Raw genomic sequence first — 57,061 nt, forward strand, 5'->3', positions numbered from 1 at the left:
AATCCACAATCCACTGTGGGAGCGAGCCTGCTCGCGAAGAGGCCATCACAGACATTGTAGAGATTGCAGGCACAAAAAAGCCCCGCTCTTCTTCCGAAGGCGGGGCTTTTGCGTTGCGCTACGCGATCAGAACAAATCGATCGGCGCCGCTTCATCCGCTGGCAGCGGGCTGCCCGGCGCACTGCCGTTACCCAGTTCATCCGCCGATGGTGGCGTGTCTTCGGCCTTGAACAGTTCGAAGTACGCGCCTGGCGTGCCTGGGCTGGCGGCACGACCACTGACCGGGTCGACCCGCAGGCTCAGGATGCCTTCGGGCTCTGGTTGCGTATGCGGCGGCTTGTCTTTAAGGGCCGCAGCCATGTAGTTCATCCAGATCGGCAGCGCGACGGTACCGCCGAACTCCTTGCGACCCAGGCTTTCCGGCTGGTCGAAACCGGTCCAGACGGTGGTCACATAATCGGCGTTATAGCCGGAGAACCACGCATCCTTGGATTCGTTGGTCGTACCGGTCTTGCCCGCGATGTCGCTACGTCCCAGAGCCAGAGCGCGACGGCCGGTGCCGAGCTTGATCACATCCTCCAGCATGCTGTTGAGGATGTAGGTCGTGCGGCCATCGATGATGCGCTCGGCAACGGCTGGCGTTGGCGGTGCAATACCCGGCGCGGCGGGTGCCTCGGCCGGGGTCGCGTTGACTGTAAATGACTGTGCGGCCGGCACAGCAATGCCGCTGGTCGCTACGTCGCCCTGAGGAACGCTCGGCGGGTTGGCGACGAACAGCGTGTCGCCGTTACGGCTTTCGATCTTGTCGATGATGTACGGGGTGATCTTGTAGCCGCCGTTGGCGAAGGCGCTCCAGCCGGTGGCAATTTCCATCGGTGTCAGGGTCGCGGTGCCCAGCGCCAGCGACAGGTTGGGCGGCAGGTCCTGCTTGTTGAAGCCGAAGCGGGTGATGTAGTCGATGGTCTTGCCGACGCCCATCGCTTGCAGCAAGCGGATCGACACCAGGTTACGCGACTTGTACAACGCCTCACGCAGACGAATCGGGCCGAGGAAGGTGTTGGTGTCGTTCTTCGGACGCCAGACCTTGTCCAGGTATTCGTCGACAAACACGATCGGCGCGTCGTTCACCAGGCTGGAGGCGGTGTAGCCGCTATCCAGTGCGGCGCTGTAGACGAACGGCTTGAAGCTCGAGCCTGGCTGGCGCTTGGCCTGCATGGCGCGGTTGTAGTTGCTCTGTTCGAAGGCGAAACCGCCGACCAGCGCACGAATGGCGCCGTTCTGCGGATCCAGTGAAACCAGTGCGCCTTGTGCCTGCGGGATTTGGCTGAATTTCAGCGAGTTGTCTGGCTGACGCTGCACGCGAATCAAGTCACCGACCTGAGCCACATCCGACGGCTGCTTCGGATTGGGCCCCATGCTGTTGGTGTTCAGGAACGGCCGTGCCCACTTCATGCTGTCCCAGCTGACGTGTCCTTCACCGGTGCGGGTCATCACTTGCAGGCCGTTTTTGTCGACCTGAGTGACAATGGCGGGTTCAAGGCCGTTGATGGTGCGTTGCTTGGTCAGCTCGGTTGCCCAGGCCTCACGGGTCTTGCCCGGCAGGCGCGACTCGGGGCCGCGATAGCCATGGCGCTGGTCATACGTGATCAAACCATCGTGAACTGCGGTGTTGGCCATTTCCTGCAGATTGCTCGGCACGGTCGTGGTTACGCGAAAACCTTCGGTGTAGGCGTCGCTGCCGTAGCGGCCGACCATTTCAGCCCGGGCCATTTCGGCGATGTACGGTGCATTCACTTCCGGTGTCGGTACGTGATAGCTGGCGTTCAGCGGTTCGTTGATCGCCGTGGTGTAGTCGGCTTCGGTGATTTTTCCCAGCTTGTACATGCGCCCCAGAATCCAGTCGCGGCGCTCTTTGCTGCGGGCCGGGTTGGCCAGCGGATTGAAGCGCGAAGGGGCTTTGGGCAAGCCGGCGATCATCGCCATCTGGGCGAGGCTGACATCACGAATCGATTTGCCGTAATAGACCTGCGCTGCCGCCTCGATACCGTAGGCGCGGTTGCCCAGGTAGATCTTGTTGACGTACAGCTCAAGGATCTCGTCCTTGGTCAGCTGCCGTTCGATCTGCAAGGCCAGGAGGATTTCGGTGGTTTTGCGCGAGAAGCTGCGTTCGCTGGTCAGGAAGAAGTTCTTCGCCACCTGCATGGTGATGGTGCTGCCACCGGACTGAATGTGTCCGCTTTTGACCAATTGGGTGGCGGCACGCATCAGGCTGCTGGGATCGACGCCATAGTGGTTGGCGAAATTGTCGTCTTCAGCACTTAGTAACGCATTAATGAAATTGGGGGGAATGTCGGCGAAACGGATCGGAGTACGGCGCATTTCGCCAAACTCTGCGATCAACTTGTCATCGCTGCTGTAGACCCGCAAAGGAATCTGCAACTGGATGCTTCTCAGCGCCTCCACGGAGGGTAATCCGGGACTAAGGTAGAGAAAGGCGCCGCTCAGACCAAGGAGCAGTCCACAGAAAACGGCGACGATGGACCAACCGAAAAATTTCAGCAGACGAATCAAGGCTTTTGGACATCCAGGGCAAAGAATGAATGAGGCATCAGGGTTCAGATAAACAGGGAACGGCCCGCGCTTGAAGTAAAAACCGGAAAAAAACGCTGGGCATTATAAGCATTTTTCCGCAGGGAACGTCATGGGCGCTTCTGTCAAGACGAAGTGAATGAACGCAATGGATATTACAGAGTCCGTAAGACACGGAAAGTCATAGGGAATTGGTAGTGCTAGGACTCTTCAATAAAAAAGCCAACATGCTGTTGGGGATCGACATCAGCTCGACGTCGGTAAAGCTTCTGGAACTGAGCCGCCAGGGCGGCCGCTATCGGGTCGAGGCATACGCTGTAGAGCCGTTGCCCGCTAATGCCGTGGTCGAAAAAAACATCGCCGAACTCGAAGGTGTCGGGCATGCGCTCGCTCGTGTGCTGCTCAAGGCCAGAACCAGCCTCAAGAACGTGGCGGTGGCAGTGGCCGGCTCGGCGGTGATCACCAAGACCATCGAGATGGACGGCGGTCTTTCCGACGACGAGTTGGAAAACCAGCTAAAGATCGAGGCCGATCAGTACATCCCCTATCCGTTGGATGAAGTCGCCATCGACTTCGAAGTCCAGGGCGTGTCCGCGCGTAACCCCGAGCGGGTGACGGTACTGCTGGCCGCCTGTCGGAAGGAAAACGTCGAGGTCCGTGAAGCGGCCTTGGGGCTGGCCGGCCTGACCGCGCGTGTGGTTGATGTCGAGGCCTATGCACTGGAACGTTCTTTCGGGTTGCTATCAACACAGCTGAACGCCTCTCAGGAGAGGCTGACGGTCGCGGTGGTGGATATCGGCGCGACCATGACCACCCTCAGCGTGCTGCACAACGGGAAGATCATCTATACCCGCGAACAATTGTTCGGTGGTCGGCAACTGACCGAGGACATTCAGCGCCGTTATGGCCTGACGGTCGAACAGGCGAGGTTGGCGAAGAAGCAGGGCGGTTTGCCGGATGACTACGTCAGCGAAGTCTTGCAACCGTTTTGCGAGGCGCTGGTGCAACAGGTTTCACGCTCGTTGCAGTTCTTCTTTGCCTCTGGCCAGTACAACAAGGTCGATCACATTCTGTTGGCCGGTGGCACAGCGTCGGTGTCGGGGCTTGATCGATTGATCGAGCAGCACTTGGGCACGCCGACTCAGGTGGCTAACCCGTTCTCCAACATGGCCTTGAGCAGCAAGGTCAACGCCGATGCGCTGGCCAGTGATGCGCCGGCTCTGATGATTGCGTGCGGGCTCGCTCTCAGGAGTTTCGACTGATGGCGCGGATCAATCTTTTACCCTGGCGCGAGGAGCGGCGAGAAGAACGCCGCAAGCGTTTTCTGGTGACGTTGGTCGGCGTGCTGCTGTGCTCCGTGGGGGCGGTGCTGGTTGCGGACCAACTCATTAGCGGTGCCGTTGATCGGCAGGTTGCCCGTAACGATTACATCGCTAGACAGATTGCAGTGGTCGACGAGCGGATAGCACAGATCAGTGATCTGAAAGCCCGTCGCCAGCAGTTGGTCGAACGCATGCGCATTATTCAGGACCTGCAAGGCAACCGGCCGATCAGTGGCCGGATCTTCGATCAATTGGCGCGCGCGTTGCCGGATGGTGTGTATTTCACCGAAGTGAAAATGGTCGGCAAAACCCTGTCCATCACTGGCGCTGCGGAGTCCAACAATCGTGTGTCGGATTTGATGCGCAATCTGGATGCGTCCGACTGGTTCGATGCCCCGAGTCTTACAGAGGTCAAAGCGACGACCGCCGGTCAGCTGGATCAGGCCAATGTTTTTCAACTGACCGTTCGTCTGACGCAGCCCGCTGCCGTGGGGGACGATCAATGAGCCCGTCCCGATGGTTAGAAGGGCTGCGCAATGTCGATATCAACGATCTGGACACCAGCAACATGGGTTCCTGGCCGCCGGCGATCAAGGCGATTGCAGGTGTTCTGCTGATGGTGCTGGTGTTGGCGCTCGGGTACGCCTTTCACCTCGGTGACCTGGAAGACCAGCTCCATCTCAAGCGCGAGGAAGAGTCGACTCTCAAGGAGCAGTTCGCGACCAAAGCCCGCATGGCGGCGAATCTGGAGCTGTACACCCGGCAAATGAAGGAAATGGAGGTCTCCTTTGGCGTGCTGCTACGGCAGTTGCCCAGCGACACCGAGGTCCCCGGTCTGCTGGAGGACATTACCCGCACGGGCCTTGGCAGCGGGCTGGAGTTCGAAGAGATCAAACTGCTGCCGGAAGTCGCCCAGCCGTTCTACATCGAACTGCCGATCCAGATCACGGTAACCGGCGCCTATCACGACCTGGCGACCTTCGTCAGCGGCGTGGCCGGGCTGCCCCGGATCGTGACGCTGCATGATTTCAAGCTTGCGCCGGCCAATCCTGAAGGAGGTCCGAAGTTGCGCATGAGCATCCTCGCCAAGACCTACCGCTACAACGACACCGGGGTGCAGTAATGAGCCCGGTCCGTTATTTATCGATGGTGTTGTTGTTCGCCAGTCTGACCGCGTGTGGCAGTGGCAACGATGTCGGCGACCTGGATGCCTATATGAACGAAATGCGTCTGCGGGCCCCGGGCAAAATTGAACCAACGCCGACGTTTCGGTCTTACCCAACGTTCACCTACAGCGCCGCCAACCTGCGAAGCCCGTTTTCCCGACAGGTCAGAGTGGACCTGGCCGGCCAGAAGCGCGGTTCACACAACGTCAACCCTGACCACAATCGGATCAAGCAATACCTCGAAGGATTCAACATCGAGCAGTTTGAAATGGTCGGCACGATCTCCAATGCCACCGGCTCCTTTGCGCTGTTACGCGGAGCGGGCGGGGTGCATCGGCTGAAAGTCGGCGATTACCTGGGGCGTAACGATGGACGGATCGTCGCCATCAGCGGTTCACAAGTCGATGTAGTCGAAATCGTTCCCGATGGCGAGGGTGCCTGGCTGGAGCGACCACGGACCCTTCCTTTGAAAGAGCACTCATAGTGGAACTCGAATAATGAACAGGACTTTCTCAACCCTCGGTATTTCGCTATGGATAGCGTTGATGTCTCCGATGGTGCTGGCGACCAACCTCAAAGCGCTGGATGTTGCCGCGCTGCCGGGTGATCGCATCGAGTTGAAGTTGTCTTTCGATGGGCCGTCCCCTGCGCCCCACGGTTACACGACCGAACAGCCGGCGCGGATTGCGCTGGACCTGCCCGGCGTGGTCAGTCAGTTGGCGAGTAAAAATCGCGACCTGGGCGGCGGCAATGCCCGCAGCGCAACGGTGGTGGAAGCCAAGGACCGCACGCGGCTCATTATTAACCTGACGCAGTTGACTCCGTATAGCGCGAAAGTCGAAGGCAACAATTTGTTGGTGGTGATCGGGCAGGGGGCCAATGGCAAGGCATTGAAACCGGCGGCGAGCGAGCCTCGTGCCAAGCTGACAACCCCGGCGCCGGCAAAAACCTACCCTGTTGTGAGCAAGGCCATTCGCGGCGTCGACTTCCAGCGCGGCACCCAGGGTGAAGGTAATGTGGTCATTGATTTATCGGATCCGTCCATTGCCCCGGACATCCAGGAACACGAAGGCAAGATCATTCTCGGATTTGCCAGGACCCAATTGCCCGAAAAGTTGCGCGTGCGACTGGACGTCAAGGATTTCGCCACTCCGGTGCAATTCGTCAACGCCAGCGCCACGGGCGACCGGGCCACGATCAGTATCGAGCCCGGCGGTACTTTCGACTATTCGACTTACCAGACCGACAACAAGCTGACCGTCAGCATCCGGCCGGTGACCCCTGACGATCTGCAAAAGCGTAATACAGAGCGCTTCGCCTACACCGGCGAAAAACTCTCACTGAACTTTCAAGACATCGATGTACGTTCGGTGCTGCAACTGATCGCCGATTTCACCAACCTTAATCTGGTGGCCAGCGACACGGTGCAGGGTGGCATCACCTTGCGGCTGCAAAACGTGCCGTGGGATCAGGCGCTCGATCTGGTGCTGAAAACCAAAGGGCTGGACAAGCGCAAGATCGGCAACGTTCTGTTGGTGGCGCCGGCCGATGAAATCGCTGCCCGGGAACGTCAGGAACTGGAATCGCAGAAGCAGATCGCCGAACTCGCGCCGTTGCGACGAGAGCTATTGCAGGTCAACTACGCCAAGGCTGCCGACATCGCCAAGCTGTTTCAGTCGGTGACCAGCGCCGAGGCTAAAGCCGACGAGCGTGGGTCGATCACGGTGGATGAACGGACCAACAACATCATTGCCTACCAGACCCAGGACAACCTCGATGAGCTTCGCCGCATTGTCACGCAACTGGACATTCCGGTGCGTCAGGTGATGATCGAAGCGCGAATCGTCGAAGCCAACGTCGACTACGACAAAAGCCTCGGCGTGCGCTGGGGTGGTTCAGTGCAGAACAAGGGCAACTGGAATACGTCCGGGGTCAGCAATGGTTCGACGACCATTGGTACACCGGGCAGTGGCGACACCAACTCGCCGTTTGTCGACCTGGGGGCGGCGGGCAGTACGTCGGGAATCGGCATTGCCTATATCACCGACAACGTGTTGCTGGACCTTGAGCTGACGGCGATGGAGAAAACCGGCAACGGTGAAATTGTCTCGCAGCCCAAGGTGGTCACGTCCGACAAGGAAACCGCCAAGATCCTCAAGGGCACGGAGATCCCCTACCAGGAAGCCAGCTCCAGTGGCGCGACCTCGGTGTCATTCAAAGAGGCCGCGCTGTCGCTGGAAGTCACGCCGCAGATCACGCCGGATAACCGGATCATCATGGAGGTCAAGGTCACCAAGGACGAGCCGGACTTTCTGAACAAGGTGCAGGATGTGCCGCCGATCAAGAAAAACGAGGTCAATGCCAAAGTCCTGGTCAATGACGGCGAGACCATCGTCATTGGCGGAGTTTTCTCAAATACTCAGAGCAAGGTTGTAGATAAGGTGCCATTTCTCGGCGATGTGCCGTATCTTGGCCGCCTTTTCCGGCGTGACGTGGTTTCGGAGAAAAAATCCGAGCTGCTGGTGTTTCTCACTCCGCGTATCATGAACAATCAGGCGATTGCTGTGAGTCATTGATTCTGTGCGAAATTTGATTCTTGTTGGACCGATGGGCGCTGGTAAAAGCACCATCGGCCGGTTGCTGGCCAAAGAGCTGCGCCTGCCGTTCAAAGATTCCGATAAGGAAATTGAATTGCGCACGGGCGCCAATATCCCGTGGATTTTCGATAAAGAAGGCGAACCGGGCTTTCGTGACCGCGAGGAGGCGATGATTGCCGAGCTGTGCGGCTGCGATGGCGTGGTGCTGGCGACTGGTGGTGGCGCGGTGATGCGCGAAGCCAATCGTCGGGCGTTGCATGCCGGTGGTCGGGTGGTCTACTTGCATGCTTCTGTCGAGCAGCAAGTGGGTCGTACTGCCCGTGACCGCAATCGACCCCTGTTGCGTACCGCCGATCCGGCCAAGACCCTTCGGGATCTGCTGGCGATCCGCGATCCGCTTTATCGGGAAATCGCCGACCTGGTGGTTGAAACCGATGAGCGGCCGCCGCGAATGGTAGTGCTCGACATTCTCGAACGCTTGCAACAGCTACCGCCCCGTTAATGCGCAGCGCGAAATGCGCTATCCTCGGCATCCTGTCATGACCGCTCGGTTGTAGCGGATGGCTACCGAACAGCATTACACCAGCAGGCACCGTGGACATTCGATAACTCAAGGCAGGACGCCTGATTTCATCTTCATTGCGGGGACACATGCAGACACTCAAGGTCGATCTAGGCGAGCGCAGCTACCCGATTCACATTGGCAAAGGTTTGTTGGATCAGCCTGAGCTGCTGGCCCCGCATATTCGCGGACGGCAAGTAGCGATCATCTCCAACGAGACCGTTGCACCGCTCTACCTCGAGCGTCTGACCCGCAGCCTGGCGCAGTTCTCGGTGATTTCCGTGGTGCTGCCCGATGGCGAAGCCTTCAAGACCTGGGAAACCCTGCAACTGATTTTCGACGGCCTGCTGACCGCACGGCACGACCGCCGTACCACCGTGATCGCCCTTGGTGGCGGTGTGATTGGTGACATGGCCGGGTTTGCTGCCGCCTGCTACCAGCGCGGCGTTGATTTCATTCAAGTGCCGACCACGTTGCTGTCGCAAGTCGACTCTTCGGTGGGCGGCAAGACCGGTATCAACCATCCGCTGGGCAAGAACATGGTCGGCGCGTTCTATCAGCCGAACGTAGTGCTCATCGATACCGCGACCCTCAATACACTGCCGGCCCGCGAACTGTCCGCCGGGCTTGCCGAAGTCATCAAGTACGGGCTGATCTGCGACGAGCCGTTTCTGACCTGGCTCGAAGAAAACGTCGATCGCCTGCGCGCCCTGGACCAGGTCGCCCTGACCTACGCCATTGAGCGTTCTTGCGCCGCCAAGGCTGCGGTAGTCGGTGCCGACGAAAAAGAGACCGGCGTTCGTGCCACATTGAACCTCGGTCATACGTTCGGCCACGCCATTGAAACCCACATGGGCTATGGTGTCTGGCTTCATGGTGAGGCCGTCGCTGCTGGCACCGTGATGGCTTTGGAAATGTCGGCCCGACTGGGCTGGATCAGTGAACAAGAGCGTGATCGCGGTATTCGCCTGTTCCAGCGTGCCGGACTGCCGGTCATCCCGCCTGAAGAGATGACCGAAGCCGATTTCCTTGAACACATGGCAATTGACAAGAAAGTGATCGACGGTCGTTTGCGCCTGGTGCTGCTGCGCCACATGGGCGAAGCGGTGGTGACCGACGATTATCCGAAAGAGGTTTTACAGGCCACGCTGGGAGCGGATTACCGCGCCCTGGCTCAGCTTAAAGGTTAATAAGATCCCGATGACTAGTTTGCATGCCGACGAGGCTTTCCTCGGCCATTACCAGTTAAGTCATGACCCTTTTGCTCCACGGGTGCCTGGCTTCAAATTTTTCCCGGCCCAGCGCAAACCGGTGCTGGGGCAACTGCATCACCTGGCGCGCTATAGCCAGTTGCTGCTGGTGGTCACAGGCCCGCAGGGCAGTGGCAAGACCCTGTTGCGTCAGGCTCTGGTGGCCAGCACCAACAAGCAGTCGGTGCAAAGCGTGGTGGTGTCCGCTCGCGGCGCTGGCGATTCGGCTGGCATCTTGCGCCAGGTGGCTCAAGCGCTGAACGTCGAACAGGCCGAAATCGGCGCCATCCTGGCGCAAGTGGTGCAACTGGCGTTGACCGGCCAGGAAGTCTATTTGCTGGTGGATGACGCCGAGCAGCTCGACGAATCCGCGCTCGAAGCCCTGATGGCCCTGGCCGCCGGCGCACCGGAAGGTCGCCCACATGTGTTCCTGTTTGGCGAGTCGTCGCTGATCGCTCAGCTTGAGGCGCTAAGCCTTGAGGAAGAGCGTTTCCACGTGATCGAACTGCAGCCTTACACCGAAGAAGAAACCCGCGAATATCTGGACCAGCGGCTCGAAGGCGCTGGTCGGGGTATCGAACTTTTCACCGCAGATCAGATCTCTGATATTCACGAAAGCTCCGACGGTTGGCCTGGCAACATCAACCAGGTTGCCCGCGATGCAATGATCGAAGCCATGATTGCCAGCCGCTCAGCGGTGAAGCGTCCAAAAATGGGGTTCAACATGCCGAAGAAACACGTATTGGCGATTTCCGCCGTTGTCGTGGTCGCGGTAGCCGCCGCCTGGTTGATTCCGGGTCGCAGCAAAGCACCGACCACCGGCGCACCTGCCAACGAACAGGCACAGCTGCCGCTCGGTCAAGGTTCGCCACAGCCTAACGGCGGTGCACCTTCCGTCGAATTCGCCGGTAACTCGCAGCCGATGCCATTGCCGCTGGTCGGCAACTCGCAACCGGTCATGCGCGGTCCGTTGGCTGAAGCCGCCGGTGGCATCACCGAAGGCGACGATGGCGTGCCGATCGAGGGTTCCAGCGCTACACCGCCTACTGTGACCACCGTCGCGCCGCCAGCGGGCGTTCAGCCGGGTCCAGCGCCGACACCGGCCACCAAACCTGTTCCCGCGCCGACGCAGGTCGCAACCGCCAAGCCAGCTCCGACTGCACCTGCCGCGAAGCCGGTTCCAGCGCCAGCCAAGGTTGCCGCCGTGGCTGCCGCCAAGCCTGCCGAGAAGCCAGCCCCCGCAGCCAAGGCCGCTGGCGGCACCTGGTACGCCGGACAACCTACGAGCAATTACGTGGTGCAGATTCTCGGCACCAGCTCCGAAGCGTCTGCGCAAAACTTCGTGAAAGAGCAGGGCGGCGAGTACCGTTATTTCAAGAAAGTCCTCAACGGCAAGCCGTTGTATGTCATCACCTATGGCAACTTCGCCAATCGTGATGCAGCCGTTTCTGCCATCAAGGCCTTGCCAGCGAAGGTTCAGGCTGGTAAACCTTGGCCTCGCACTGTCGCCAGCGTCCAACAGGAACTGGCAACAACTCGCTGAAGATTCGGCGGCCTTACCCAGGCCGCCTCTCCAAGCACCTCAAAATTTCTGCAAGTGCGCGCCGTCTCTACAGACCGCGTGCCTTGTGGTGTCTGCGTTACAGTAGTCTTTGAGTCGTTGCGGTCAAAATTAAAAAAAGTTTTGACTAGCACAGCAGATCGCTTTAAACCTTTCACAAATGCGACATGAATTTGCGACATTTCGTCGTCAAATTTGTGAGCCTCTGTGTCGCTGTGTACAATGACCACCCTTTTGCCCCCGCTAAGCCGGCGTACGTTCGGCGTGGAATGCAAGTGGTTGAATTGAAAAGAAATTTGCCTCGGTAAGAGGCAGCCTGGTGAGAAAGTGTCTATGAAAGCAGGTCTGTACCAACCAGATGAATTCAAGGATAACTGCGGTTTCGGCCTGATAGCCCATATGCAGGGCGAGCCCAGTCATACCCTTTTGCAAACGGCCATTGAGGCCCTGACCTGCATGACCCACCGCGGTGGGATCAACGCCGACGGCAAGACCGGTGACGGTTGTGGCTTGCTGATTCAAAAGCCGGATGTGTTCCTGCGAGCCATCGCCCAGGAAACCTTCGGCGTCGCACTGCCCAAGCAATACGCAGTGGGCATGGTCTTCTTCAACCAGGACCCGGTGAAAGCCGAAGCCGCTCGCGAGAACATGAACCGCGAGATTCTGGCGGCCGGCCTGACCCTCGTCGGCTGGCGCAAAGTGCCGATCGACACCAGCGTCCTCGGCCGTCTGGCCCTCGAGCGCCTGCCGCAGATCGAACAAGTGTTCATCGGCGGTGAAGGCCTGAGCGATCAGGACATGGCCGTCAAGCTGTTCACATCCCGTCGTCGCTCGTCCGTGGCCAACGCCGCCGATGTCGACCACTACGTCTGCAGCTTTTCGCACAAGACCATCATTTATAAAGGCCTGATGATGCCGGCGGACTTGACCGCCTTCTATCCAGACCTGAGCGATGAGCGCCTGCAAACCTCGATTTGCGTGTTCCACCAGCGCTTCTCCACCAACACCCTGCCGAAATGGCCGCTGGCTCAACCGTTCCGCTTCCTGGCGCACAACGGCGAGATCAACACCATCACCGGTAACCGCAACTGGGCCGTGGCCCGTCGCACCAAGTTCACCAATGATTTGATGGACCTGGAAGAGCTCGGCCCGCTGGTCAACCGCGTCGGTTCCGACTCCTCCAGCATGGACAACATGCTTGAACTGATGGTCACCGGTGGCATCGACCTGTTCCGTGGCGTGCGGATGATCATTCCGCCTGCGTGGCAGAACGTCGAAACCATGGACCCGGATCTGCGTGCGTTCTACGAGTACAACTCGATGCACATGGAACCGTGGGACGGCCCGGCTGGCGTGGTTATGACCGACGGTCGCTACGCCGTGTGCCTGCTCGACCGTAACGGTCTGCGTCCGGCGCGTTGGGTCACCACCAAAAACGGTTTTATCACCCTGGCCTCGGAAATCGGTGTCTGGAACTACCAGCCTGAAGACGTGATCGCCAAGGGGCGCGTTGGCCCGGGCCAGATCTTTGCCGTGGACACCGAAACCGGTCAGATTCTCGACACCGATGCGATCGACAACCGCCTGAAGTCTCGTCATCCGTACAAGCAATGGCTGCGCAAGAATGCCCTGCGCATTCAGGCGACCATGGAAGACAACGACCACGGTTCGGCGTTTTACGACGTCGATCAGCTCAAGCAATACATGAAGATGTACCAGGTCACGTTCGAAGAGCGTGATCAGGTGCTGCGTCCGCTCGGCGAGCAGGGCTACGAAGCCGTGGGCTCGATGGGCGACGATACGCCGATGGCCGTGCTGTCCCAGCGCGTGCGTACGCCGTACGACTATTTCCGTCAGCAGTTCGCGCAGGTCACCAACCCGCCGATCGACCCGCTGCGTGAAGCCATCGTCATGTCGCTGGAGATCTGCCTCGGTGCCGAGCGCAACATCTTCCAGGAATCGCCAGAACACGCCTCGCGCGTGATCCTCAGCTCGCCGGTCATCTCCCCGGCCAAGTGGCGTTCGCTGATGAACCTCGATCGTCCGGGCTTCGAGCGCGCGATCATTGATCTGAACTACGACGAAAGCATCGGCCTCGAAGCGGCGATCTGCAACGTTGCCGATCAGGCTGAAGAAGCCGTGCGCGCCGGTCGTACCCAGGTTGTGCTGAGTGACCGTCACATTGCCCCGGGCAAGTTGCCGATCCACGCTTCGCTCGCCACCGGCGCGGTGCACCACCGCCTGACCGAAAAAGGCCTGCGTTGCGACTCCAACATCCTCGTGGAAACCGCGACTGCGCGTGACCCGCATCACTTCGCCGTGTTGATCGGTTTCGGCGCCTCGGCGGTGTATCCGTTCCTGGCCTACGAAGTGTTGGGTGACCTGATCCGTACAGGTGAAGTGCTGGGCGACCTCTATGAGGTGTTTAAGAACTACCGTAAAGGCATCACCAAAGGCCTGCTGAAGATCCTGTCGAAGATGGGTATCTCGACCATCACGTCGTATCGTGGCGCGCAGTTGTTCGAAGCCATCGGCCTGTCCGAAGAAGTCTGCGAGCTGAGCTTCCGTGGTGTGCCAAGCCGCATCAAGGGCGCGCGTTTCGTCGACATCGAAGCCGAGCAAAAAGCGCTGGCTGCCGAAGCCTGGAGTCCGCGCAAGCCGATCCAGCAAGGCGGCCTGCTGAAGTTCGTCCACGGTGGCGAATATCATGCGTACAACCCGGACGTGGTCAGCACTCTGCAAGCCGCTGTGCAGCAGGGCGACTACAGCAAGTTCAAGGAATACACGTCGCTGGTGGACAACCGTCCGGTGTCGATGATCCGCGACATGTTCAACGTCAAAACCCTCGACACGCCGCTGGACATGAGCGAGATCGAACCGCTGGAATCGGTGCTCAAGCGCTTCGACTCCGCGGGTATCTCGCTGGGCGCCCTGTCACCGGAAGCTCACGAGGCCCTGGCCGAAGCCATGAACCGCCTCGGCGCGCGTTCCAACTCCGGCGAAGGCGGCGAAGACCCGGCGCGTTATGGCACCATCAAGAGCTCGAAAATCAAGCAGGTTGCTACTGGCCGCTTCGGTGTGACCCCGGAATACCTGGTCAACGCTGAAGTGCTGCAGATCAAAGTCGCTCAGGGCGCCAAGCCCGGCGAAGGTGGTCAACTGCCAGGTGGCAAGGTCAACGGTCTGATCGCCAAGCTGCGTTACGCAGTGCCGGGCGTGACCCTGATTTCGCCGCCACCGCACCACGACATCTATTCGATCGAAGACTTGTCGCAGCTGATTTTCGACCTGAAACAAGTCAACCCGAAGGCTCTGGTCTCGGTGAAGCTGGTAGCAGAAGCGGGCGTCGGCACCATCGCGGCCGGTGTGGCCAAGGCCTACGCGGACTTGATCACCATCTCCGGCTACGACGGCGGCACCGGCGCATCGCCGCTGACCTCGATCAAATACGCCGGCGCTCCCTGGGAGCTCGGCCTGGCCGAAACCCACCAGACTCTGCGCGGCAACGACCTGCGCGGCAAAGTGCGGGTACAAACCGACGGCGGCCTGAAAACCGGCCTCGACGTGATCAAGGCTGCAATCCTCGGCGCTGAAAGCTTCGGCTTCGGCACCGCGCCAATGATCGCGCTGGGCTGCAAATACCTGCGTATCTGCCACCTGAACAACTGCGCCACCGGCGTCGCGACTCAGAACGAGAAGCTGCGCAAGGATCACTACATCGGCACCGTCGACATGGTGGTGAATTTCTTCACCTACGTCGCTGAAGAAACCCGTGAGTGGCTGGCCAAGCTGGGCGTGCGCTCCCTCGAAGAGCTGATCGGTCGTACCGATCTGCTGGAAGTCCTCGAAGGCCAGACCGCCAAGCAGCAACACCTGGACCTGACCCCGTTGCTCGGCAGCGATCACATCCCGGCAGACAAGCCTCAGTTCTGCCAGGTGGACCGCAACCCGCCGTTCGACAAAGGCCTGCTGGCCGAGAAAATGGTCGACTTGGCCACTTCGGCCATCAACGACATGAGCGGCGCTGACTTCGCCCTGGACATCTGCAACTGCGACCGTTCCATTGGCGCACGGATCTCCGGTGAAATCGCTCGCAAGCACGGCAACCAAGGCATGGCGAACGCACCGATCACCTTCCGCTTCAAAGGGACGGCCGGTCAGAGCTTCGGTGTGTGGAACGCCGGCGGCCTGAACATGTACCTGGAAGGCGACGCCAACGACTACGTTGGCAAAGGCATGACCGGCGGCAAGCTGGTCATCGTTCCGCCGAAGGGCAGTGTCTACAAGACTCAGGACAGTGCCATCATCGGCAACACCTGCCTGTACGGCGCCACGGGCGGCAAGCTGTTCGCCGCCGGTACCGCGGGCGAGCGTTTTGCCGTGCGTAACTCCGGTGCTCACACGGTTGTGGAAGGCACTGGCGATCACTGCTGCGAGTACATGACCGGTGGTTTCGTCTGCGTCCTGGGCAAGACCGGTTACAACTTCGGCTCAGGCATGACCGGCGGTTTCGCCTACGTGCTCGACCAGGACAACTCCTTCGTTGACCGGGTCAACCACGAACTGGTGGAAATCCAGCGGATCAGCGGTGAAGCGATGGAAGCCTATCGCAGCCACCTGCAACGCGTGCTGAACGAATACGTCGAGGAAACCGACAGCGAATGGGGTCGTAACCTCGCTGAAAACCTCGACGACTACCTGCGTCGTTTCTGGCTGGTCAAGCCCAAGGCTGCCAACCTGAAATCGTTGCTTTCCAGCACCCGTGCCAACCCGCAGTGATATGCGCCTGAAGAGTTTGATGAGGTTTTAACAATGGCTGAACGTCTGAATAACGACTTCCAGTTCATCGATGTCGGGCGCAAAGATCCGAAGAAGAAACTGTTGCGTCAACGCAAGAAAGAGTTCGTCGAAATCTACGAACCCTTCAAACCCCAGCATTCGGCCGATCAGGCCCACCGCTGCCTGGGTTGCGGTAATCCGTATTGCGAATGGAAGTGCCCGGTGCACAACTTCATTCCCAACTGGCTGAAACTGGTGGCCGAGGGCAACATCCTCCAGGCCGCCGAGCTGTCGCACCAGACCAACACCCTGCCGGAAGTCTGCGGCCGGGTGTGCCCGCAGGACCGTCTGTGCGAGGGTGCTTGCACCCTCAACGATGGCTTCGGCGCGGTGACCATCGGTTCGGTCGAGAAGTACATCACCGACACCGCGTTCGCCATGGGCTGGCGCCCGGACATGTCCAAGGTCAAGCCGACCGGCAAACGTGTCGCGATCATCGGCGCCGGCCCGGCCGGTCTGGGCTGTGCCGACGTGCTGGTACGTGGCGGCGTAACCCCGGTGGTGTTCGACAAGAACCCGGAAATCGGTGGTTTGCTGACCTTCGGCATCCCCGAGTTCAAGCTGGAAAAGACTGTGCTGAGCAATCGTCGCGAAGTCTTTACCGGCATGGGCATCGAGTTCCGCCTGAACACCGAAGTGGGCAAGGACGTGACCGTCGAGCAACTGCTCGAAGAATACGATGCCGTGTTCATGGGCATGGGCACCTACACCTACATGAAGGGCGGCTTTGCCGGTGAGGACCTGCCGGGCGTGCATGACGCACTCGACTTCCTGATCGCCAACGTCAACCGCAACCTGGGCTTTGAAAAGTCGCCGGAAGATTTCGTCGACATGAAAGGCAAGAAGGTCGTGGTGCTGGGCGGCGGCGATACGGCGATGGACTGCAACCGCACCTCGATCCGTCAGGGCGCCAAGTCGGTGACCTGTGCGTACCGTCGTGACGAAGCGAACATGCCGGGCTCGCGCAAAGAAGTGAAGAATGCCAAGGAAGAAGGGGTGAAATTCCTCTACAACCGCCAGCCAATCGCTATCGTCGGTGAAGACCGCGTCGAAGGCGTGAAAGTGGTCGAGACCCGTCTCGGCGCACCGGACGCCCGTGGCCGTCGCAGCCCTGAGCCGATCCCGGGCTCCGAAGAGATCATCCCGGCCGACGCCGTGGTTATCGCGTTCGGTTTCCGCCCAAGCCCGGCGCCATGGTTCGAGCAGTTCGACATCCAGACCGACAGCCAGGGCCGCGTCGTGGCCCCGGAGCAAGGTAAATACAAGCACCAGACCAGCAACCCGAAAATCTTCGCCGGTGGCGACATGGTTCGCGGTTCTGACCTGGTGGTGACGGCGATCTTCGAAGGCCGCAATGCGGCTGAAGGGATCCTGGATTACCTGGGCGTCTGATCAGCGCGTGACCCTGTAGGAGCCGACTTGCTGGCGATGAACGATAACGCGGTTTTCCTGATAGACCGCGTCGTCTGAATCGCCAGCAAGCCGGCTCCTACAGAAGGTTGAGTGGCCTGTCACCCGCGACAAATTGACCCGATAGACAAAAGGCTTGGCTCTATCCGTGCCTTTTGCGTCGCGCTCTGAGAAAATACCCGCACTTTTTTTCCGGATGCCGACATGACTGCCCTGAAGAACGACCGTTTCCTTCGCGCCCTGCTCAAGCAACCCGTAGACGTCACCCCTGTGTGGATGATGCGTCAGGCCGGTCGCTACCTGCCTGAATACCGCGCCAGCCGTGCCAAGGCCGGCGATTTCATGAGCCTGTGCATGAACCCGGAGTTCGCTTGCGAAGTCACCATGCAACCGCTCGACCGCTATCCACAACTGGACGCGGCGATCCTCTTCTCCGACATCCTGACTATCCCGGACGCTATGGGCCAAGGCCTGTACTTCGAAACCGGTGAAGGTCCGCGCTTCAAGAAAGTCGTCAGCACCATGGCTGACATCGAGGCCCTGCCGATTCCTGATCCGCACAAAGACCTCGGCTACGTCATGGACGCGGTCAGCACCATCCGCCGCGAACTGAACGGTCGCGTGCCGCTGATCGGCTTTGCCGGTAGCCCATGGACCCTGGCCACCTACATGGTCGAAGGCGGCTCGTCGAAAGACTACCGCAAGACCAAAACCATGCTCTACGACAACCCGCAAGCCTTGCACCTGCTGCTGGACAAGCTCGCGCAAACGGTCACCAGCTACCTCAACGGCCAGATCATGGCCGGCGCGCAAGCGGTGCAGATCTTCGACAGCTGGGGCGGCAGCCTCTCGGCGGCGGCGTACCAGGAATTCTCCCTGGCTTACATGCGCAAAATCGTCAGCGGCCTGATTCGCGAACACGAAGGCCGCAAAGTGCCGGTCATCCTCTTCACCAAAAACGGCGGCCTGTGGCTGGAAAGCATCGCCGACGCTGGCGCTGATGCATTGGGCCTGGACTGGACCTGCGACATCGGCAGCGCCCGTGATCGCGTCGGTAGCAAAGTCGCCCTGCAAGGCAACATGGACCCGACCGTGCTGTACGCCAAGCCAGAAGCGATTCGCACCGAAGTCGGCCGCATCCTCGCCAGCTACGGCAAGGGCAGCGGCCACGTGTTCAACCTGGGTCATGGCATTACGCCGGATGTTGATCCGGAACATGCGGGTGCGTTCCTGAGCGCGGTGCATGAACTGTCGGCGCAGTATCACGAGTAATCGTCGCCCAGTAAAAAACGCCCGGCTTATGCCGGGCGTTTTTGTTTTTAATGTAGGAGTGAGCCTGCTCGCGATAGCGGTGAATCAGTCGCCGAATGTATTGGCTGATACTCCGTTATCGCGAGCAGGCTCAATCACCAGCAATCCGCCGACAAACAATCCGATCCCGTTCCATCCGCCCAGGTGCCAAAACACCCCACCCGCCGTCCCCGCAATACTCGACCCGGCGTAATAGCTGAACAGATACAACGATGACGCCTGCCCCTTGGCCTTGATCGCCCGACGCCCGATCCAGCTGCTCGCCACGGAGTGCGCGGCAAAGAAGCCAAAAGTAAAGATCAGCATGCCGATGATCACCACCGGCAGCGGCGTGAACATGGTCAGGGCAAGGCCGGCGAGCATCAGCACGATGGTCGACCAAAGCACCTTCCGGCGCCCTAGCTTGTCAGCCAGCGAACCGATTTTCGCCGAGCTGTAGATCCCCGACAGATACACCACCGACAGCAGTCCGACGAAGGCTTGCTCCATGTGATACGGCTCAGCCAGCAGTCGGTAGCCGATGTAGTTGAACAGCGTGACGAACGCGCCCATCAGCACAAAGGCTTCAAGGAACAGCAGCGGCAAACCGGCATCGCGAAAGTGCATGGTGAAGCCGTCAATCAAGCTGCGCGGGTGCAGCGAGCGGGCGCGGAAGTTGCGCGACTCGGGAAGGATTTTCCAGAACACCGCCGCCGCAATCAGCGCCAGACCACCAATCACCAGCATCGCCGTGTGCCAGCTGACGAAATCGATCAGCACCCCGGTGATCAAGCGTCCGCACATCCCGCCAATCGCATTGCCGCCGATGTATAAGCCCATGGCCAGGCCGATGTGCTGCGGGTGGATCTCTTCGCTCAGGTAAGTCATGGCTACCGCCGCCAGGCCGCTCAACGACAACCCTATCAGTGCGCGCATCACCAGCACGCCTTGCCAGCTCGGCATCATCGCGCTGGCCATGGTGCACAGCGCGGCGGCGAACAACGCGGCGACCATGACAGGTTTGCGTCCGACACGGTCGGAGATCGGTCCGGTGATCAACAGGCCAATGGCGAGCATGCCGGTCGCGACCGACAGGATCAGGCTGCTCTGCGCCGCGTTGATCGAGTACTCGTGAGACAGCAGCGGCATCATCGGTTGCACGCAGTAGAGCAACGCGAAGGTTGCGAAGCCGCCGGAGAACAGCGCCAGCACCGTGCGCATGAACATCGGGGTGCCTTTTTCGATGTAAATCTCTTTCAGTTCGGCGACGACTTCGTCTGCCGCAGCGGGCGGCACTTCGTGGGCAAGAGGGGCGACAGCAGTTTTCACGTTAGACCTCGGAGGGCGCAGCCGGTCAGGCAATGAAAAAAGCATATAGCTGCCTAATGATTCAATCCAATATATTGTTCGACCTGTTTGAGAGCTTTTACGACCTAATGGGGTTTTTATGGAATTGCGTCATCTGCGCTACTTCATCGCCGTCGCCGAAGAACTGCACTTCGGCCGCGCCGCTCAGGTGCTGGGCATCTCACAACCGCCGCTGAGTCAGCAGATTCAGGCACTGGAGGCCGAGGTTGGCGCACGCTTGTTCGAGCGAACCAATCGTCGGGTCGAACTCAGCGAAGCCGGCCGTTTGTTTCTTCAAGAGGCGCGATTGGCGCTGGCGCAAGTCGACAAAGCCGCGGATGTGGCTCGGCGCGCACAGCTTGGAGAGTTGGGCGAGTTGAAGATCGGCTTCACCTCGTCGGCACCGTTCAATTCGACCATTCCCCAGGCGATTTTCTCGTTCCGCCAGCGCTTCCCGGCCGTGCATCTGAACCTGCGAGAGATGAGCAGTACCCAGGTCGCCGATGCGTTGGTCGACGAGTCGATTGAGGTCGGCATCATGCGACCATTGGGATTGTCGGATTCCCTCAGTGTCGTGGAACTGATGCGCGAACCACTGGTGGCGGTGCTCAGCTCCAAGGACCCCTTGGTCAACTGCAGCGAAGAAGGATTGTTCCTGTCGGCACTGGCCCTTGAACCTTTCGTATTTTTCCCACGCAGCTACGGCAGTGGTCTCTACGCACAATTGCTCAGCCTGGCCCGCGATGCCGGCTTTAGCCCGCACTTTGCGCAAGAGGCTGGCGAGGCGATGACGATCATCGGCCTGGTAGCGGCAGGGTTGGGGGTGTCGGTGCTGCCGGCGTCGTATCAGCGGATGCGCATCGACGGCGTGGTGTATCGACCGTTGCTCGATCCAGCGGCGGTGTCGGCGGTGTGGCTGGTGCAGCGCAAGGATCAAAAGTCGCCGATGGCCAAGGCGTTTGTTGAGTTGTTGACGCGTAAGGTTGAGCCGTTGAAGGCGTGATTGAGTATCGACTGATTAGAATTTTGGGGTGATTAGGTGTAGCTCAAGAGCTACACTCGCCGCATGATTCGCAGGTGACAAAAGCAGCCAAACACGTGACATCAAACAGGCCAGGCTAATTGCAAGATCCTGGCAGGAGCAAAACCCATGACCGAACAATTCACTCGCTGGGACTCTGCCGAGTACCTCAAGACCGAAGAGGACATGGCCAATTATCTTGACGCTTGCATGGAAGAAGCGGGAGATGATCCAGCATTTATCGCTAAAGCACTTGGGACCATTGCGCGAGCTCGCGGCATGACCCAAGTTGCACGGGATGCAGGACTCTCCCGAGAAAGCCTTTACCGTGCGCTATCCGGTGAAGGGAACCCGGAATTCGGCACGATCCTTAAAGTCGTGAAAGCTTTGGGGTTGAAGTTACATGCCAGTACCTGAATTTAATGTTTTGAGCGATACTCCTCCCCGTTCCCGAAAAGGGGCTTGTGAGACTCTGAGGATCCTGGGTAACCAGCCATCGCAGAGCCAGGCAGGTACAGGGCGATGACAAGCCGACCTGTTTGTGAAGGGGCGCCGAAAGGCGCCCTTTGTCGTTCTGGCGTGAGCCGGCTCAGTCAACCCCCTGTCCCCTCATCAAGACGCGCAACAGCCTGCAAATCGTCGACGACCAGACCGGTCGCGCAGGCGTTGCTGAAAGCAAGTTGATTCAAGTTCAGTAAGCGTGTGAACGGCCTCTGCGCTAAGCGCGGGGGCCGTCTTCACACTTGTTGGAAGCGCTGGTGTCCACTCCACTGACGCCGTTACGACGAAGCAGGCGCTTGCCCTCATTTTCGTTGTTGCGCCGAAACCTGCCCCTGCAATCGTCGCCCGACGACATCCAGCAAATCACAACCATCGCGCAATGACGTCACCAACACCCGCGCCAGCTCACTGTGAACGCCCTCGCCAAACGCGAAACTTTCAAGCAGCTGGGTCGCAGTGCGGATGCGGTAGGCCGCCGTTTCGTGCAGCACGTCCAGCGGTGCTTCGGTGTCGATCAACAAAGATGCGATGGTGCAATCGATGCCGGTGATAGGCATGTATCTATCCATGACAAAAAACCTCCATTGCGTAAGAGAGCGCGATTACTTATTGGTGACTGTTGGACGGCGCCATAGACAACCCACTGGGAGGGTCAAGAATGTCCAGGGCCCGGTTGACCATCAACTCGGCCAGCACGATCAGTTGCTGAATGGCCAATGCCTCGTTGCGGCGCGAGCCTTCGAGCTCGCAGGCGAGGTCGGTGGTCATCACATTCAGCGAGGCGAGGGTTTCAGTGGCGTGACAGAGCAAGGACTCCGTATCGACGTTCGGGTTGATGCTGAACACATGGCTGACAGGGTCGGGGCGGTTTGGATTACGCAGGCGCGCGCTGACGGTACGCTCGGTGGTTTCGGAGAGTTTGGATAAGTCGGCGGATGAAAGGTCTGCTGATTCCGGGGAGGTAGGTTTGTTTTTTTTCATGATGATGCTCCCTGCAAAATTTAAGAAAGTGCCAATTCCATTGTTTGAAATGGAACTGGTTAGTCACTGTACTCAAGTTTTTTGGCTGGTAAAGCAGTTCGTTATAAATTTCAAGTGGTTAATCAAACTATTAAACATTTGCTTAATTAAATGATTCTTATCGGGCAGGCTCGTATTTTTTCGCAAAAGGCACTGCTGAAAGCTTGCGATTTTGGTCGGCTGGAATATGCCGATGCATACGCATTTGCGCTTCCTTATTTCCGTAAGAAATTTCTTTTAGCTCGTCGATAGTCCTACAGGGTTTGTAACTGTGAAACATTATCTAACGAATGTTTGTCTTGTTTGTGGTGTTGCCATTTGTACAGCGGCTAGGATGTAGAGAACTTATCTCGAGTAAAGCATGGCTGCGGGTATTCAGAGCTGATGTGGCTCTTTGTGATTGTAAACAAATGGTGGCTGTTAAATGTACAGGAAAGAAAAAACAGAAAATTTGAAAAATAATATTAAATACTTGATAAAAAGCCGAGGGGAGACGCAGCTTTCATTGTGTAATTCCAGTGGTTTGACCAGGACGACGATATATAACATCTTGGAAGGGAGAGTAGTGAATGTACAGCAGTCCACCATTCGCAAAATTTCTGATTTTTTTGGTGTATCTTATAAAGAAATAGAGAGTGTTGATTTCGAAGAAAGAGAAATGATAGAGAGCAGTATTTCTTTGCAAGGAAATATGAATCCCGCGGCAGTTCCTATAATTAAAGAAAGTTTATTGATTCGGAATCTTGATAAAAGAATTGGTGAGCTGGCCACTACTCATCCTCTAACGTATTATTTTGGGGAGGCCTGTAATTTAATAGGCGTGCTTTTGGATAGTGATATTAGTGGTGCCAACGAGGTGGGTGACTTGTTGATAGTTAAAAAAGGTCTGGCGAATAGAGGTGGGGAAATACTGGCGTACGATAAGGTCACAAAAAAATTATTTATAACTAATGAGTTGTCTTATGATTCTGAGGGTGTTTGCGTTGTCGGAGAAATAGTGGAGGAAAGATTTTGAAGTCCGACAATGGTGAGTCAGAAAACAGAAAATACAAACTACTAGGGTTTGAGAATAGCAAAGGTCTTGCTGTCATTATGGTCACGTCTACAGGGACAGGGAAGGTTATTAAAATTAAGATAGGCGAATTGTTGAGAAGTGAAATTATCGACGATTTAAGTATGGGTGAAATTAAAAACATATACAGAAAGTTTTATTCGCGGGGAGCCGTGTTGACTGCTTATGATATAACTGACAGGCATGAAAAATCATGGATGATTTATGTTGCTCTAAACTTGCTGCTTTTTGCGCTGTATATGTTCGCAAACATTGCTGCGACCAAGCTTGTATACATAGATTGGCTTGATATTGTTGTCACCCCAGGAGTTTTTCTGTATCCGCTGACATTTTTAATAGTTGATATGTTGAACGAGTTTTATGGGCTTGGACTTGCAAGGAAAGCTATATTGTTTACTTTCGCAGCTAATATTCTCGTTACTATTTTGCTTGGCGCTACAAGCAATCTTCCCGGTTTGTCTGGTTGGAATCTTGATGTGGCATATGGCGAGGTCATGAGTCATGTATTGTCCGTGCTGGTGGCGTCCTCGATATCTTTCGTTTTTTCAGAATACGTGAACTCTTATTTGTTGAGCGAAATAAAGCAGCTTACAAACTCTAGGTTTCTATTTTTGCGGGTATTTTTCAGTACATTTTTTGCAGTAATAATAGACAGTTTCATCTTTTGTTTTATTGCGTTTTACGGGTCGATGACTAATGTCGAGATACTTAATATCGTTTATGTCCAAATCGCCATAAAAATGTGTTTCGCTGTTTTTAATATTTTGCCCGCCTATGGAGCCAGGTCCCTATTTAAAAGGTATGTGGTTAGTGCCTAAGACAAACAAAAAAGGGGAAGTGGCTTGGCTTCCCCTGGATTTTTTACTGTTTCAGTTTTCCATTGTTTCCCAGGCTCTTCATAACCGCCGACTTGTTCTCCAAAAACTCATTCAGCCCTTTCGCTCGAAGATTGCACGCGTCGCAATTCGCGCATCCCGTCCCTACTATTCCGTTGTAGCAAGTCAGTGTCTGGTGCTGAATCAATTCAAGCTTTCCATGATGCTCAGCAAGGGCCCATGTTTCTGCCTTGTTCAACCACATGAGCGGCGTTTCAATCCGCAGCTGGTAGTCCATACCCAGCTCAATGGCTTTATGCAGAGCCCTGACAAATTGGTCACGGCAATCCGGGTAGCCAGAGAAATCCGTCTCGCAAACACCTGTGATGACAGCCTCGGCGCGAACTTGATAGGCATAAATAGAGGCCAAGGTTAAAAACAGAATATTTCTACCAGGCACAAAAGTACTTGGCAGGCTTTCCCCTGACCTATTCACACTGGGTACTGGAATGTTATCGCGCGTCAAACTACTGATTGCCAGTTCATTCAACAACGTAGTGTCCAGCACCTTGTGCACGGTCACGCCAAGCTCTTTCGAAAGCTGCTGCGCCACCTCGATTTCCGCGCGGTGGCGCTGGCCATAGTCGAACGTAATGCAGTGGATTTCATCGTAGAGCGGTAACGCATGGATCAAGCAAGTGGTGGAGTCCTGCCCACCGCTGAAAACGATAACAGCCTTTTTAGTCATGGTTCGTTCTTCCTTGGGATGCACCGATGTATCACGGGGCATTGAACCTAGCGCAAAGCCTCAATTCTGGTTGTGGGACGTTTCCGAAATGGAGTACTCCACCTTCCGTTTGTGTCTGTTCGGTCCTTATGACCAGCGCCGAAATATCAGCGAAGTATTCACACCAGGACTCCAGTGCACCGCAGGCGTGGAGGGGGGCACTCAGATGTTTCGCGAGGCCAGGAATCCTGCTGCATCGCATCCGTCGGGATATTTTGTCAGCGGCTCACGCGCGTGCCAGCCGGATCTTGTGCGGTTCTTGGCCTCCATAGTTGAAAGCTTCGGCTCCATACCACGTACTCAGCAGTCAGTGTTTTGAAGGCTTCGAGTATCGGCTTATTTACGGCCCAGTTTCCATGGCAGTTTTGGTATACATAAGCTTCGCCGAACATCAGACGGATCTCCCGCGCCGCGAGGGCTTGCGGTAGAAAGTTCTGTTTTCGGTATTCGGCCAGCATCCACTTTGCGATGCACATGTCTTCATTTGTCCAGGTCATGGCGTGGATTCCTGCTGAAAGCCCTTCGTTCACAATTGCTGATCGGGGCGCAAGAAGTGTTGATCGAGAATATGTTCAACCTGTTGCGGTGTCTTGCATGAGAACCACAAATTAGCGGGGTAAATCACCATGACCGGGCCGTGGTCGCAGCGGCCCAGGCAGCCCGATGCGTTGGCGCGCGATGTTCCCGGTTCCCCCATTTTGGCGAGCTTGCGTTTTGCTGCGCTGAGCAGTTCATGAGCACCTGAGCCCGAGCAACTACGGCGCCCATCGGGGCGCAGATTGGTGCAAATCAACACATGGTGTTCGTAGGCCAGGGTCGGATTTTCTGCGTCATTCATAGGTGGTCACGACCTCTATTCAAACTTTGTCGACAGGAACTGCGGCTTTAGAGGGTTCCAGATTGAGGGCGAGTACGCTCGTCAGCACAATGGCCGTTCCTGCGATGACCATGGCAGAAGGGCGTTCACTCAGAACCAACGAGGCCATCAACATCGCTGTGGGGGGGATCAGGTAAAGCGAAATGGACGCGCGGCTCACGTTGCTTTGCGTCAGTACGTATGCCCACGCGAGGTACGCGAGGGCGCTGGGGAAGATGCCCAGAATGAGCACCGCCAGGTTGACCGAAGTAGAGGCATTTTGTGCCTCGTTCCACAGCCCCGGGACATAAACAAGCAGCAGTACCGTGCCTGACCAAATGGTGTAACACACCATCGTCAACCCGTCATAACGATGGGAATGGCGTTTTTGCAAGGCGAAATACAGACTCCAGGACAACGCCGCTAAGAGAATCAACAGCCCATGCGCGTCCAACTCACCAAAACCATGGTCTCCGGTGACTACCACCGCTGCGCCGAGTAAGCCGCATAGCACACAGATCCATTGCCAGCCGTTGACCCGATCTTTGAACGCGAAATGCGCTAATAACGTGCTGAACAGCGGCGTGGATTGTGCCAGTACGCTGGCGGCCCCGGCGCTAACACCTTGTTGGCCGTTGTTCAGGGCTATGTGGTGCAGGCTGACGGCAAAGAACCCCAACACCGCCAGCAGTGGCAAGTCTTTCAGGCGAGGCAGGGAAATACGCATCACCAATGCAACGCCAGCCATGAACGTTGATGCGATGAGAAATCGCAGCAGCGCGAGATGACCGGGCTCATAGGCCTTTAGCCCAATGTGGATTCCAATGGGGGAATAGGCCCAGCAAAGGATTACAAAAATCACCGCCAAAGCGATTTTTATGCCGGGCCTTTTATTCATTAAGCCGTAACCTTGGACGCGGCCCGATTTTGCATGGTGGGCATGGCACGGGCTATACCGTCCCAGTACTGCTCGGTGATGTTCAGGAAGCGGTTGAACGAAGCGCTGACGTCTTCTATGTGCCGGTCGGTGGTGCATTCTTGAGTGGCCGCTTTCACCGCCTGAATCTTGTGTTCTTTCTCTGCATCCCCGATGTGGATGTAGAAGTACTCGCAGTGCTCATGAAAGTCGTCGTTATTGGCGTACAGGTGCTTATAGTTGCGTGCCCCTTCGTACAAACGGGTGAGCATCGAATAGGCCAGCCACTCTTGAGCCAACAACGTGCCGAGCACATGGCGTGGATTGTTGTAGCGGCCACCGTCGGTATACAAGCTCAACTGTTCGTGGATTAACGTGCGGGTGCTTTTCAGCACAGGCAACGCCATGAGTTCGTCCATGCTGTATGGCCGATCAGCGAGTCGGCTGAGAAGGTCGATCAGATAACTTTCCAGTAGGGCGAGGTGAGCCTTTTCCGGGTTGCCGTAGCCCATCTTGAAGTACAGGTTTTTGACGATTTCGACCTGAGCATGCAGGCCGTCAGCGCCCAGAAATGACAGGGCGACCATACGAGAGGTCAGCGTGGTGCGGGCCAGGTAGTTTCGAGCAAACACCTCAACGTCGGCGAGGGGCAGTGAGCCGCCCATCCACCGTCGATAGAACGCATTATCCAAGGCTTTATGGGTAAAAACACTTTCGGCTAGGGACTGGATTCTCCGCTCAACTAACTCCATGAAAACTCCTGTTTATCGAGGGGTAGGAAAGGGCAACGACGTCACTGCAACGTGCGCCGGTTGAAGTATCAAAAACACCAGTGTTTACTACAAGTGACTTAAACTGAGCTGTGCATTCACTCTGGGTGAACGATGGAATTATCCCAACTACGTATGTTCAAGACGGTTTATGACGTCGGCAGCATCGCGCGCGCCGCCGAGTTGTTGCACTGCGTGCCGTCCAATATCACCGCACGACTCAAGTCCTTGGAGCGAGAGCTGGGTACACCGCTGTTTTTCCGCGAGGGTCGAGGGTTGCAAATCACTCCTGCCGGGGTGGTTTTTCTCGATTACGTGACGAAAATCCTGGGGTTGGCTGAAGAAGCTAAACGCGCGGTAGCGCCCACCAATACGCCTGGCGGTCCTCTGCGCATTGGCGCCATTGAATCCAGTGCTACGGGGCGGTTGCCACGGTTATTGGCCAAGTACCATGCGCTGTACCCGCAGGTATCGCTGGAGTTGAGCACTGGCACTTGGGCTCAACTGCTGGACGACGTTCAGCATCACCGACTTGATGGGGTGATCGTGGCGGTGAACATTGAACGCCCCGGTCTCGAGCGGGCAGTGGTGTACCGTGAAGATTTAATTCTCATCGCGTCCGAGTCGCATGGGCCATTACGCAAAGCAGAGGATCTGCAAGGTAAGGAAATTTTCATGTGGCCCCCGGGCTGTCCGTACCGGTTGGCGCTGGAGCAGTGGCTGTTACGCCATGATCAGGTGTTGCCGATCGTCAGCATCGCAAGCTACGGCACCATAGTGGGTTGCGTCAGTGCCGGTGCCGGCGTTGCGCTGGTACCTCGCGGTATCTATGAGCAATATCGCCAAAGTGCGGGTTGGCAAGGATATGAGTTCCCGGAACTGACGAGTATCGACAACCTTTTTTATTGGCATGAAAACGCAGGTCGACACCCCGCCAGGGAGGCGTTTTTGACGCTACTGCAGGCTGAGTTCGAGGGCCCGGCGGCGTTGGAAGAAGGCGCTTGCGCGCCTCAGGTAGAACCAGACTGATGACTGCACCTTCACCAGACCCCCTTCAACGCAACCCGATGTGGCATTCATCGGTCTTGGGGGCTGCGCGTGTAGACGCTGACGATATCCTTGACCTTGAAGTTCTAAGTCACGACCAGCGCCGAAAAATCAGCGAAGTATTCACACCGCCAAACGCAAAGTTGTTGTTCATCACATACTGGTTACTCATCTGCCGAAACTCGCCGCGCAAGTAATCCAGCTTGCCGCAATGCGGATCGACTTCGTCGAGGTTCAAGGTATGTGCATACAGGTCACGGTTCATCATTTCAATGCTGAACCAGGACTCCAGTGCACCGCAGGCGCCCAGCGTGTGGCCGAGGAAGCTTTTCTGCGAGCTGATTGGCATGTGTTCGCCGAACAGCGCGCTGGTCGCCAGGGTTTCGGCAATGTCGCCCTGTTCTGTCGCGGTGCCGTGGCCGTTCACGTAGCCGATGTCTGAAGGCTGAAGGCCGGCGTCTTCCAGGGCCAGTTCCATGGCTCGGCGCATGGTGAGTTGCTCTGGACGCGTGGTGTGCTGGCCGTCGGCGTTGCTGCCGAAGCCGACGAGTTCGGCGTGGATGCGCGCACCGCGAGCGAGGGCGTGTTCCAGCTCTTCAAGTACCAGCATGCCGCCGCCTTCACCGATCACCAGGCCGTCGCGACCCTTGTCATAAGGGCGAGGACTGGTGTGCGGGGCGTCGTTTTTCAGGCTGGTGGCGTAGAGCGCGTCGAAGACCATGGCTTCGGTCGGGCACAACTCCTCGGCACCGCCCGCCAGCATCAGCGGCAGGCGGCCGAACTTGATCGATTCGTAGGCGTAACCGATGCCCTGGCTGCCGCTGGTGCAGGCGCTGGACGTCGGGATCAACCGACCGGTGAGGCCGAAGAAGATGCTGATGTTCGCGGCCGTGGTGTGCGGCATCATCCGCACGTAGGAGTTGGCGTTCAGGCCTTCGGCCACCGAGTTGAGCAGCATGTTGCCGAACGCCTTGATCTCGTCGGTGCTGCCGGTGGATGAGCCGCAAGCGACGCCCATGCGCCCGTCCTTGATCGACTCGTCGCCAAGCAGTCCGGCATCGGCCAGCGCTTGCTCGGCAGCGCCTACAGCAAGCCGCGACACGCGGCCCATGCTGCGCAGTTGCTTGCGGGTCCAGTGGCTCGGGACCTTGAAATCATCGATGGGGGCGGCCAGGCGCGTGTTGAGTTCGGTGAAACGATCCCACTCGTCCATCCGGCGAATGCCGCTGCGATTGGCGGCGAAGTTGCCAGCGATGGTTTCCCAGTCGTTGCCCAACGAGGTAATGCCGGCCATGCCGGTGACGACAACGCGCTTCATCAGCACAGGCCTCCATTGACGGCCAGAACCTGCCGGGTGATGTACGACGCTTCCGCCGACATCAGGAAATTCACCGCGCCGGCCACCTCTTCAGGGGTGCCCATGCGTTGTGCGGGGATCATTCTCATCAGTTCTTCCACGGGAACGTTTTCATCGAGCATGGCGGTGTCGATCAGGCCGGGCGCGACACAGTTGACGGTGATTTTGCGCTTGCCCAATTCGATCGCCAGCGCCTTGGCTGCGCCGATCAGACCGGCCTTGGAGGCGCTGTAGTTGACCTGGCCGCGGTTGCCGATCAAGCCGGAAACCGAGGTGATGCAGACTATTCGCCCGGCAGCGCGACGACGGATCATCGGCATCATCACCGGGTGCAGCACGTTGTAGAAACCGTCGAGGTTGGTGCGCATCACCACATCCCAATCATCCTCGCTCAGCGCCGGAAAAGCACCGTCACGCGTCAGGCCTGCGTTGAGCACCACACCGTAATAGGCGCCGTGGGCTTCTACGTCGGCTTCGAGAATGGCTTTGCAGCTGGCGCGGTCGGATACATCGAATTGCAGGACGCGCGCGTTGCGGCCCAAGGCTTCGATTTCGCCTTTCACGGCGATGGCGTCCGCCAGACCGCTGCGGCAATGCAGCACGATGTCATGCCCGGCCTGGGCCAGACGCAAGGCAATGGCGCGGCCGATGCCACGGCTGGAACCGGTGACCAGTACGGATTCAGTCATGACTGGACTCCTTCGGGTTCATGAAGATATTGAGCGGCCTGAGGCGGACGATATACGTTCAGGCGGGCGCTGGCGTGGATGCCGGGGGCGTTGATATGGCATTCGAACACGCCCATGCCATTGTCGTCTTCCAGCGAGCGAACACCGTGGATGGTCAGTTCGGTGCCGGCCGGGAACTGCTCGACGTTGCATTCGAATTTACGGCTGCCGAGCAGAAAGCCCAACTCCACCGCATCACCGCGCTGGCGCGCACGGCAACCGGCAAAGGCGGCGACGCTCTGGGCCATTATTTCAATGCCGACCCAGGCTGGCAGGCTGCCATCGCAATTGTTGAACAGGCCGCCGGGTCTGACGGTCAGGCGGGTGTGAATCTGCTCTTCATCGAATGCCAGGATCTGCTCGATAAGGATCATGTCGCCAGCGTGCGGCAGCAACTCGGCGAGCGGCCAGTCAATCATGGTGCGTCTCCGATAATCAGGCTGACGTTGTTGCCACCGAAGGCAAAGGAATTGCTCATCAAATAGCGAGGTGCAATGGACGTCAGGCGATCGGCCGGGGTCACCCAATGCAAGGCGGGCAGCAGCGGGTCGGGCTGGGCGTCCCAGATGTGGGGTGGCAGCGCGTGGTCGCGGTTGTCCGGGCTCAGGCTCAGCCAGCAGAACGCGGCTTCCAGGGCGCCGGCAGCGCCGAGGGTGTGACCGGTCATCGGCTTGGTCGACGAGCAGGGCACGCCTTGCGGGAACAGTGCCGTCACGGCGAGGCTTTCCATCGCGTCGTTATGTTGGGTCGCGGTGCCGTGCAGGTTCAGGTAATGGATCTGTTGCGGTTGCAGGTTGGCCCGGTTCAGGGCTTTGTTCATGGCTTGCAGGGCACCCCGGCCGGTCGGTTCCGGCGCAGAGATATGGTGCGCATCGGAACTGGCGCCGCTGCCGAGCAGGGCGATGGCCCGGCCATTTCCGGCGGTTTTGCTCATTAGAAACAACACGGCCGCCTCGCCGATGTTGATGCCGTTGCGGTTCACCGAAAACGGATTGCAGCGCTGCCCGGACACTGCTTCCAGGGCCGAGAAACCGTTAAGGGTCAGTTTGCACAAACTGTCGACGCCGCCGCACAACACCGCGTCGCACAGGCCCAGATCCAGCAGCCGTTGGGCACTCATCAGCGCCCGTGCGCTGGAGGTGCAGGCGGTGGAAATCACATAGGCCGGGCCACTCAATTGCAGCCAGTCAGCCAGGAAGTTTGCCGGCGCGCCGAGCTCTTGTTGCTGATAGTCGTACTCGGCAGGGAATTCATGCTCGCGGATGTAATGGGCCAACCCACGGCTGGCCTCATCGATGCCCGAGGTGCTGGTGCCCAGAATCACGCCGATACGATCGCGGCCATAAGTCTTGATCGCCTGGTCAATCTCTTCGCGAATTTGCAGCGCGGCTTCCAGCAACAACTGGTTGTTGCGGGTGTTTTGCTTTTTCAGCTCAACCGGGATCGCTGGCAGTTCGCCGCTCACCGCCGCGACCGGCAAGGCGCGCTCCGGCACCCAGCCGGTCTCGGTGCGCAGGCCTGAGCAATCGCCAGCAAACAGATTGGCGGCGACTTCGCGTTTGCCACGCCCCAACGCGCAGATCACACCGAGGGCGCTCAGATAAGCCGTCATGGCGTTTCCCCACTCAACGGCGTGACTTGATACCGGGGCCCCTTGGGCAGGTTCAATTCAAAGCTCATGGGTTGTGAATAACTGACATCCCAGCGCTTGGGCAGGGAACGTTGCCGGCCATGCTGCCAAGCAGTGGGATAGTTGCCCGCCAGTTGATCTTTGGGGGTCAGCGCAAACAGCAATGCAGCGAACAGCTCCCGGGCTTCCGGGTTGGGCGGCAACAGACCGTCGGCTTGCCACTTGCCATCGATCAGTACCTGACGCGCCTGTGGAATGCCCAGCAAGTCCATCATCGACCAGCGAAGGCCCGTGTCTTCATGCTGGATCACCAATACCCAGTCCTGACGTTGGTCAGCCACCAGGCGCTGGATGTGCATTTGCAGTGGCAACGTCAGGTTTGGCAGGTGCTCGGGCAGCGGTGCCCGGCTGGCGCAAGCGCTCAGCAACAGCAGGCACCCAAGGAGCAGAAAACGGGTCATCAGGCATTACCTTCAAGGGTGTTGCGCCGCAAACAGGCGGTTCTGTCATTCATGTGACATCTTTTGCGCAGAGTTCTGACAGCACCCGCAGCCGACGTTTGGGTTCACTGACGAACGGATTGCGCTCGTCCCAGGCATAACCGGCGAGAATCGCGCTGATCATACGGCGGATGTCCGGTGAGCTGCCCGGATGATAGATCACATCCTGGAAGGTCCCGGCGTACCAGCCTTCGACATAACAACGGAAGGTGTCGACGCCACGCTTGAGCGGTTCGGCGAACTCGGTCTGCCAGTCGACGCTTTCCCCTTGCAGTTGGCGATGCAACACGCCAGCGGCCATGCTCGCCGAACGCATGGCGATGGTCACGCCGGAAGAGAACACCGGGTCGAGGAATTCCGCAGCGTTGCCGAGCAACGCAAAGCCGGGGCCGTGGAGCGTTTTCACGTTGGCCGAGTAGCCGCCGATGGTCCGTGCGGGTGTGTCCCACACAGCGTTTTTCAGTACGCCAGCCAGGCTTGGGGTTTCAGCGATGAACCCGCGCAGGCATTCGTCCAGATTATCCATGCGGCCTTCGAAATGTTCAGCGGCCGCGACCACCCCCACCGAGCAACGGCCGTTGCTGAACGGGATGGTCCAGAACCAGATGTCGCGATGGATGGGATGGGTGGTGATGAGGATTTTTTCCCGCTCGAAGGCCGGGCTGTCGATGTGGTCTTCGATGTGGGTAAACACGGCTTGGCGCACCGGAAAGTTCGACGGTGCTTCAAGGTCCAGCAGGCGCGGCAGCACACGACCATAGCCGCTGGCATCCAACACGAAATCGGCTTCGATACGGTATTGGCTGCCGTCTTCGCGCAGCACGTCGAGTTGCGGTTTCGGCAAGTCGAAATCAACGCTGACGATGGCTTCGCCGTAACGAACTTCCACGCCTTGTCGCGCGGCCTGATCGGCCAGCAGCTTGTCGAAATCGGCCCGCTGCACCTGAAACGTGGTCGGCTTGCCATGGCTGAACGTGTCGCCGAAATCAAAGGCGCTGTACTGATCGCCCCAGGCGAATGCGGCGCCGTTTTTTAACTGGAATCCGGCAGCATTCACAGCATCGAGCATGCCGGCTTCTTCAACGAAATCCAGGCAATGTGACAACAGGCTTTCGCCGATGGAAAACCGTGGGAAGTGCTGGCGTTCGATCAGCAGCACATCGTGACCGTTGCGTTTGAGCAGCGCGGCAGCGATGGCACCCGAAGGCCCCGCGCCGATGACGACGACTTGTCGACGTTGCATTTCAACTGTTGGCACGAGGGCTCCTTGCCGGGGCGGCGATGTTCAAAGGGGGAGTGTGCATGCCGGCCAGTGCCGGCAGTAATGTCGCGATCAGGCCCATCACCATCAGCGCAAAGTACAGCGCGGGGCTGATGAGCTGTAGTTGCAGCAACAGATTCAAAAAAACGATCTCACTCAAACCACGAATATTCAGCAGCAGGCTTTCCCGCCAACGGCTGGCGCCTTCAAAGGAGGCACCGGCCCAACCGAGACCCAGCCAGTTGCCCAGCAGTTTGCTGGCAATCGGAAACAGCAGCAGGGCAGCCAGTTGTAGCCAGCTCAGGCTGGTGATGGCGGCGTGTACGTTGATCTGCACGATGCCGAACGTGAGGATCAGCGGAATGGCGATCCAGGTTTGTAAACGGCTCATCCAGAGCGCAGGTATTGGCCACACCAGCGGCACTTTCAACGCGGCCATGCACAGCAGATAACCGATGCCGAAAATCAGTGCATTGAGCTTGAAGTGCTCGGCGACCACCAGCAGAGCGAAGAAGCAGCCGCTGTGCAGCAACGCCTGACGCAAACCGAGCAAACGCAGCAGCACCGGCAGACAAGCACCGGCCAATGGCAGCAGCAGGCTGCTCACGTGCAGGCTGCCCTGAGCGAGTCCGAACAGCGTCCAGCACGCCAGGTCGATGAGGATCGCGGTCTGCACCAGACGCCGGGTGGCGTCTGGTGGGTAGTTGATGTGCCGCAGGTACAAATACAACACCGGGATTGCGGTGATGGCGAATACCAGACCCACTGCCAATGAACTGATCCACGGCTGTGCTGGCAGCAACCAGACCGCCGTCGCCAGCCCGCCCGCGAACGGAATGCAAAAACTCGGCAGGGCGATTTTCAGGCTCTGGCGATCCAGCCGCAGGTCGATCACGTCACTGAGAATGTGCCCCAGCAGCAAGGCAAAGCTCAGGCTGTAGAGATTTTTCAGCCATGTCGGCGAGATCAGTTCAGCGCCGCTGAGCTGCCAACCGGGTTCGATCCAGAAGTACATCAGCAGCGGCAGGCCGAAAGTTGCCAGCAGCAACTGGCTGACGATGGGGATCAGACCGAAATGACGACCGACACGGGTGGCCACGGCGAACAACGCGAGGGCCATCAGCCAAAACAGGACGGTCATCATGCTGCCGGCTCCGCGACCGGAACGTTGTGGACATGTCGTCCCGCCCACGGCGCCAGGATGAAACTGAAGGCCAGGCCCAGACTCACCGACAGACCAAAATTGCTCACGGCCGGCGTGCTTGATACGGCGAGCAAACCGAACGACAGCCAGGTGGTCAGCGCCGCCAGCAAGGTGCCCAGCAGGCTCACTGCCGCGCCGCCGACCTGTTCGCGCATGAGGATCGCGTAATCGACGCTGATCGCCGTCACCAGCAGCAAGCCAAACAGGCTGAACAGTGTCAACGGTTGCCCCAGCCAGCCGAGACTGGCCAGGCTGCACAGGGCGGCGAGCAATGGCAGGGCGACGATGCGCAGGGCGCCACCGAGACCGAATGGCAGCATCAACACCAGTACGATTAACGCGCAGGAGGCGAGTTTGAGCTCTGCTGCGCTGATCTGTGTCGCGGCGAAAACGCTGTTCAATTCACCGAGACGGTCGACCAGTTCGACGCCTGGCAAGTCCAACGCTTGAACGCGTAACAGGCTTGGGTCGTTCAGGCCTTGCAGGCTGACCATCGCCGCCACGCCACCGTCATCGGTCGGCCCCAGCCACAGTGGGCGATAGGGCTCAGCCAGCGGACCGAGCAGTGCTGCGTCGATGTCTTCGGCGGGCAAGGCCTGCAATTTCGTCAACTCTGCGTGCAGCGCTTCTGCCGGTACGCCGACGTCGAGCAGCGGCTGCCAGAACTGCGGCAGTTTGCTCAACGCGTCACGCACTTGCTGCTGATCGCTTGGCTGGCTGACCAGCTGATTCAGCGACAGGTAACCCTGGAGTTTTTCCAGGCCGACCAACTGATCCAGGCGCTCGCTCAACGCGGTCTGACGCTCCAGCAACTCCTGCTGATTCGCACCACGCACCAGGAAAAACTGGCTGGTCGGTTGAAAACCGGTGATGCGCGCAATGGTCCGGGCTTCGTCCGTCAATTGCTGTGGTGCGCCGATCCACTGGCGAATATCGTTTTTGCTTTCGAGTTGCAGCAGGCCTCCCACGCAGAAGGCAATCAGCAGTGCCAGCAGTACCGGCGTGTTGAAATGACTGAGCAGTGCCTCACGCAGACTCAGCAACGATTCACAGACGCGCAGTGGCCATTGCGCCGGACGTATATCCACGCCTTTGAGCAGTGCCGGCAGCAGGCAGACAGCGGACAGATAGGCGCCGAGCAAACCGGCGGCGGAGAACGCGGCGATTTGGGTCAGGGCCGGGAACGGTGTCCACGCCAGCGCGAGGTAGCCGATGCAACTGGTGATCAGGCTCAACGTCAGGCCCGGCAGCGTCAGCCGCAATGCTGGCCAGCTGTGCCAGGGTTTCAGGCTCCAGCTTTTCGACAAGTAATGCAGCGGATAGTCGACGGCCACGCCGATCAGGCTGGAACCGAGCACGAGCGTCATCACATGCATATGGCCAAACAGCGCCACGCAGGCCACGGCGCCAAACAGCATGCCCACCAATACCGGAACAAACGCGAGCAATACCCGCCAGCGCCGGAAGGCCAGCAATAGCAGAGCCAGAATGCCCAGCGTGGCGCCGCCACCGACCCATGTCATCTCGCGGCTGGCTTGTTGCTGACCACTGGCGGCGTAGAGCAAGCCGCTGGCAGCCAGCAGTTGCACGTCGAACGGAGCCGCTTGTTCTCGGCTGCGTTCAAGCAGGTCGGCCACTTGCAACGGCAGGCTCATGTCAAAGGCATTGCCGGTGGTTTTTGCCCGCAGCAACACCCAGTTCTTGCCGTCGGCATCGGCGATCAAGGCGCCGCTGCCGATGTCCAGTTGTACGGTGCCGCGTTGTGGCTGGCTGTTCTGGATGCGCCCGGTCAGGCCCAGCCAGTCATCCTGGCTCGGCACCAGGCTGAACCCGGTGAACGGGTCGAACAGTGCCTGTACCCGCTGCTGGATGAAGGCGTCGGGATGTTCAATCAGTTGCTGGCGATCCGCCTTGGACAGCATGGCCAGTCGGCCTTGCAGCAGTTGCGTGCGCAGCGCGGGCAAGTCGGCTTGCAGAGTCCACTGGACCTTTTCGAACAAACCGCTGGCCTGCCATTGTTCGCCGAGTTTCTGCGCCATGGCGATGGCTTGCTCACGATCTTTATGGCCGACCAGCATCAGCAATTCGCGGTTCAGCGGTTCTTGCATGCGTTGTTCTGCACGCAGTTCCAGCGCGTCCGGCGCCGTGCCCGGCACCAGTTCCATCAGGTTGGCCGACAGCGGTGCGCCGTCACGCCATTGCCAACCGGCGAGCGCAAGCACCGCCAGCAGCAGGATCAGGAACAGCCATGGCAGCCTGCGTTCACTCGGCAAAGTCATGTTGCTCCGCAGTGCTCAACGGTTGGGCGCTGGTGCTGTCCTGCATACGCAAAAGCGTGCTGTCGCCTTGGGTTTCCAGCAGCTCGATGGTGCTCACCAATTCGCCACCAGTAATGTTGATCTGATTGAACACCTGCTTGAGCAACAGCGAACGCGGAAGCAACGTCAACTTCCAGTTCTGCGCATCGCCGCTCATTGAAAGCTCGAAGTCACGCTGCAAGCCGCTGCTGTCGCCTTGCAGTACCGCTAGGAACAAACGGTTCTGCTCGGCGCCTGCACTCTTGCCCGGCAGCATCTGCCAGCCACTGACGTCACGTCGGGCGATGCCTTTGGCGGTGATTCGGTAATCCTGTTGCAACGGAGTTCTCAGCAACCACAGCAGGCCATTATTTTTCGCGAGGACGAACGTGCCCTTGCTGGTCAGCGGCTGGGGCAGGGCGCGCAGGTGTTTTTCCTGGATGAAGTTGCCGTGGATCACATCGGGTTTGGCCAGCTGATCACTCAACTGCTGCAAATCAAACGCCTGCGCCAACGAAGAAAAACCCAACGCCACCACCAACATGTAGCAGCTGCCGAGCCCGCGAGGCTGCGTCCGGCGGCGGAGCCGTCGTAAAACCTGAACATGCGGTACGTCTGGGGAAACGCGGGGCGACTGCTGCTCAGTCGAACGCAGGCTGCGCCAGCTGCTACAGAGGGTTGTGAGCAGGTTCATGCGAGCGTCCTTTCGACGGCGTCAGTAAAGACCTTTGGTGACGCCAACTGCATTTCGCGGCTGGCCATGTCGACGGCGACCTGCACCGAGCTGGCACGTGTCAGGCGTTCGCCGGTTTCCATGTCACTGATCAGGTAGTTGATCTTCAACCGGTTCTCCCACTCCACCAGATTGGCGCGCACGTTCAATTTTTGGCCGAACATCGCGCCGCGCACGTACCGCAGTTGCAAGTCGATCACCGGCCAGGCGTAACCCGACTCGGCCATCGCCGTGTAGTTGTGGCCGATCTTGTCCAGCAGTGCGCAACGGGCAACTTCCAGATATTTGACGTAATGGCCGTGCCAGACCACGTGCATGGTGTCGACGTCAAAGAACGGCACGAGGATTTCCGTATCGGTATGAAGCACTCCCTTGCTACGCATGCAGCCTCCAGTGTTGCTCGGCTATTCGTTTCAGGCACAGGCGCAATTCGCCTTCCAGGGCACGATCTTCGATGACCGGCGGGAAGTCCTTGGCCAGCTGTTCGTGCATAGCGGCCAGGGCCGGCGGCAACGGGCGAGCGTCTTCGGCCTTGCTGCGCAGCCACACGCCTTGGTTGGCGGCGAGCAGGGTCGCGGCGGCGACCTGCTCGGTCAGCTCCAGCACGCGAATCGCATCGCGGGCGGCAATGGTGCCCATGCTCACTTTGTCCTGGTTGTGGCACTCGGTGGAACGCGAGAACACGCTGGCCGGCATAGTGTTTTTCAGTGCTTCGGCGGTCCAGGCGCTGGTGCCGATCTGCACGGCTTTGAAGCCGTGGTTGAGCATTGCCCGGTCAGCGCTGGCGCCGGACAAGTTGCTCGGCAGGCCATGGTTGTAACGCTCATCCACCAGCAGTGCGAGTTGCCGGTCGAGCAGGTCGGCGACATTGGCCACCAGGTTCTTCAGGCTGTCCATGGCGAACGCGATGTGGCCGCCGTAGAAATGCCCGCCGTGCAGCACGCGTTCAGCTTCGGCGTCGATGATCGGATTGTCGTTGGCGCTGTTGAGTTCAATTTCGATGAACGAGCGCAGCCAATTCAGGCTGTCGGCCAACACACCGAGGACGTGAGGCGCGCAACGCAGGGAATAGCGGTCCTGCAGGCGGTGCAGCGGCGCGGTCGGCGCGTCGATCGCCAGATCCTTGCGCAGCCAAGCGGCGACTTGCATCTGCCCCGGGTGTGGTTTGGTAGCGAACAGGCGTTCGTCGAAATGTTCCGGGTTGCCCTGCAAAGCCACCACGTTCAGCGCGGTGATGCGCGTGGCCAGTTGCAGCAGATAATCAGCGCGGGCGAATGCCAGGCAGGCAAGGCCGGTCATCACGGCGGTGCCGTTCATCAAGGCCAGCGCTTCTTTCGGGCGCAGCACCAGCGGCTGCCAGCCGAGTTCATGGTGGACGTCAGCCGCGTGTCGGCGCTCGCCACGGAACATCACTTCGCGCTCGCCGGAAAGGGTCGCGGCGACGTAGGACAGCGGCGTCAGATCACCGCTGGCACCCACCGAGCCTTCTTCCGGGATCAGCGGCAGGATGTCGTGTTCGAGAAAGGCTTGCAGGCGTTCCAGCAGCTCCACGCGCACCCCGGACACGCCATGACACAGCGACTGCAAGCGCGCCGCGAGCACCGCGCGAGTGGCCTGCTCATCGAGCAGTTTGCCCAGACCGCAACCGTGAAAGGTGTACAGATGACGGGGCAGCGCTTCGACGTGATGCAGCGGCACCGCGACCACGCAAGAATCGCCATAGCCGGTGGTCACGCCATAGATCACGCCTTCCTTGTCCAGCAGGGAGTCGAGGAATCGCGCGCCCTTGGCGATACGCTCGCGGTACGCGGGATCGCCCTGCAACTGCGTCGGCACCTGACGGTTGGCCAGGGCCAGCACGTCTTCGATGCGCAAAGGGAGTTCGCCGAAGGTTACCGGCTCATGCGTTGGCGTCGTCATCGGTCTTCCAGAAAGGGTAAAAGTTGAACCATTGTTGGGGCGCTTCAAGGCAATAGTGACCCAGGCGCTCGGCGTAGCGGGACGCCCACTGATGAATGACCTGTTCGCGGTCGCTGCGTTTCCAGACCACGGCCTCGGCAAACGGTTCGAGGGTTACGCGATATTCGCCCGACGGTTTCTTCAGGCACATCAACAGATTGATCGGGCATTTCAACAAACCGGCCAGCAACCACGGCCCCTGAGGGAACGCAGCGCGATGGCCGAGAAAATCCACGGTCACTGTGCGTGCGCCGTGCAGCGGCACGCGGTCGCCGGCAATCGCCAGCCATTCACCGCGCTCCAGGCGCTCATGCAATTGAAGCATGATCACCGGGTCCAGCTCGCTGACCTGGATCAGCCGCAGGTTGGTCGCGCCGGCCTCGCCGAGCAAACGGTTGAACTGCTCGGCGTGTTTGGTGTGGACCAGCACGTTCATCGTGACTTTTTCACCGATTTCCGCCAGTGCGCGGCAGACCTCGAGATTGCCCAAATGTGCGCCCACCAGCATCTGTCCGCGGCTGCCACGCAGTTGATTGCGCAGCAGTGCCGGGTCGATGATTTCAATCTGGTCGATGCTCAGCTTGCCGTTCCACACGTCGAGCTTGTCGAGCATGGAGTCGGCGAACGCCATGAACTGGCCGAACACGCGCCAATGGGTAGGGCGCAACTCAGGGCGAGCGCTCCAGTCGGCGAGATGTTGCTGGTATTGCCAGGCGCTGTGGCGAGCGCTGCGCCCGAACAGGAAAAAGTACAGGACGATGCCGTACAAAATCGGACTCAATAGCCGCCGCCCCAGGACTTTGGCGCCGAACGCGGTGAGCTTCATCAGCCAGAAACTGCCTCGCTCCTGGCGGTCAGCCCAGTGCTTCTTGTCTACGTCACTGCTCATGCTCGCCACCGTCGCCAGAGGATCACCGGAGCCCGCAGCAACATGCCGAAAAACAGCCGCGTGTGCATGCTGGAAATCAGCACATTGTCGTGAAACAGGCGAAAGTGCGAGACGCCGTCCAGCGGGTAATGAACCCGGGTCGGCAACCACTGCATCGCCTGATTGCGCCAGGCCAGGCGCACGAGGATGTCCGAGTCGAAGTCCATGCGCTTGCCGATCTTCGCCGAGTCGACCAGCGCCAGGGTGGGTGGCAATGGATAGACGCGAAAGCCGCACATGGAGTCGCGAATCTGCAAGGACAGCGTGTTGATCCACACCATCACGTGCGTCAGGTAGCGAGCGTATAAACGACCTTTGGGCACGCTGGCGTCGTATTGCGGGTACCCACAGATCACCGCGTCAGGATGAAGGCGTGATTGTTCGATAAAGAGCTGCACGTCTTGCAGGTCGTGTTGACCGTCGGCGTCCACTTGCAACGCGTGGCTGAAACCCAGGCGTGAAGCTTCGCGCAGGCCGGTCATCACGGCGCCGCCCTTGCCCTGGTTGGTGGCAAGGCGGACCAAGTTGACTCTTTCGCGCTGGGCGAGTTGATCGAGGACTCTGGCGCAGGCTGGATCGCTGGCATCGTCCACCAGAATGCACGGCAGGCCACTGGCGATCAGCGCGTCGACCACCGTGGTGATGGCAGTTTCGTGGTTGTAGACCGGGATGATGGCGCAGGGGTTATGCATACCGAGTCACACCTCGCCTATGTAGCAGCTGGCGAAGCCTGCGTCCGGCCGCGAAGCGGTCGTAAACCGGTACTTGCGGTTTCTCGGAATATGGGGGGTGGAGTCGATGCGAGCGCTTCGCACTCGGACGCAGCCTTCGGCAGCTGCTACAGGGGACTTCAACTTATCCACAAGCAGCCTCCAGCAAAATCCGCCCACTGGAGCAGGTAGCAGTCTCATTGCGATAAGCGAAATACAATTTGCTGCGTTCCGGGTCAAAGCGCAGGTGCAGCTGGATTTCGTCGCCCGGGCGCACCAGTTGCTGGAACTTCAGCACTTCCATGCCGGCGAATTTGGCCGGCAGGTCCATCAATTGCTGGCCGAGATTCAACGCCCACTCCACCTGCACCACGCCGGGCAGTACCGGCGTTTGCGGGAAGTGGCCGCTGAAATAAGCGAGGTCCGGCGGGACTGCCAGTTGCAGGCTCCACTCGCCCTCGACTTCGACCTGTTCGAGCACTTCGGGCGTTTTGACGCGGGGCGCCAGCAGCAGGGCCTCGACATCGGCCTGAGGCAGTTTGCCCTGAGCGTTCAGCGGCAATTGCCGCAGCAATCGCCAGCGTCGAGGCAGGGCGAGGGCTTCGCAATGTTGGCTCAGGTGCTGACGCAGTGCTTGCGTTAGCGTGCGTCGACCCTGATTGCGCAAGGAATGCAGACCCGATTCGCTCAGCACCAGCAGCGCACCTAGCGACGCGCGGTTTTCCTGGACCACGCCGAGGCGCGCTTCCGCGACCCAGTCATGGTCCATCAGCGCTTTTTCCAGCATGGGCAGCGAGATGCGTTTCTCTTCCAGTTTGACAATCCGGTCCAGTCGTCCCAGCAGTTCGAAGCGGCCGTTGGCGGTGATTCGTGCGGCGTCGGCTGTGTGTTCGAGGTGGCCGGCTGGCAAGTACGCAGATTTGATCAGCAGCGCGCCGTCGCTGTCCTGGCTCAACTCGACGCCAGCAAACGGCTGCCAGAGATCGCTACCCTGACGCCAGGCGATGCCGCCGGTTTCCGAGCTGCCGAAAATTTCTGTCGGCCATTGATGCAGGCGTTGGTGCAGGCTCTGCGCAGCCTCGGCAGGTAACGCACCGCCGGAGGAAAACACCCGTCGTACGGCGCTCAAGGCCGGCCAGTCGAGGTTGTCACCCATGCGTTTGAGCAGCGCCGGGCTGGCGACCCAGGCGAAGGCCGGGTGTTCACGACTGGCGCGCTGCAAGTCCTCGGGGAACGCCAGTTGCTTGCGTGCGAACTGGCGCCCGGCGCACAAGGGCCACAGCACCCGAAACAACAGGCCATAGATGTGTTGGGTGGCGACGCTGCCGATGATGCACGCCCCGCCCAGGTCCGCGCCCCAGAGCTGTTCCAGCGCTTGAACTTCATTGGCCAGCTGGCGCAGGGTTTTGTCGATACGCTTGGGTTCGCCACTGGAGCCGGAGGTGCAAAGGCTCAGCTGGCAGGTGTCTAAATCCAGTGCGGCACCCGCGAGAGGCGGATGGCGGTAATCGCTCAGGTGCGCGTCATCGGCCAGATCGGTCAGCCACAGATCGACTTCGCTGGACCAGCGTTGGCGTGTCTGCGGTTGGAGATCCGCAGGCAGCAGCACGCTGACGCCGGCACGCCAGGCACCGAGCAGGGCAATAGCCAGGTCGGCGGCGTCTTCAAGGTGCACGGCGATGCGCTGCACACCTTGGGCTTGCAGGCCGGCCGCCAAGCGCAGGGCCTGATCGCACAGTTGTGCATGATTCAACGCCGGTTCGGCCGTTACGGCACGCTCCGGCTGAGCCTTGAGCAACAACTGCTCAAGCTTTATCCAATTCATGAGTGGCCTCGTACCCGTTGTCGTATCAGCCATTCAATGGCAAACAGCAGGCCCATCAATCCGTAGGAAATCAGGCCGGTGTACAACATCCACCAGCTCAGCGGCGCCCAAAGGGTCAGGGCGGCGGCGAGCAAGCCGTTAAAGATGAAAAACACACACCAGACAATCGTCACCTGGCGCGTGTAAATAATGGCCCTGGCTGGCAGGTGCGGTTCACGCAGGCGCGCCAGGCGTTCGACCATCGGCGGGCCGAATTTGAGGCTCAGGCCAAATAGCCCGAGCATGAACGCGCTGATCAGCACCGGGTACCAGCGTAGCAACAGCGGACTGTCGAACAGCGCCAGCAACAGGCAAAAAACTATCGCGATGGTCGCCATCCACAGGCTGCCGGGACGGCGAGTGCCGAACAACGCCCGAGCCAGCCACAGGCTGCCCAACAGCAGGCCGAATTGCCATGGAGCAAAATGTTCCATGCCGAAATACACCGCGAAGGGGTACAACAGGCCCGCGAGCAGCAGGCCAAGGCCGATCAGTCGGCTCATGCGGCGGGTTGAACCAGGCGATAGACCGCCTCGACCACGTCGCTGACAGTACGCACCGATTTGAATTCTTCGGCGGCGATTTTCTTGCCGGTCTGGCGCTTGATGTGATCGATCAGGTCGACGGCATCGATACTGTCGATTTCCAGATCCTGATACAGGTTCGATTCGAGGCTCACACGTGCCGGGTCCAGCTCGAAGAGTTCGACCAAAGCATCACGCAGGGTGTTGAAAATGTCGTCACGAGTTTGCATGGTCCGGTCTCAAGCTGCCTGTTTTGCAGTGACGAACGCCGCAAGGCTCGCCACGTTAGTGAAGTGATTGCGGGTGTCTTTGGCGTCGGCATCGATTTTGATGCCGTATTTTTTCTGAATCGCCAGACCGAGTTCCAGAGCATCCACCGAGTCCAGACCCAGGCCTTCGCCGAACAGCGCTTGATTGTTGTCGATGTCGTCGGCACTGATGTCTTCGAGGCCGAGGGCATCGATGATCAGTTCTTTGATTTCCAGCACCAGGCTATTCGTGTGCAGATCGCTCATCTTCGGCGAGCTCCTTAATAAAGTAAGTATGCAAATAATCGTTGAGCTTGCGAGAAGCCTGTGGGGGTGGGCCACTCGCGGCGAAAGTCTGTGGGTCTATATCGGCCCCGACGCGGAAGCTGAAGTGCACGCGGCGTTTCGGGATCCGATACCAGGGCTCGGCCTTGGTCAATGTCGTCGGGCTGACCTTGATGATCACCGGGGTCAGGATTTTCGCACCTCGCAGGGCGATTGCCGCGCCCCCCCGATGAAAGGCCGGCGCCTCGCCAGGCTGGGTGCGCGTGCCTTCGGGAAAGATGATCAAGGTCTGACCGCTTTTCAACGCGTCGGCAGCCGCGTCGAGCATGTCCATGCTGCCGTCGTTGCTGATGTATTCGGTGCGGCGTAGCGGGGCGCGAGTAAAGGGGTTTTCCCAGAGGCTTTGTTTGACGACGCAGTTGGCGTGTCGTACCAGGCCAATCAGAAACACGACATCGATCAGCGACGGGTGATTGGCGAGAATCATTTGCCCGGGGCGACCAAGCTTTTCCGCGCCCTGGATGTCGTAGGTCAGAACGCCCGTGCGGGCCATGAACCGGACAAAAAGCCAGAAGCAGCGGCTGACGGTTTGTCGCGCGCGCAGACGGTGGGTCTGGGCATCACCGGGCAGCCAATTGAGCAACGGGAAAACCACCAGCCGCAGGCACAGGCCACCCAACCCGAAGAGGGTGAAGCTTGCTGCAGTGGCCAGCAGACGCCAGTAATAGGCGTCGCGGTTTTTTTCGGTTACCGGGTGCGATGCCAGGTCCATACACGATTCTTCCAGGCATGTTGGCAGGTGGTTTGCTGGCCGAGCAGGGTACGCAACAGATTCAGGGCATGGGGCCAGTGGGCGTTGGACAACCTTTGCGTCGTACTGTTCAGGGACAGCTGCCAGTCGGTACCGGGGGTCAGCAACAGAGCGACGGCATAGGGAAACGGCACATCGTCGATCCAGGTCTCGTAGGCGCTGGGCGGCTGTTCTTCGGTGACAATCAGCAGGACGGCAGGTGCGCCTTCGTCGAGCATCGCCGCGGCCTCTAGCATGCCGTGTTCAAGCCCGTCGCCGGCTGCGGCGAGGGCCGTCATTTCGCTGGTTTCGCCACGCATGATCGACCAAAGGCCAATGACGGCGTTGTGCACGGACAGGCTGAAGTGAGTCGGCGACAACGGTTGGTCGGCTGCGAGATCGCTGAGGATTTCGAACGTGCGCGGGGTTTCGCCATGGCGGGAAATAAAGACCAACGGTAGGTCAAGGCGGCCATCGGCCAAGGGCCAGCCAACACTGAATGCCATTCGCGCCAAACGGCTGAGTCGTCGGCGCTGCATGGCGGGCAGGAACGACACATCGGGGGCGGCATCGCTGCTCGCAAGCACGACCGGCTGCCGGCTCCATGCCTGCCAATCGTCCACGCTTTCGAGCCCGGGAGCCCACGCGCGCCATTGGGCGATGTTGAAGTTGATCACAGACATACATCCCGCCCCAGCGGGGCTTCTTTGACGCGGTGAGTCGCACAGACAGCGACAGACCTTACGTGACGCGTAGCGCCGAGTGGCGCGCATTATCCCGGTGCTACGGGTGCGTAGCAAATGCTGGTTACATTTTGCGCAATGAAATGTACCGTCCGGTTCGGCAAAAAAAAGTATCGATTAGCCATTATCCACAGTGTGAAGCTCATGGCTGTCGGCCTTTGCCCGGGTCAATGGAAGTTATTACTGTTTTTTCATAAGGAGATTGGAGCTGACTGTGTAGTCCTGTTCCGCCGAGGTAGCTAAGCGATGCTCTGGAACACTACACTCGGTCATTCTTTGATACACGGAGAGGTTTTGACATGCGGCGCGTGGTGTTTAATCAAAAAGGTGGCGTGGGCAAATCCAGTATTGCCTGCAATCTGGCGGCGGTCAGCGCCAGTGAGGGCTATCGCACCCTATTGGTGGATCTCGATGCCCAGGCCAACTCCACTCAATACCTGACAGGCCTCACCGGCAGTGACATTCCGATGGGCATCGCCGATTTCTTCAAGCAAACCCTGTCCTCCGGACCGTTTTCGAAGAAAAACCAGGTCGACATCTACGAAACGCCCTTCGACAACCTGCACGTGGTCACCGCCACCGCCGAGTTGGCCGACTTGCAGCCCAAGCTGGAGGCCAAACACAAGATCAACAAGCTGCGTAAGTTGCTTGAGGAGCTGGGGGAAGATTACGACCGGATCTACCTGGATACACCGCCCGCGCTGAACTTCTATGCAGTATCAGCGTTGATTGCCGCGGATCGTGTGCTGATCCCCTTCGACTGCGACAGCTTTTCGCGTCAGGCGCTCTACGGCTTGCTGGCGGAAATCGAAGAACTCAAGGAAGACCACAACGAAGGCCTGGAGGTCGAAGGTATCGTGGTCAATCAGTTCCAGGCCCGCGCGAGCCTGCCCCAGCAGATCCTCGACGAATTGATTGCCGAAGGTTTGCCGGTATTGCCGGTGTATCTGGCCAGTTCAGTGCGCATGCGCGAATCCCACCAGGCCAACACGCCACTGATCCACCTCGACCCACGGCACAAGCTGACCCAGCAATTCGTCGAGCTGCACAAACTGCTGGAAAGTGCCTGATTCTTGCGCATACCGCCGAACCCCTGTGGGAGCGAGCCTGCTCGCGAAGGCGATGTAACAGTCAACTTTGATATCGACTGACACTCCGCTTTCGCGAGCAGGCTCGCTCCCACATTTGAATGCTGGTGGCTTTTAAATCCCCTGGCTACGCAACCAGCTCATCAACTGCGGTAACGGGAAAGCCCCGCTCTGGCGCGCCACTTCCCGGCCGTTTTTGAACAGAATCAAACTCGGTATCGAGCGAATCCCCAACTGCGCCGACAACTGCGGGTTCGCCTCACTGTCCAGTTTCGCCAGCCGGCACTTGCCCGCCAACTGACCGGCCGCCTGCTCGAACACCGGCGCAAACGACTTGCACGGCCCACACCAATCCGCCCACACGTCCACCAGCAATGGCAAATCGCCTTTGATCTGGCTGGCGTAATCGCCTTGCTTCAATTCGAACGGTTTGCTCAGCAAGACCTCGGCCTTGCAGCGACCACATTTTGGATGGTCGTTGAGGCGTTCAGCGGGAATGCGGTTGAGGCCGTTGCAGTGGGGGCAAGGGATGAGGAGTGGGTCAGACATGGTCGTGCTCTGAATAAGTGGAAAATTTATGAAGCTGATCTGGAGCCGGGAGTGCGTTTATCAAGTCGGAAACCTGAGTGTCGAGTTTCAGGAAGAACAACTAATCTCCAAATGCTTGCCCCACTCCGGCGGCCGCTCGGCATAACTCTCCATCCCCGGCTGTTGCTCAAACGGATTACTCAACACCGCGTGCAGCCGACGAACCTCTGAATAGTCGCCGCTCTCAGCCGCATCGATAGCCTTTTGTGCCAGGTAATTACGCAGGATGTACAACGGGTTGACCGCGTGCATCCGTGTTCGGCGCTGTTCCTGATCAACCACGCCCTCGCGAGCCACCCGGGCGACGTAAAGCTCGCCCCAGGCATCGAAGCCTTTGATGTCGACGAAGTCATCGCGCAATCGGGCGACGGCCTGTTCAGGTGATTCATCCCCAAGTCGGCGGAAGAACAGGCTGTAGTCGACGCCACTGTTCTGCATCAGTTGCAGCAGCTGTTCCAGCAGTTTCTGGTCATCGTCTTCGGCGGTGGTGAAACCGAAGCGACGGCGCATCAGGTCCAGGTAATGGGCCTGGTACAGCGGCAAGTACAGCCCGAGGGCTTCGCGCAGGGCTTCGACGCTGATGAATGGCGTCAGGGCCTGGGCGAGGGCGCTGAGGTTCCACTGGCCGATCGGTACCTGGTTGCTGAAGGAGTACCGGCCCTGATCGTCGGAGTGGTTGCAGATGAAGTGGGCGTCGAAGTCATCGAGGAAGGCGAACGGGCCGAAGTCGAAGGTGATACCGAGGATCGACATGTTGTCGGAGTTCATTACCCCGTGGCAGAAGCCATAAGCCTGCCACTTGGCAATCAGCTCGGCGTTGCGCTCAACGATTTCACGGAACATCGCCAGATACGGTTCCGGTTGTTCCAGGCATTCGGGAAAATGCATGGCCAGCACATGTTCGCCGAGCTCTTTCTGCTTCTCGGGGCGTTTGGTGTAGTAGAAATATTCGAAATGCCCGAAGCGCACATGACTGGGTGCCAGGCGCAGGAGCATTGCCGCGCGTTCTTGCTTCTCGCGCCAGACCGGCGTGTCGGAGCCGATCACGCACAGTGCGCGGGTGGTCGGGATGTTCAGCGCGTGCAGCGCTTCAGAGGCGAGAAATTCGCGGATCGAGGAGCGCAAGACCGCGCGGCCATCGCCCATACGCGAAAAAGGCGTTTGGCCGGCACCCTTGAGGTGCAAGTCCCAGTGCTCACCGGCTTCGTTGTAGACCTCGCCCAGCAACAAGCCGCGACCGTCGCCCAGCTGTGGGTTGTAGGAACCGAACTGATGCCCGGAATAGACCATCGCCCGTGGCACTGCGTCGGCCCAGAGCTTGTGGCCGCTGAACAGCTCGGCGAACTCCGGGGTTTCGGCCACGTCCGGGTCCAGGTCCAGCAGCTTCATGGCCGCAGGGCTGGCCACCACCAGGCGCGGGTTATCGATGGGCTCAGGCAGCACATGGGCGGAAAACGTATCGCCCAGGCGGGCAAAACGATTATCGAAGGTCAGTTCGTCGAGGGCTTTCAACGGCCATCTCCAGCAGAATGTCCGAGCATTCTGCTAGGGATAGGGCAGTTAGTCGAGCTTGGCGGCTGGCGGTTCTTGCAGCGGTTTACCATCGGCCATCGGCACGATGGTTTTGCTTTCCGGCTCGATCGGCACCAATTTGTATTCCTGGCCATGAAGGTTCTTGAGGTAGACCTCCATCTGCCGGAACGAGATATTGATGTGCTGCTTCTTGAACTCGCGGTTGATGAAGCGGTTGACCTCATCGAGCACCGGGTTCCGGTCGCCAAGGTCGCGCACATGCATGCGCAATTCGTGGTCGAGGGTACTTTCGCCGAAATTCAGGAAGTACACGTGCGGTTCCGGGTCCTTGAGCACACGCGGGTTATCCCGGGCGGCCTTGAGCAGCAGCTCTTTTACCAGGTCCAGGTCCGATCCGTAGTCGACGCCAAGCTTGAGCGTTACCCGGGTGATGGTGTCGGTCAGGGACCAGTTGATCAGTTGCCCGGTAATGAACGTCTTGTTCGGGACAATGATGTCCTTGCGGTCGAAGTCGGTGATGGTCGTTGCGCGGATGCGGATTTTGCTGACCGTGCCCGACAGGTTGCCGATGGTAATGGTGTCGCCGATCCGCACCGGACGTTCGAACAGAATCATGATGCCGGAGATGAAGTTTGCAAAAATTTCCTGCATCCCGAAACCCAGACCGACCGAGAGCGCTGCCACCAGCCATTGTAATTTGTCCCAGCTCACGCCGAGCGTGGATAAGGTTGTGACGAAACCGACCCCGGCAATCACGTAAGACAGCAGCGTGGTCGTGGCGTAGGCGCTGCCTTGCGCCAGATTGAGCTTGGACAACACGAACACTTCCAACAGACCCGGCAAGTTGCGGGCGAGGGCGAAGGTGATGCCGATGATGATCAGCGCGCCCAGCATGTCGCCGATGCTGATCGGTACCATGCTCATGGCTGCGCCCGTGCCGCTGGTGTATTCGTAGAGGGTGATGTTGTCCAGGTACGAGAACACCGAAATCAGATCGGACCAGGCCCAGTACAGTGCGCCCATGAAAGCGCCGAGCAGCGCCAGACGGATCAAGCGCAGGGATTGTTCGTTGACCTTCTCGATGTCCAGTGTCGGTTCTTCGATCACGGCTTCGCCGTCACCGGCCTCTTTCGCAGCCAGACGTTTGGTCAGGGCTCGATGGTACGCCAGGCGGCGGGCTGCAACGCTGAGCCCGCGGACAAAAGTGGCTTCGATCACCAGCCAGAACATCAGCAGGTAAAGGGTGTTGATCAGTCGGTCACTGAGCTTGAGCGCGGTGTAGTAATAGCCGAAGCACACGGCCACGAACAACGCGATCGGCAGGGCGGTAAACAGGATCCCCACGATTTTGCGGAATAGGGAAGCGTTCTCGTGCGTCGGGCTGCGCATCAGCAAACGGCTGAGCAGCCACGCCATCAAGGCGTAGCAGGTCAACACCACCGGCATGCCGAGCACATCATCGGCCAAGGTCGCCGGTTGCAGCTCGGCGACAGCCACCACCGCCACCAGCGCCATCACCACCAGGCCGAGTCGACGGATCCAGCCCTGAAGGAATTCGACCTGAGGTTTTTCCCAGCGGAAATGCAGTTCGGCCACGCCGCCCGGCGCGAGAATCCGGTAAGCGGTGTAAAACACCAGCCACGCCATCGCCATTTGCAGCAGTGCAGCGCCCATGTTGGCGTTCTGCCCGCGGGCGTCGATCTGCAAGGCGAGGCCGCACAAGGCCAGGCCCAACGCGACAGGCATCGCCAGTAAAATATTGACCAGAATGGCCTGCGGCGTGTGCCACTGGCTATCGCGCTTGAAGTGGCCGATGTCCTTGTGAACCTTGTTCAGTCGGGCATACAGGCTTTTGCGTCGCCATAGCAGGGCGCCGATCAGCAGTACCAGCGGCAGAAACAACAGCGGCCGTTGAATCAGGCCATCGCTCAATTCACTCAGGCTGGAGAACCACGGCAAGGTAGTGATCTGGCGCTGCAAGCGTTCCGGTACCGCGCGTATCCATTCCATGTCCAGCGGCTTGTTGCTGGGAATCCAGAACATTTGTTCGTCGAGAGTCGCGCGCAGGCTTTGCGCGGTGCTCAGCAATTGTTTCTGATTGAGTTGCAGGGTGATGGATTCGTTGAGCACGGCGCTCAATTCGCGGTTCAGTCGGTCCAGCAGGTCGGCGCGGGTCGTGGCTAGTTCCAGCAGGCTCTTGCGCAGTTGCGGGGTGACTTGCTCCGGCGGTTGGGTGGACAGCAGGTTGTCAACGTAAGAGGCCGGGTTGCTCAGCAATTCGCGTTGCTGGCTGACTTCGAACTGATAGAGGCGAATGTCGGCGATCTGGTCCGCCAGGTTGCGGTCGAGCCTTAAACGCGGCAGGGACTGTTTCTGTTTGTAGAGAATCTTGGAGAGCAGCAGGCTGCCCTTGAGCACGTTGATCTGCTCGTCCAGCGCCGAATCGCTTTGTGTGACGTTGTCCAGTTGCTGCTTGGTTTGCAGGTTTTGCTGGGTGACTTCGTTGAGGCGGTCCGTGCTTTTGAGCAAGTAGTCGGAGAGCTTCAGGTTGGCTGCGCTTTCCGTGGCCAACAGGCTGCTTCCGCCGGATTTCTGCGCCTCGATGGACTGCTGGGTCACCGTTTCCTGGGACTGGGCCAGGCGTTTCTGATTGATCAGGGTTTGCAGTTCCTGGATTTCCTGATCCAGGCGATCGGATTTTTCCGACAGCAAATCGTGCTGGCTGTTGCCCAGATCCTGCAACTGATTGTTGCCGGCCAATTCCTGGCGACGCAGCGGAATCAGTGCGTTCAGGGCGGTGAGTTCGGCATTGAGCAAATCGCGCTGTTCGCCGCTCAAGGTTTTGCCGGCATCTTTGCCGGCCTTGAGGACGTTGTTGATTTGTTGAATGCGCGTCTGGCTGGCCGAAATTTCGGCCTGGGCGCGCTCCGGGCGAGTCTGGGCGGTAATCACCAGGGTGTTGGCGTCGGTCAGGGCCCTTTGCAGATCGCTTTGCTGGGTCGAGCGCTCGGTGAGCATTTGCTCGAGTTGCGGGATCGACAGGTTGGCATAGCGTTGTGTCACCGGCTGCACTTTGCTGGCCTTCAGGCGCGCCAGTTCACGCTGATTCTCGATGACTTGCTTTGGCGCGGCGGCCAGTTGTTGTTTGACATCGGCCAGTTTTCGCTCGTAGTCACGCTGGTAGTTGAGCTGGGTTAGCGTGTTTTGCAGAATGGCTTGCAGAGCTTTCTGATCGGCTTCCGGCAGTTTGCGGTCGGCGATCTTGTCCAGACTCGTCTGCACGGCTTCGCTGGACGGCGGTTCGGCCGCTTGTAGCGTGCCGATGGAGAGGCTCAGGCCCAACAGGGCCATGATGAAAAAGGTGCGCAGGGTTGACATAGAGACCGATCGAAAACGAGACGAAGAATGGAGTTTAGAGGAACAAGCCCGGACCGGGGCGACTTCCTTCGGGGAATCTGACGCCCACTTTGCCGATCTTGTTCCCCTCCATGACCGCGACGGTCCAAATGGTGTTGTTCCACTCCACCTGGTCACCGACAACGGGCGCACCCCCGACTTTCTGGGCGATGAAGTGGCCGAGCGACATGTCCGGATCGATGCCTTCGACTTTCAACCCGTACAGCGCCGCAACCGCGCCCAGCTGGGCGTCTCCTTCGAGCACGAAGTCGCCGAAGAAGCGCAGATCCAGACCCCGTTGCGGTGCCCGGCTGAAGAGTTTTCCGAGGGCCGGCAGGTTGTGTTCATGGCCAATAACACACAGCAAATCATCGACTTCGAGCACAGTACTACCCGACGGATGGAGCAATTGCTGGCGACGAAACAGCGCGGCGATGCGCGTGCCTTCGGGCATTTTCAGTTCGCGAAGGGGTGAGCCGATGCACCATTTCTCGGCGCCGAGGCGATAAACGAACATCTCCCACTCGCTGGTGACATGCACTTCCAGGGCGGAACGCGAGATCGGCGCGGGGTCAGGTGGCACCGTCACTTTCAGCAGTTTGGCCACCCACGGCAGGCTCGTGCCCTGCACCAGCAGCGACACCAGCACAATAAAGAACGCGAGGTTGAAATAGAGCTGAGCGTTGGGCAGGCCGGCCATCAGCGGGAACACCGCCAAAATGATCGGGACCGCGCCGCGCAAGCCGACCCAGGAAATGAACGCTTTTTCGCGGCCATGGAACGCCTTGAACGGCAGTAAACCGACCACCACGGACAACGGCCGCGCAAACAGAATCATCCACAACGCCAGACCCAGCGCGGGCAGGGCAATCGGCAGCAGGTCATGCGGTGTGACCAGTAGGCCCAGCACCAGGAACATCCCGATCTGCGCCAGCCAGGCCATGCCGTCGAGCATGTGCAAAATGCCGTGCCGACTGCGCACCGGGTGGTTGCCGATGACCAGGCCACACAGATACACCGCGAGGAAGCCGCTGCCGTGCAGGGCGTTGGTCAGGGCAAACACCACCAGGCCGCCGGCAATCACCAGAATCGGGTAGAGGCCGTTGGCCAGATTGATGCGATTGACCAGTTGCAGCATGACCCAGCCACCTGCGAGACCGACGACGGCACCGATTCCGAACTCCCGCATGAAGTGCACGAGCAGGCTCCAGTGCAGGCCGGTTTCCCCGCTGGCGAGCATGTCGATCAGGGTCACGGTGAGGAACACCGCCATCGGGTCGTTGCTGCCGGATTCGATTTCGAGGCTGGCGGTGACCCGTTCGTTCAGGCCTTTGCCACCCAGCAGCGAGAACACCGCTGCGGCGTCGGTAGAGCCGACAATCGCGCCGATCAACAAGCCCTGAATGATGCTCAGGTTAAACAGCCAGGCGGCCACCATGCCAGTCAATGCGGTCGTTATTAACACCCCGACCGTGGCCAGCGACAGTGCAGGCCAGAGTGCAACGCGGAAACTCGCGACCCGGGTACGCAAACCACCGTCGAGCAGGATTACCGCCAACGCGAGGTTGCCGACCAAATAAGCCGTGGGGTAGTTATCGAAAATAATGCCGGCACCGTCGACACCGGCGGCCATGCCCACGGCCAGGATAATCACCAGAATCGGGATGCCGAGGCGTGACGAAAGTGAGCTCACCAGAATGCTCGCACCTACCAGCAACGCGCCGATCAGAAACAGGCTGTTGATGGTGATTGCATTCAAAGGCGTTACTCCAAAAAACTGAAAGGCGGGCACAAACTGACCATGCAGTCTGCGTGCCAGCGATTCTAACCTGTTGAAATGTGATGCTGTCAAAAAGGTTTTGGTGGTATCGCAGCAGTAGACGCGACCTGCCCCTGTAGCAGCTGGCGCAGCCTGCGTTCGGCTCGGGCCGCGTTCGGACGCAGCAGTCGTGATTCCGGCATGCCGGATCTTCCTGACATACCGCGAATCACAATTTGACGACTGCTGCGCACCCGTTCGGCGCGTCACGCTGACGTTTGAGTGAGTCTTGAGTCCCTGCGCGTTTTTGTCGCACAAGGGCTCCCAGCGACGAAGTGCAGGAACCCCATCCGCCAATCACAGTCTTTACTGCTCGCGAGAAAGGTTGCCTGCCAGGAAAGCCAAGGCCTTGGCCCGGAATAACCCTGGCGTGCGTGGTGACTTTTCTTTATCGTACGCGCCCTTTGAAAATGCTCGGAAAATCAAAATGTTGGAAGCATCCCTTAGCCAATTGGAACAGCTGGTAAATGACTTGGTGCAACAGAACCAGGCACTGCTCGGCAGCAACCAGACCCTGAGTGCAGAACTGGCTCAGGCCAAGGATGAAAACGAAAGCCTGCAACTGAGCCTGATGGAACAGGAAGAGAAACAAGGCGCCACTGCCGCACGCATTCAGGCCCTGGTTGAGCGCGTCAGCGCTGGTCCGGTCAGCGCATGAATCAAGGCGCCGCAGGGGTAAAAGTCGTCTCGATCCTGGGGGAGGACTATTCGATCAAGGCGCCGGCCGGGGAAGAGCAAACCCTGCTGGACGCCGCGATGATGTTGAAGGCTGCTTTGGCCGACACCAAAAGAAAGTACCCGACATTGATCGGTGACCGCCTGTTGGTACTGGCCGCGATGAATCTGTGCTCGCAGCAGATCGAAATGCAAAAGCAGCACAAGCAGGAACTCGACCGTTACCAAGAGCAAGTCAGCGCCACGGTTGAAGTGATCTCCAAGACGATCAATCAGGCCTGATCGGCTTTGCGCACAACCAAAGAATAAATTGTCGATATGTGTTGTATACAATCGGCACGGCTGTTGCAGTGTTTCAGCCTCTTATTCTTTGGGGGTGTTCCATGCAGTTTTGGCGACGCAGTATTCAATGGCAGTTAATCCTGAGCATGGGCACCGCCCTGCTGGTCAGTATTCTGATCGTGGTGGGCATTTATACCCTCGTGGTTAACCGTCTCGCCCAGAGCTATCTGGTCGAACAAGCCCTGCCGTCGAGCATCGAAGCGATGCGCAACGACATCGAGCGAATCCTCGTTCAACCCCTCACCGCCGCCAAGGACATCGCCAGCAATAGCATGGTGCGCGACTGGTTGGCCGGGGGTGAAGACGATGTCCGGACGGCGACGTTCGTACGGTACCTGGAAGGCATTCGCGCTGAACACAAAGCCTTTACCGCGCTGATTATCGGCACGGCTTCGAATCACTATTTGACCGAAAAAGGCCTGGAACGGACCCTCAGCCGTTCCAACCCCAAAGACGCCTGGTTCTACTCATTCCTGGACAGCAATCAGCCGCGCACCCTCAATATCGACAATGACACCGCGACCGGAGAATTGGCGCTGTTCATCGACCTCAAGGTTGAGCAGGCTGGTAAAGTCGTGGGCGTTGCCGGGCTTGGCCTGAGCATGAAAGAGCTGTCGGAGCTGATCCACAACTTCAGCTTTGGTGAGCGCGGAAAGGTCTATCTCGTGCGTTCCGACGGTTTGATCCAGGTGCATCCCGAGGCGCAATTCAGCGGCAAACGTACCTTGACCGAGCAGATCGGCTCTGCGGCGGCGCAAGCAGTCATGGGTCAACTCTCTAACTCCACAGCGTCCGCCACCAACAGCAGCTTTATAAGAGACGGCGAAGACTTCCTCGCCTTGAGCCTGCCGCTTCGGGACTTGGGCTGGACGCTGGTGGCCGAAGTGCCGCAGTCGCAGATCTATGCCGAAGCCCGCCGCGCGATGTGGATGAGCAGCGGCATCGGCCTGGCGGTAGCGCTGGTGTGCCTGTTGCTGGTGGTATTGCTGGCTCGTGGTTTGGTGCGTCCGATCCGTCAGGTAACAGCGGCGCTGGTAGCCATTGGTAGCGGTGGTGGCGATTTGACCCATCGGTTGGATGCCAGTCGCGCCGATGAGCTGGGCGATCTGGCGCGCGGCTTC

51 protein-coding genes and 1 pseudogene (1 of these 52 cut by a window edge) are annotated in these 57,061 nt (G+C 58.9%); 20 read left to right on the plus strand and 32 right to left on the minus strand.

All coding sequences use genetic code 11. The features are described from left to right. Window positions 1–126: 126 nt before the first annotated feature. A complete protein-coding gene (locus tag AC1DWM_RS23510) occupies window positions 127–2,568 on the minus strand; it encodes a penicillin-binding protein 1A (RefSeq protein WP_411741870.1) in 2,442 nt (813 codons plus the stop codon). A 218-nt stretch (window positions 2,569–2,786) separates the two neighbouring features. Here AC1DWM_RS23510 and AC1DWM_RS23515 point away from each other — a divergent pair, with 218 nt between their 5' ends. The 11 genes from AC1DWM_RS23515 (at window position 2,787) to hemE (ending at window position 18,568) form a co-directional block, all read left to right on the plus strand. Beyond that, the gene (locus AC1DWM_RS23515) at window positions 2,787–3,851 is read left to right on the plus strand and encodes a pilus assembly protein PilM (protein ID WP_223519948.1); all 1,065 of its coding nucleotides are present in this window, start codon (window positions 2,787–2,789) and stop codon (window positions 3,849–3,851) included. Further along, window positions 3,851–4,417 (plus strand): PilN domain-containing protein, encoded by a 567-nt coding sequence (locus AC1DWM_RS23520; RefSeq protein WP_477796252.1) that lies wholly within the window; start codon window positions 3,851–3,853, stop codon window positions 4,415–4,417. The genes AC1DWM_RS23515 and AC1DWM_RS23520 overlap by 1 nt, the downstream gene beginning before the upstream one ends. Continuing rightward, entirely contained in the window at window positions 4,414–5,034 is a 621-nt protein-coding gene (gene pilO, locus AC1DWM_RS23525) for a type 4a pilus biogenesis protein PilO (RefSeq protein WP_477796253.1), read from the plus strand. The genes AC1DWM_RS23520 and pilO overlap by 4 nt, the downstream gene beginning before the upstream one ends. Then, complete coding sequence (locus tag AC1DWM_RS23530) at window positions 5,034–5,561, plus strand: pilus assembly protein PilP (RefSeq protein ID WP_477796254.1); 528 nt, start codon at window positions 5,034–5,036, stop codon at window positions 5,559–5,561. Before pilO ends, AC1DWM_RS23530 begins: the two co-directional genes overlap by 1 nt. 13 nt (window positions 5,562–5,574) lie before the next feature. Then, a complete protein-coding gene (locus AC1DWM_RS23535; RefSeq protein ID WP_477796255.1) occupies window positions 5,575–7,653 on the plus strand; it encodes a type IV pilus secretin PilQ in 2,079 nt (692 codons plus the stop codon). Between the two features lie 4 nt (window positions 7,654–7,657). Then, window positions 7,658–8,176 carry a shikimate kinase AroK gene (gene aroK, locus AC1DWM_RS23540; RefSeq protein ID WP_223519958.1) on the plus strand — a complete coding sequence of 173 codons (519 nt, stop codon included), beginning with the start codon at window positions 7,658–7,660 and terminating at the stop codon, window positions 8,174–8,176. Between the two features lie 149 nt (window positions 8,177–8,325). Further along, entirely contained in the window at window positions 8,326–9,426 is a 1,101-nt protein-coding gene (gene aroB, locus AC1DWM_RS23545; protein WP_223519960.1) for a 3-dehydroquinate synthase, read from the plus strand. 10 nt (window positions 9,427–9,436) lie between these two features. Beyond that, window positions 9,437–11,029, plus strand: a complete 1,593-nt coding sequence (locus AC1DWM_RS23550; protein WP_477796256.1) for an AAA family ATPase — start codon at window positions 9,437–9,439, stop codon at window positions 11,027–11,029. Between the two features lie 351 nt (window positions 11,030–11,380). Continuing rightward, window positions 11,381–15,826, plus strand: a complete 4,446-nt coding sequence (gene gltB, locus AC1DWM_RS23555) for a glutamate synthase large subunit (RefSeq protein ID WP_477796257.1) — start codon at window positions 11,381–11,383, stop codon at window positions 15,824–15,826. A 33-nt stretch (window positions 15,827–15,859) separates the two neighbouring features. Continuing rightward, window positions 15,860–17,278, plus strand: a complete 1,419-nt coding sequence (locus AC1DWM_RS23560; protein WP_223519965.1) for an FAD-dependent oxidoreductase — start codon at window positions 15,860–15,862, stop codon at window positions 17,276–17,278. A gap of 222 nt (window positions 17,279–17,500) precedes the next feature. After that, window positions 17,501–18,568 carry a uroporphyrinogen decarboxylase gene (hemE, locus tag AC1DWM_RS23565; protein WP_477796258.1) on the plus strand — a complete coding sequence of 356 codons (1,068 nt, stop codon included), beginning with the start codon at window positions 17,501–17,503 and terminating at the stop codon, window positions 18,566–18,568. Between the two features lie 84 nt (window positions 18,569–18,652). Here hemE and AC1DWM_RS23570 read toward each other — a convergent pair whose 3' ends face one another. After that, window positions 18,653–19,882 (minus strand): MFS transporter, encoded by a 1,230-nt coding sequence (locus AC1DWM_RS23570; protein WP_477796277.1) that lies wholly within the window; start codon window positions 19,880–19,882, stop codon window positions 18,653–18,655. A gap of 151 nt (window positions 19,883–20,033) precedes the next feature. On the opposite strand from AC1DWM_RS23570, the gene AC1DWM_RS23575 reads away from it, so the two are divergent. Continuing rightward, on the plus strand, window positions 20,034–20,936 hold the full coding sequence (locus AC1DWM_RS23575; RefSeq protein WP_477796259.1) for a LysR family transcriptional regulator: 903 nt from the start codon (window positions 20,034–20,036) through the stop codon (window positions 20,934–20,936). Between the two features lie 147 nt (window positions 20,937–21,083). Then, window positions 21,084–21,371 (plus strand): addiction module antidote protein, encoded by a 288-nt coding sequence (locus tag AC1DWM_RS23580; RefSeq protein WP_007943750.1) that lies wholly within the window; start codon window positions 21,084–21,086, stop codon window positions 21,369–21,371. Window positions 21,372–21,757: 386 nt separating this feature from the next. Here AC1DWM_RS23580 and AC1DWM_RS23585 read toward each other — a convergent pair whose 3' ends face one another. Next, on the minus strand, window positions 21,758–22,024 hold the full coding sequence (locus AC1DWM_RS23585; RefSeq protein WP_477796260.1) for a hypothetical protein: 267 nt from the start codon (window positions 22,022–22,024) through the stop codon (window positions 21,758–21,760). A gap of 37 nt (window positions 22,025–22,061) precedes the next feature. Beyond that, window positions 22,062–22,436, minus strand: a complete 375-nt coding sequence (locus tag AC1DWM_RS23590; RefSeq protein WP_477796261.1) for a DUF6124 family protein — start codon at window positions 22,434–22,436, stop codon at window positions 22,062–22,064. 463 nt (window positions 22,437–22,899) lie between these two features. Here AC1DWM_RS23590 and AC1DWM_RS23595 point away from each other — a divergent pair, with 463 nt between their 5' ends. Next, window positions 22,900–23,490, plus strand: coding sequence for a helix-turn-helix transcriptional regulator (locus AC1DWM_RS23595; protein ID WP_477796262.1), 591 nt, complete (start codon window positions 22,900–22,902; stop codon window positions 23,488–23,490). Beyond that, complete coding sequence (locus AC1DWM_RS23600; RefSeq protein ID WP_477796263.1) at window positions 23,487–24,365, plus strand: queuosine precursor transporter; 879 nt, start codon at window positions 23,487–23,489, stop codon at window positions 24,363–24,365. The genes AC1DWM_RS23595 and AC1DWM_RS23600 overlap by 4 nt, the downstream gene beginning before the upstream one ends. Window positions 24,366–24,408: 43 nt before the next feature. Here AC1DWM_RS23600 and queC read toward each other — a convergent pair whose 3' ends face one another. From queC to AC1DWM_RS23625, 5 genes are all read right to left on the minus strand, one after another. Beyond that, on the minus strand, window positions 24,409–25,110 hold the full coding sequence (gene queC, locus AC1DWM_RS23605) for a 7-cyano-7-deazaguanine synthase QueC (protein WP_477796264.1): 702 nt from the start codon (window positions 25,108–25,110) through the stop codon (window positions 24,409–24,411). A gap of 257 nt (window positions 25,111–25,367) precedes the next feature. Beyond that, window positions 25,368–25,646 carry a DUF6953 family protein gene (locus tag AC1DWM_RS23610; RefSeq protein ID WP_477796265.1) on the minus strand — a complete coding sequence of 93 codons (279 nt, stop codon included), beginning with the start codon at window positions 25,644–25,646 and terminating at the stop codon, window positions 25,368–25,370. Window positions 25,647–25,675: 29 nt separating this feature from the next. After that, the gene (locus AC1DWM_RS23615) at window positions 25,676–25,987 is read right to left on the minus strand and encodes a (2Fe-2S) ferredoxin domain-containing protein (protein ID WP_477796266.1); all 312 of its coding nucleotides are present in this window, start codon (window positions 25,985–25,987) and stop codon (window positions 25,676–25,678) included. 19 nt (window positions 25,988–26,006) lie between these two features. Then, window positions 26,007–26,903, minus strand: coding sequence for a DMT family transporter (locus tag AC1DWM_RS23620; protein ID WP_477796267.1), 897 nt, complete (start codon window positions 26,901–26,903; stop codon window positions 26,007–26,009). Then, window positions 26,903–27,673, minus strand: a complete 771-nt coding sequence (locus AC1DWM_RS23625) for an iron-containing redox enzyme family protein (RefSeq protein ID WP_477796268.1) — start codon at window positions 27,671–27,673, stop codon at window positions 26,903–26,905. The genes AC1DWM_RS23620 and AC1DWM_RS23625 overlap by 1 nt, the downstream gene beginning before the upstream one ends. A 132-nt stretch (window positions 27,674–27,805) precedes the next feature. Here AC1DWM_RS23625 and AC1DWM_RS23630 point away from each other — a divergent pair, with 132 nt between their 5' ends. Then, window positions 27,806–28,720, plus strand: coding sequence for a LysR family transcriptional regulator (locus tag AC1DWM_RS23630; RefSeq protein ID WP_477796269.1), 915 nt, complete (start codon window positions 27,806–27,808; stop codon window positions 28,718–28,720). Between the two features lie 109 nt (window positions 28,721–28,829). Here AC1DWM_RS23630 and AC1DWM_RS23635 read toward each other — a convergent pair whose 3' ends face one another. From AC1DWM_RS23635 to AC1DWM_RS23725, 19 genes are all read right to left on the minus strand, one after another. Continuing rightward, a complete protein-coding gene (locus tag AC1DWM_RS23635) occupies window positions 28,830–30,056 on the minus strand; it encodes a beta-ketoacyl-ACP synthase (RefSeq protein WP_477796270.1) in 1,227 nt (408 codons plus the stop codon). Beyond that, window positions 30,056–30,784, minus strand: a complete 729-nt coding sequence (fabG, locus tag AC1DWM_RS23640) for a 3-oxoacyl-ACP reductase FabG (RefSeq protein ID WP_223519985.1) — start codon at window positions 30,782–30,784, stop codon at window positions 30,056–30,058. Before fabG ends, AC1DWM_RS23635 begins: the two co-directional genes overlap by 1 nt. After that, window positions 30,781–31,242: a hotdog family protein gene (locus AC1DWM_RS23645; protein ID WP_223519987.1), complete on the minus strand. Its 462-nt coding sequence runs from the start codon at window positions 31,240–31,242 to the stop codon at window positions 30,781–30,783. The genes fabG and AC1DWM_RS23645 overlap by 4 nt, the downstream gene beginning before the upstream one ends. Next, a complete protein-coding gene (locus tag AC1DWM_RS23650; protein ID WP_223519989.1) occupies window positions 31,239–32,435 on the minus strand; it encodes a beta-ketoacyl-[acyl-carrier-protein] synthase family protein in 1,197 nt (398 codons plus the stop codon). Before AC1DWM_RS23650 ends, AC1DWM_RS23645 begins: the two co-directional genes overlap by 4 nt. Further along, a complete protein-coding gene (locus tag AC1DWM_RS23655) occupies window positions 32,432–32,914 on the minus strand; it encodes a hypothetical protein (protein WP_223519991.1) in 483 nt (160 codons plus the stop codon). Before AC1DWM_RS23655 ends, AC1DWM_RS23650 begins: the two co-directional genes overlap by 4 nt. Before the next feature lie 49 nt (window positions 32,915–32,963). Then, window positions 32,964–34,211: an NAD(P)/FAD-dependent oxidoreductase gene (locus AC1DWM_RS23660; RefSeq protein ID WP_477796271.1), complete on the minus strand. Its 1,248-nt coding sequence runs from the start codon at window positions 34,209–34,211 to the stop codon at window positions 32,964–32,966. After that, window positions 34,198–35,355, minus strand: a complete 1,158-nt coding sequence (locus AC1DWM_RS23665) for a cation:proton antiporter (protein ID WP_477796278.1) — start codon at window positions 35,353–35,355, stop codon at window positions 34,198–34,200. The genes AC1DWM_RS23660 and AC1DWM_RS23665 overlap by 14 nt, the downstream gene beginning before the upstream one ends. Then, window positions 35,355–37,697, minus strand: a complete 2,343-nt coding sequence (locus AC1DWM_RS23670; protein WP_477796272.1) for an MMPL family transporter — start codon at window positions 37,695–37,697, stop codon at window positions 35,355–35,357. Before AC1DWM_RS23670 ends, AC1DWM_RS23665 begins: the two co-directional genes overlap by 1 nt. Next, a complete protein-coding gene (locus AC1DWM_RS23675) occupies window positions 37,681–38,259 on the minus strand; it encodes an outer membrane lipoprotein carrier protein LolA (protein ID WP_477796279.1) in 579 nt (192 codons plus the stop codon). Before AC1DWM_RS23675 ends, AC1DWM_RS23670 begins: the two co-directional genes overlap by 17 nt. 146 nt (window positions 38,260–38,405) lie before the next feature. Then, a complete protein-coding gene (locus AC1DWM_RS23680) occupies window positions 38,406–38,831 on the minus strand; it encodes an acyl-CoA thioesterase (protein ID WP_223519998.1) in 426 nt (141 codons plus the stop codon). After that, window positions 38,824–40,368 carry an HAL/PAL/TAL family ammonia-lyase gene (locus AC1DWM_RS23685; RefSeq protein WP_477796273.1) on the minus strand — a complete coding sequence of 515 codons (1,545 nt, stop codon included), beginning with the start codon at window positions 40,366–40,368 and terminating at the stop codon, window positions 38,824–38,826. The genes AC1DWM_RS23680 and AC1DWM_RS23685 overlap by 8 nt, the downstream gene beginning before the upstream one ends. Next, window positions 40,349–41,296 (minus strand): LpxL/LpxP family acyltransferase, encoded by a 948-nt coding sequence (locus AC1DWM_RS23690; RefSeq protein WP_477796274.1) that lies wholly within the window; start codon window positions 41,294–41,296, stop codon window positions 40,349–40,351. Before AC1DWM_RS23690 ends, AC1DWM_RS23685 begins: the two co-directional genes overlap by 20 nt. Beyond that, window positions 41,293–42,027: a glycosyltransferase family 2 protein gene (locus AC1DWM_RS23695; protein ID WP_477796275.1), complete on the minus strand. Its 735-nt coding sequence runs from the start codon at window positions 42,025–42,027 to the stop codon at window positions 41,293–41,295. Before AC1DWM_RS23695 ends, AC1DWM_RS23690 begins: the two co-directional genes overlap by 4 nt. Before the next feature lie 163 nt (window positions 42,028–42,190). After that, window positions 42,191–43,870, minus strand: coding sequence for an ApeI family dehydratase (locus AC1DWM_RS23700; protein WP_477796276.1), 1,680 nt, complete (start codon window positions 43,868–43,870; stop codon window positions 42,191–42,193). After that, a complete protein-coding gene (locus AC1DWM_RS23705) occupies window positions 43,867–44,412 on the minus strand; it encodes a COG4648 family protein (protein ID WP_223520008.1) in 546 nt (181 codons plus the stop codon). Before AC1DWM_RS23705 ends, AC1DWM_RS23700 begins: the two co-directional genes overlap by 4 nt. After that, the gene (locus tag AC1DWM_RS23710) at window positions 44,409–44,663 is read right to left on the minus strand and encodes an acyl carrier protein (RefSeq protein WP_007947135.1); all 255 of its coding nucleotides are present in this window, start codon (window positions 44,661–44,663) and stop codon (window positions 44,409–44,411) included. The genes AC1DWM_RS23705 and AC1DWM_RS23710 overlap by 4 nt, the downstream gene beginning before the upstream one ends. Before the next feature lie 9 nt (window positions 44,664–44,672). Next, the gene (locus AC1DWM_RS23715; RefSeq protein WP_223520010.1) at window positions 44,673–44,948 is read right to left on the minus strand and encodes a phosphopantetheine-binding protein; all 276 of its coding nucleotides are present in this window, start codon (window positions 44,946–44,948) and stop codon (window positions 44,673–44,675) included. Then, window positions 44,926–45,738 carry a lysophospholipid acyltransferase family protein gene (locus tag AC1DWM_RS23720; RefSeq protein WP_223520012.1) on the minus strand — a complete coding sequence of 271 codons (813 nt, stop codon included), beginning with the start codon at window positions 45,736–45,738 and terminating at the stop codon, window positions 44,926–44,928. Before AC1DWM_RS23720 ends, AC1DWM_RS23715 begins: the two co-directional genes overlap by 23 nt. After that, window positions 45,714–46,439 carry a beta-ketoacyl synthase chain length factor gene (locus AC1DWM_RS23725; protein ID WP_223520013.1) on the minus strand — a complete coding sequence of 242 codons (726 nt, stop codon included), beginning with the start codon at window positions 46,437–46,439 and terminating at the stop codon, window positions 45,714–45,716. The genes AC1DWM_RS23720 and AC1DWM_RS23725 overlap by 25 nt, the downstream gene beginning before the upstream one ends. Window positions 46,440–46,798: 359 nt before the next feature. Here AC1DWM_RS23725 and AC1DWM_RS23730 point away from each other — a divergent pair, with 359 nt between their 5' ends. Beyond that, window positions 46,799–47,569, plus strand: a complete 771-nt coding sequence (locus AC1DWM_RS23730; protein WP_223520015.1) for a ParA family protein — start codon at window positions 46,799–46,801, stop codon at window positions 47,567–47,569. A gap of 132 nt (window positions 47,570–47,701) precedes the next feature. Here the strand turns inward: AC1DWM_RS23730 and trxC are convergent, their stop codons facing one another. The 4 genes from trxC to AC1DWM_RS23750 all read right to left on the minus strand — a co-directional run bounded on the left by trxC (window position 47,702) and on the right by AC1DWM_RS23750 (window position 54,863). Beyond that, complete coding sequence (gene trxC, locus AC1DWM_RS23735; RefSeq protein ID WP_223520017.1) at window positions 47,702–48,136, minus strand: thioredoxin TrxC; 435 nt, start codon at window positions 48,134–48,136, stop codon at window positions 47,702–47,704. Window positions 48,137–48,223: 87 nt separating this feature from the next. Beyond that, window positions 48,224–49,687, minus strand: coding sequence for a protein adenylyltransferase SelO (gene selO / locus AC1DWM_RS23740; RefSeq protein ID WP_223520019.1), 1,464 nt, complete (start codon window positions 49,685–49,687; stop codon window positions 48,224–48,226). A 48-nt stretch (window positions 49,688–49,735) separates the two neighbouring features. Further along, window positions 49,736–53,086 carry a mechanosensitive channel MscK gene (mscK, locus tag AC1DWM_RS23745; RefSeq protein WP_223520021.1) on the minus strand — a complete coding sequence of 1,117 codons (3,351 nt, stop codon included), beginning with the start codon at window positions 53,084–53,086 and terminating at the stop codon, window positions 49,736–49,738. Window positions 53,087–53,120: 34 nt separating this feature from the next. Further along, complete coding sequence (locus tag AC1DWM_RS23750) at window positions 53,121–54,863, minus strand: potassium/proton antiporter (RefSeq protein ID WP_223520023.1); 1,743 nt, start codon at window positions 54,861–54,863, stop codon at window positions 53,121–53,123. A 487-nt stretch (window positions 54,864–55,350) separates the two neighbouring features. Here AC1DWM_RS23750 and AC1DWM_RS23755 point away from each other — a divergent pair, with 487 nt between their 5' ends. The 3 genes and pseudogenes from AC1DWM_RS23755 to AC1DWM_RS23765 all read left to right on the plus strand — a co-directional run. Continuing rightward, entirely contained in the window at window positions 55,351–55,581 is a 231-nt protein-coding gene (locus AC1DWM_RS23755; protein WP_007947124.1) for a hypothetical protein, read from the plus strand. Next, the gene (locus tag AC1DWM_RS23760) at window positions 55,578–55,880 is read left to right on the plus strand and encodes a cell division protein ZapA (protein ID WP_150778964.1); all 303 of its coding nucleotides are present in this window, start codon (window positions 55,578–55,580) and stop codon (window positions 55,878–55,880) included. The genes AC1DWM_RS23755 and AC1DWM_RS23760 overlap by 4 nt, the downstream gene beginning before the upstream one ends. A 146-nt stretch (window positions 55,881–56,026) precedes the next feature. Next, window positions 56,027–57,061: pseudogene (locus AC1DWM_RS23765) on the plus strand (HAMP domain-containing protein); its annotated part runs 9 nt beyond the window's last position; the annotation flags it as partial.

Source organism: Pseudomonas sp. P4_C8 (assembly GCF_056401975.1).

Excerpts from the sequence above, each read along its gene's own strand:
- AC1DWM_RS23670 (WP_477796272.1), bottom strand. The coding sequence starts at position 37,697 with ATGACTTTGCCGAGTGAACGCAGGCTGCCATGGCTGTTCCTGATCCTG.
- hemE (WP_477796258.1), top strand. The coding sequence starts at position 17,501 with ATGACTGCCCTGAAGAACGACCGTTTCCTTCGCGCCCTGCTCAAGCAA.
- AC1DWM_RS23615 (WP_477796266.1), bottom strand. The coding sequence starts at position 25,987 with ATGAATGACGCAGAAAATCCGACCCTGGCCTACGAACACCATGTGTTG.
- AC1DWM_RS23755 (WP_007947124.1), top strand. The coding sequence starts at position 55,351 with ATGTTGGAAGCATCCCTTAGCCAATTGGAACAGCTGGTAAATGACTTG.
- AC1DWM_RS23685 (WP_477796273.1), bottom strand. The coding sequence starts at position 40,368 with ATGACGACGCCAACGCATGAGCCGGTAACCTTCGGCGAACTCCCTTTG.
- AC1DWM_RS23715 (WP_223520010.1), bottom strand. The coding sequence starts at position 44,948 with ATGAGCGATCTGCACACGAATAGCCTGGTGCTGGAAATCAAAGAACTG.
- trxC (WP_223520017.1), bottom strand. The coding sequence starts at position 48,136 with ATGTCTGACCCACTCCTCATCCCTTGCCCCCACTGCAACGGCCTCAAC.
- AC1DWM_RS23610 (WP_477796265.1), bottom strand. The coding sequence starts at position 25,646 with ATGACCTGGACAAATGAAGACATGTGCATCGCAAAGTGGATGCTGGCC.
- AC1DWM_RS23535 (WP_477796255.1), top strand. The coding sequence starts at position 5,575 with ATGAACAGGACTTTCTCAACCCTCGGTATTTCGCTATGGATAGCGTTG.
- AC1DWM_RS23520 (WP_477796252.1), top strand. The coding sequence starts at position 3,851 with ATGGCGCGGATCAATCTTTTACCCTGGCGCGAGGAGCGGCGAGAAGAA.
- AC1DWM_RS23710 (WP_007947135.1), bottom strand. The coding sequence starts at position 44,663 with ATGCAAACTCGTGACGACATTTTCAACACCCTGCGTGATGCTTTGGTC.
- mscK (WP_223520021.1), bottom strand. The coding sequence starts at position 53,086 with ATGTCAACCCTGCGCACCTTTTTCATCATGGCCCTGTTGGGCCTGAGC.
- AC1DWM_RS23700 (WP_477796276.1), bottom strand. The coding sequence starts at position 43,870 with ATGAATTGGATAAAGCTTGAGCAGTTGTTGCTCAAGGCTCAGCCGGAG.
- AC1DWM_RS23630 (WP_477796269.1), top strand. The coding sequence starts at position 27,806 with ATGGAATTATCCCAACTACGTATGTTCAAGACGGTTTATGACGTCGGC.
- fabG (WP_223519985.1), bottom strand. The coding sequence starts at position 30,784 with ATGACTGAATCCGTACTGGTCACCGGTTCCAGCCGTGGCATCGGCCGC.
- AC1DWM_RS23760 (WP_150778964.1), top strand. The coding sequence starts at position 55,578 with ATGAATCAAGGCGCCGCAGGGGTAAAAGTCGTCTCGATCCTGGGGGAG.
- AC1DWM_RS23585 (WP_477796260.1), bottom strand. The coding sequence starts at position 22,024 with ATGGATAGATACATGCCTATCACCGGCATCGATTGCACCATCGCATCT.
- gltB (WP_477796257.1), top strand. The coding sequence starts at position 11,381 with ATGAAAGCAGGTCTGTACCAACCAGATGAATTCAAGGATAACTGCGGT.
- AC1DWM_RS23620 (WP_477796267.1), bottom strand. The coding sequence starts at position 26,903 with ATGAATAAAAGGCCCGGCATAAAAATCGCTTTGGCGGTGATTTTTGTA.
- AC1DWM_RS23655 (WP_223519991.1), bottom strand. The coding sequence starts at position 32,914 with ATGACCCGTTTTCTGCTCCTTGGGTGCCTGCTGTTGCTGAGCGCTTGC.
- AC1DWM_RS23665 (WP_477796278.1), bottom strand. The coding sequence starts at position 35,355 with ATGACCGTCCTGTTTTGGCTGATGGCCCTCGCGTTGTTCGCCGTGGCC.
- AC1DWM_RS23530 (WP_477796254.1), top strand. The coding sequence starts at position 5,034 with ATGAGCCCGGTCCGTTATTTATCGATGGTGTTGTTGTTCGCCAGTCTG.
- AC1DWM_RS23575 (WP_477796259.1), top strand. The coding sequence starts at position 20,034 with ATGGAATTGCGTCATCTGCGCTACTTCATCGCCGTCGCCGAAGAACTG.
- AC1DWM_RS23725 (WP_223520013.1), bottom strand. The coding sequence starts at position 46,439 with ATGTCTGTGATCAACTTCAACATCGCCCAATGGCGCGCGTGGGCTCCC.
- AC1DWM_RS23635 (WP_477796270.1), bottom strand. The coding sequence starts at position 30,056 with ATGAAGCGCGTTGTCGTCACCGGCATGGCCGGCATTACCTCGTTGGGC.
- aroB (WP_223519960.1), top strand. The coding sequence starts at position 8,326 with ATGCAGACACTCAAGGTCGATCTAGGCGAGCGCAGCTACCCGATTCAC.
- AC1DWM_RS23625 (WP_477796268.1), bottom strand. The coding sequence starts at position 27,673 with ATGGAGTTAGTTGAGCGGAGAATCCAGTCCCTAGCCGAAAGTGTTTTT.
- AC1DWM_RS23560 (WP_223519965.1), top strand. The coding sequence starts at position 15,860 with ATGGCTGAACGTCTGAATAACGACTTCCAGTTCATCGATGTCGGGCGC.
- AC1DWM_RS23720 (WP_223520012.1), bottom strand. The coding sequence starts at position 45,738 with ATGGACCTGGCATCGCACCCGGTAACCGAAAAAAACCGCGACGCCTAT.
- AC1DWM_RS23595 (WP_477796262.1), top strand. The coding sequence starts at position 22,900 with ATGTACAGGAAAGAAAAAACAGAAAATTTGAAAAATAATATTAAATAC.
- AC1DWM_RS23675 (WP_477796279.1), bottom strand. The coding sequence starts at position 38,259 with ATGTTGGTGGTGGCGTTGGGTTTTTCTTCGTTGGCGCAGGCGTTTGAT.
- AC1DWM_RS23705 (WP_223520008.1), bottom strand. The coding sequence starts at position 44,412 with ATGAGCCGACTGATCGGCCTTGGCCTGCTGCTCGCGGGCCTGTTGTAC.
- AC1DWM_RS23650 (WP_223519989.1), bottom strand. The coding sequence starts at position 32,435 with ATGACGGCTTATCTGAGCGCCCTCGGTGTGATCTGCGCGTTGGGGCGT.
- queC (WP_477796264.1), bottom strand. The coding sequence starts at position 25,110 with ATGACTAAAAAGGCTGTTATCGTTTTCAGCGGTGGGCAGGACTCCACC.
- AC1DWM_RS23590 (WP_477796261.1), bottom strand. The coding sequence starts at position 22,436 with ATGAAAAAAAACAAACCTACCTCCCCGGAATCAGCAGACCTTTCATCC.
- AC1DWM_RS23730 (WP_223520015.1), top strand. The coding sequence starts at position 46,799 with ATGCGGCGCGTGGTGTTTAATCAAAAAGGTGGCGTGGGCAAATCCAGT.
- pilO (WP_477796253.1), top strand. The coding sequence starts at position 4,414 with ATGAGCCCGTCCCGATGGTTAGAAGGGCTGCGCAATGTCGATATCAAC.
- AC1DWM_RS23645 (WP_223519987.1), bottom strand. The coding sequence starts at position 31,242 with ATGATTGACTGGCCGCTCGCCGAGTTGCTGCCGCACGCTGGCGACATG.
- AC1DWM_RS23550 (WP_477796256.1), top strand. The coding sequence starts at position 9,437 with ATGACTAGTTTGCATGCCGACGAGGCTTTCCTCGGCCATTACCAGTTA.
- AC1DWM_RS23580 (WP_007943750.1), top strand. The coding sequence starts at position 21,084 with ATGACCGAACAATTCACTCGCTGGGACTCTGCCGAGTACCTCAAGACC.
- AC1DWM_RS23690 (WP_477796274.1), bottom strand. The coding sequence starts at position 41,296 with ATGAGCAGTGACGTAGACAAGAAGCACTGGGCTGACCGCCAGGAGCGA.
- AC1DWM_RS23680 (WP_223519998.1), bottom strand. The coding sequence starts at position 38,831 with ATGCGTAGCAAGGGAGTGCTTCATACCGATACGGAAATCCTCGTGCCG.
- AC1DWM_RS23695 (WP_477796275.1), bottom strand. The coding sequence starts at position 42,027 with ATGCATAACCCCTGCGCCATCATCCCGGTCTACAACCACGAAACTGCC.